General features: G+C 71.4%; 47 protein-coding genes and 2 pseudogenes (1 of these 49 only partly in view). 9 read left to right on the forward strand and 40 right to left on the reverse strand.

The features are described 5' to 3' along the window. Nucleotides 1–84 precede the first annotated feature (84 nt). Nucleotides 85–279 carry an acyl-CoA carboxylase subunit epsilon gene (locus tag ACFP2V_RS04890; RefSeq protein WP_381205921.1) on the reverse strand — a complete coding sequence of 65 codons (195 nt, stop codon included), beginning with the start codon at nt 277–279 and terminating at the stop codon, nt 85–87. 87 nt (nt 280–366) lie between these two features. Continuing rightward, nucleotides 367–1950, reverse strand: coding sequence for an acyl-CoA carboxylase subunit beta (locus tag ACFP2V_RS04895; RefSeq protein ID WP_381205924.1), 1584 nt, complete (start codon nt 1948–1950; stop codon nt 367–369). Between the two features lie 640 nt (nt 1951–2590). Between ACFP2V_RS04895 and ACFP2V_RS04900 the strand changes: the two genes are divergently transcribed. Then, on the forward strand, nt 2591–3190 hold the full coding sequence (locus ACFP2V_RS04900) for a YceI family protein (RefSeq protein ID WP_381205927.1): 600 nt from the start codon (nt 2591–2593) through the stop codon (nt 3188–3190). A gap of 148 nt (nt 3191–3338) precedes the next feature. On the opposite strand, the gene ACFP2V_RS04905 is transcribed toward ACFP2V_RS04900, so the two are convergent. From ACFP2V_RS04905 to ACFP2V_RS04935, 7 genes are all read right to left on the reverse strand, one after another. Beyond that, complete coding sequence (locus ACFP2V_RS04905; protein WP_381205930.1) at nt 3339–4688, reverse strand: hypothetical protein; 1350 nt, start codon at nt 4686–4688, stop codon at nt 3339–3341. Nucleotides 4689–4808: 120 nt separating this feature from the next. Beyond that, nucleotides 4809–6413: a citramalate synthase gene (cimA, locus tag ACFP2V_RS04910; protein ID WP_381205933.1), complete on the reverse strand. Its 1605-nt coding sequence runs from the start codon at nt 6411–6413 to the stop codon at nt 4809–4811. A gap of 418 nt (nt 6414–6831) precedes the next feature. Next, nucleotides 6832–7920: a branched-chain amino acid aminotransferase gene (locus ACFP2V_RS04915; RefSeq protein ID WP_381205936.1), complete on the reverse strand. Its 1089-nt coding sequence runs from the start codon at nt 7918–7920 to the stop codon at nt 6832–6834. A 252-nt stretch (nt 7921–8172) separates the two neighbouring features. After that, nucleotides 8173–9216: a 3-isopropylmalate dehydrogenase gene (locus ACFP2V_RS04920; protein WP_381205939.1), complete on the reverse strand. Its 1044-nt coding sequence runs from the start codon at nt 9214–9216 to the stop codon at nt 8173–8175. A gap of 100 nt (nt 9217–9316) precedes the next feature. Further along, complete coding sequence (locus ACFP2V_RS04925) at nt 9317–9448, reverse strand: hypothetical protein (protein ID WP_381205941.1); 132 nt, start codon at nt 9446–9448, stop codon at nt 9317–9319. Nucleotides 9449–9778: 330 nt separating this feature from the next. Beyond that, nucleotides 9779–11419, reverse strand: a complete 1641-nt coding sequence (gene pruA, locus ACFP2V_RS04930; protein WP_381205944.1) for an L-glutamate gamma-semialdehyde dehydrogenase — start codon at nt 11417–11419, stop codon at nt 9779–9781. Between the two features lie 375 nt (nt 11420–11794). Continuing rightward, complete coding sequence (locus ACFP2V_RS04935; protein WP_381205947.1) at nt 11795–12721, reverse strand: proline dehydrogenase family protein; 927 nt, start codon at nt 12719–12721, stop codon at nt 11795–11797. A 139-nt stretch (nt 12722–12860) separates the two neighbouring features. Between ACFP2V_RS04935 and ACFP2V_RS04940 the strand changes: the two genes are divergently transcribed. Continuing rightward, nucleotides 12861–14117, forward strand: coding sequence for a PucR family transcriptional regulator (locus tag ACFP2V_RS04940; protein WP_381205950.1), 1257 nt, complete (start codon nt 12861–12863; stop codon nt 14115–14117). Between the two features lie 116 nt (nt 14118–14233). After that, a pseudogene (locus ACFP2V_RS38640) lies at nt 14234–14446 on the forward strand (MFS transporter); the annotation flags it as partial. A gap of 361 nt (nt 14447–14807) precedes the next feature. Here ACFP2V_RS38640 and serA read toward each other — a convergent pair. From serA to ACFP2V_RS04970, 6 genes are all read right to left on the reverse strand, one after another. Further along, complete coding sequence (gene serA, locus ACFP2V_RS04945; protein ID WP_381205953.1) at nt 14808–16397, reverse strand: phosphoglycerate dehydrogenase; 1590 nt, start codon at nt 16395–16397, stop codon at nt 14808–14810. Between the two features lie 372 nt (nt 16398–16769). After that, nucleotides 16770–17768, reverse strand: coding sequence for a ketol-acid reductoisomerase (gene ilvC / locus ACFP2V_RS04950; RefSeq protein ID WP_381205957.1), 999 nt, complete (start codon nt 17766–17768; stop codon nt 16770–16772). Nucleotides 17769–17887: 119 nt separating this feature from the next. Continuing rightward, nucleotides 17888–18412, reverse strand: coding sequence for an acetolactate synthase small subunit (ilvN, locus tag ACFP2V_RS04955; protein ID WP_055609676.1), 525 nt, complete (start codon nt 18410–18412; stop codon nt 17888–17890). A 28-nt stretch (nt 18413–18440) separates the two neighbouring features. Then, the gene (locus tag ACFP2V_RS04960) at nt 18441–20333 is read right to left on the reverse strand and encodes an acetolactate synthase large subunit (RefSeq protein WP_381205963.1); all 1893 of its coding nucleotides are present in this window, start codon (nt 20331–20333) and stop codon (nt 18441–18443) included. Between the two features lie 228 nt (nt 20334–20561). Then, nucleotides 20562–23696: a putative bifunctional diguanylate cyclase/phosphodiesterase gene (locus ACFP2V_RS04965; protein ID WP_381205966.1), complete on the reverse strand. Its 3135-nt coding sequence runs from the start codon at nt 23694–23696 to the stop codon at nt 20562–20564. A 416-nt stretch (nt 23697–24112) separates the two neighbouring features. Further along, nucleotides 24113–25063, reverse strand: coding sequence for a 2-hydroxyacid dehydrogenase (locus tag ACFP2V_RS04970; protein ID WP_381205969.1), 951 nt, complete (start codon nt 25061–25063; stop codon nt 24113–24115). Nucleotides 25064–25138: 75 nt separating this feature from the next. Here ACFP2V_RS04970 and ACFP2V_RS04975 point away from each other — a divergent pair, with 75 nt between their 5' ends. Beyond that, nucleotides 25139–26137, forward strand: coding sequence for an aldo/keto reductase (locus ACFP2V_RS04975; protein ID WP_381205972.1), 999 nt, complete (start codon nt 25139–25141; stop codon nt 26135–26137). Between the two features lie 171 nt (nt 26138–26308). Next, entirely contained in the window at nt 26309–27472 is a 1164-nt protein-coding gene (locus ACFP2V_RS04980) for a PQQ-dependent sugar dehydrogenase (RefSeq protein WP_381205975.1), read from the forward strand. Here the strand turns inward: ACFP2V_RS04980 and ACFP2V_RS04985 are convergent. The 17 genes from ACFP2V_RS04985 to ACFP2V_RS05065 form a co-directional block, all read right to left on the reverse strand. Next, on the reverse strand, nt 27469–27855 hold the full coding sequence (locus ACFP2V_RS04985; protein WP_381205978.1) for a DUF6191 domain-containing protein: 387 nt from the start codon (nt 27853–27855) through the stop codon (nt 27469–27471). The genes ACFP2V_RS04980 and ACFP2V_RS04985 overlap by 4 nt on opposite strands. A 32-nt stretch (nt 27856–27887) precedes the next feature. After that, nucleotides 27888–28028 carry a hypothetical protein gene (locus ACFP2V_RS04990; RefSeq protein ID WP_381205981.1) on the reverse strand — a complete coding sequence of 47 codons (141 nt, stop codon included), beginning with the start codon at nt 28026–28028 and terminating at the stop codon, nt 27888–27890. A gap of 157 nt (nt 28029–28185) precedes the next feature. Then, a complete protein-coding gene (locus ACFP2V_RS04995; protein WP_381206391.1) occupies nt 28186–31290 on the reverse strand; it encodes a helix-turn-helix transcriptional regulator in 3105 nt (1034 codons plus the stop codon). A 236-nt stretch (nt 31291–31526) separates the two neighbouring features. After that, nucleotides 31527–31745: a hypothetical protein gene (locus ACFP2V_RS05000; protein ID WP_381205984.1), complete on the reverse strand. Its 219-nt coding sequence runs from the start codon at nt 31743–31745 to the stop codon at nt 31527–31529. Between the two features lie 196 nt (nt 31746–31941). After that, nucleotides 31942–32526: a hypothetical protein gene (locus ACFP2V_RS05005; protein ID WP_381205987.1), complete on the reverse strand. Its 585-nt coding sequence runs from the start codon at nt 32524–32526 to the stop codon at nt 31942–31944. A gap of 35 nt (nt 32527–32561) precedes the next feature. Continuing rightward, the gene (locus tag ACFP2V_RS05010; RefSeq protein ID WP_381205990.1) at nt 32562–33131 is read right to left on the reverse strand and encodes a GNAT family N-acetyltransferase; all 570 of its coding nucleotides are present in this window, start codon (nt 33129–33131) and stop codon (nt 32562–32564) included. Continuing rightward, nucleotides 33109–35355, reverse strand: a complete 2247-nt coding sequence (locus ACFP2V_RS05015) for an MMPL family transporter (RefSeq protein ID WP_381205993.1) — start codon at nt 35353–35355, stop codon at nt 33109–33111. The genes ACFP2V_RS05010 and ACFP2V_RS05015 overlap by 23 nt, the downstream gene beginning before the upstream one ends. Before the next feature lie 223 nt (nt 35356–35578). Next, nucleotides 35579–35974, reverse strand: coding sequence for a hypothetical protein (locus ACFP2V_RS05020; RefSeq protein WP_381205996.1), 396 nt, complete (start codon nt 35972–35974; stop codon nt 35579–35581). Between the two features lie 258 nt (nt 35975–36232). Then, entirely contained in the window at nt 36233–37747 is a 1515-nt protein-coding gene (gene gatB, locus ACFP2V_RS05025; protein ID WP_381205999.1) for an Asp-tRNA(Asn)/Glu-tRNA(Gln) amidotransferase subunit GatB, read from the reverse strand. A gap of 15 nt (nt 37748–37762) precedes the next feature. Then, nucleotides 37763–38002, reverse strand: a complete 240-nt coding sequence (locus ACFP2V_RS05030) for a hypothetical protein (RefSeq protein ID WP_381206002.1) — start codon at nt 38000–38002, stop codon at nt 37763–37765. Next, a complete protein-coding gene (gene gatA, locus ACFP2V_RS05035; protein ID WP_381206006.1) occupies nt 37999–39492 on the reverse strand; it encodes an Asp-tRNA(Asn)/Glu-tRNA(Gln) amidotransferase subunit GatA in 1494 nt (497 codons plus the stop codon). Before gatA ends, ACFP2V_RS05030 begins: the two co-directional genes overlap by 4 nt. A gap of 5 nt (nt 39493–39497) precedes the next feature. Next, nucleotides 39498–39794: an Asp-tRNA(Asn)/Glu-tRNA(Gln) amidotransferase subunit GatC gene (gene gatC, locus ACFP2V_RS05040; RefSeq protein ID WP_031117542.1), complete on the reverse strand. Its 297-nt coding sequence runs from the start codon at nt 39792–39794 to the stop codon at nt 39498–39500. A gap of 174 nt (nt 39795–39968) precedes the next feature. Further along, nucleotides 39969–42305 (reverse strand): EAL domain-containing protein, encoded by a 2337-nt coding sequence (locus tag ACFP2V_RS05045; RefSeq protein WP_381206011.1) that lies wholly within the window; start codon nt 42303–42305, stop codon nt 39969–39971. Nucleotides 42306–42558: 253 nt separating this feature from the next. Continuing rightward, on the reverse strand, nt 42559–44760 hold the full coding sequence (gene ligA, locus ACFP2V_RS05050) for an NAD-dependent DNA ligase LigA (protein WP_381206014.1): 2202 nt from the start codon (nt 44758–44760) through the stop codon (nt 42559–42561). Nucleotides 44761–44774: 14 nt separating this feature from the next. Further along, complete coding sequence (locus ACFP2V_RS05055) at nt 44775–45782, reverse strand: methionine synthase (protein ID WP_381206017.1); 1008 nt, start codon at nt 45780–45782, stop codon at nt 44775–44777. Nucleotides 45783–45851: 69 nt separating this feature from the next. Continuing rightward, nucleotides 45852–46541, reverse strand: coding sequence for an SDR family oxidoreductase (locus ACFP2V_RS05060; RefSeq protein WP_381206020.1), 690 nt, complete (start codon nt 46539–46541; stop codon nt 45852–45854). Nucleotides 46542–46720: 179 nt separating this feature from the next. Continuing rightward, a complete protein-coding gene (locus tag ACFP2V_RS05065) occupies nt 46721–47257 on the reverse strand; it encodes an LOG family protein (RefSeq protein ID WP_381206024.1) in 537 nt (178 codons plus the stop codon). 148 nt (nt 47258–47405) lie between these two features. Here ACFP2V_RS05065 and ACFP2V_RS05070 point away from each other — a divergent pair, with 148 nt between their 5' ends. Beyond that, nucleotides 47406–47747 carry a DUF427 domain-containing protein gene (locus tag ACFP2V_RS05070; protein ID WP_381206027.1) on the forward strand — a complete coding sequence of 114 codons (342 nt, stop codon included), beginning with the start codon at nt 47406–47408 and terminating at the stop codon, nt 47745–47747. An 80-nt stretch (nt 47748–47827) separates the two neighbouring features. After that, the gene (locus ACFP2V_RS05075; RefSeq protein WP_381206030.1) at nt 47828–48607 is read left to right on the forward strand and encodes an alpha/beta fold hydrolase; all 780 of its coding nucleotides are present in this window, start codon (nt 47828–47830) and stop codon (nt 48605–48607) included. A 33-nt stretch (nt 48608–48640) separates the two neighbouring features. On the opposite strand, the gene ACFP2V_RS05080 is transcribed toward ACFP2V_RS05075, so the two are convergent. The 5 genes and pseudogenes from ACFP2V_RS05080 to mnmA form a co-directional block, all read right to left on the reverse strand. Continuing rightward, nucleotides 48641–48868 (reverse strand): M48 metallopeptidase family protein, encoded by a 228-nt coding sequence (locus ACFP2V_RS05080; RefSeq protein WP_381206033.1) that lies wholly within the window; start codon nt 48866–48868, stop codon nt 48641–48643. Beyond that, a pseudogene (locus ACFP2V_RS05085) lies at nt 48867–49259 on the reverse strand (hypothetical protein); the annotation flags it as partial. The pseudogene ACFP2V_RS05085 and the gene ACFP2V_RS05080, both read right to left, overlap by 2 nt. Next, on the reverse strand, nt 49201–50481 hold the full coding sequence (locus tag ACFP2V_RS05090; protein ID WP_381206036.1) for an AAA family ATPase: 1281 nt from the start codon (nt 50479–50481) through the stop codon (nt 49201–49203). The gene ACFP2V_RS05090 and the pseudogene ACFP2V_RS05085, both read right to left, overlap by 59 nt. A 228-nt stretch (nt 50482–50709) precedes the next feature. After that, nucleotides 50710–52323 carry an adenosine deaminase family protein gene (locus ACFP2V_RS05095; RefSeq protein ID WP_381206039.1) on the reverse strand — a complete coding sequence of 538 codons (1614 nt, stop codon included), beginning with the start codon at nt 52321–52323 and terminating at the stop codon, nt 50710–50712. Between the two features lie 415 nt (nt 52324–52738). Beyond that, complete coding sequence (gene mnmA, locus ACFP2V_RS05100) at nt 52739–53875, reverse strand: tRNA 2-thiouridine(34) synthase MnmA (protein ID WP_381206042.1); 1137 nt, start codon at nt 53873–53875, stop codon at nt 52739–52741. Nucleotides 53876–53934: 59 nt separating this feature from the next. On the opposite strand from mnmA, the gene ACFP2V_RS05105 reads away from it, so the two are divergent. Further along, nucleotides 53935–54711, forward strand: a complete 777-nt coding sequence (locus ACFP2V_RS05105; protein WP_381206045.1) for an N-acetylmuramoyl-L-alanine amidase — start codon at nt 53935–53937, stop codon at nt 54709–54711. A gap of 320 nt (nt 54712–55031) precedes the next feature. Here the strand turns inward: ACFP2V_RS05105 and ACFP2V_RS05110 are convergent, their stop codons facing one another. The 3 genes from ACFP2V_RS05110 to ACFP2V_RS05120 all read right to left on the reverse strand — a co-directional run bounded on the left by ACFP2V_RS05110 (nt 55032) and on the right by ACFP2V_RS05120 (nt 56703). After that, the gene (locus tag ACFP2V_RS05110; RefSeq protein WP_381206050.1) at nt 55032–56201 is read right to left on the reverse strand and encodes a cysteine desulfurase family protein; all 1170 of its coding nucleotides are present in this window, start codon (nt 56199–56201) and stop codon (nt 55032–55034) included. 68 nt (nt 56202–56269) lie between these two features. Beyond that, the gene (locus ACFP2V_RS05115) at nt 56270–56536 is read right to left on the reverse strand and encodes a DUF4190 domain-containing protein (RefSeq protein WP_381206053.1); all 267 of its coding nucleotides are present in this window, start codon (nt 56534–56536) and stop codon (nt 56270–56272) included. 5 nt (nt 56537–56541) lie between these two features. Then, the gene (locus ACFP2V_RS05120) at nt 56542–56703 is read right to left on the reverse strand and encodes a hypothetical protein (protein ID WP_381206055.1); all 162 of its coding nucleotides are present in this window, start codon (nt 56701–56703) and stop codon (nt 56542–56544) included. A gap of 139 nt (nt 56704–56842) precedes the next feature. Between ACFP2V_RS05120 and ACFP2V_RS05125 the strand changes: the two genes are divergently transcribed. Beyond that, on the forward strand, nt 56843–57075 hold the start of the coding sequence (locus ACFP2V_RS05125) for a TetR family transcriptional regulator (protein ID WP_381206058.1). The gene runs 517 nt beyond the window's last position; 233 of the gene's 750 nt are visible here — the first part of the coding sequence; it begins with the start codon at nt 56843–56845; the stop codon falls past the right edge of the window.

The raw sequence follows: 57075 nt of genomic DNA on the forward strand, positions 1-57075 counted from the left end.
GCGTCCCCGCCCCGCCGGCGGGGCGGGGACGCGTGAAGGGGGCCCACCCGGGCGGGTGGGCCCCCTTCAGGGCGTGCTGTGGGCTCAGCGCCAGCTGTGCGGGGCGCGGAAGCCGGGCTCGCGCTCGAGGCGGCGCCAGCGGGCCCTGGCGCGGCCGGGGTGGGCCGGGGCGTCGTGGGCGGGGCGGGCAGCGGCGCGGGCGAGGAGGATCGCGGTGATGGCGGCGACTTCCTCGGGCCCGGCGTGGCCCTTCTCGACGCGGATGTCAGGTGTGCTCATGGGTGTCAGTCTCCCTGGGAGAGAGGTCCGCGGGGTTGCCGCGGGGGGTCCGCCGAATGACCGGGGCGGATCGCTTCGGCCGGTCGGCTACTGCGGAGGGTTGCCGTGCTTGCGGGAGGGCAGGTCGGCGTGCTTGGACTGCAGCATCGCCAGGGAGCGGATCAGCACCTCGCGGGTCTCGGCGGGGTCGATGACGTCGTCGACCAGACCGCGTTCGGCCGCGTAGTAGGGGTGCATCAGCTCGGACTTGTACTCCTTGACCATGCGCGCCCGCATGGCGTCCGGGTCCTCCGCGTCGGCGATCTGGCGGCGGAAGATGACGTTGGCCGCGCCCTCCGCGCCCATCACGGCGATCTCGTTGGTCGGCCAGGCGTAGGTGAGGTCGGCGCCGATGGACTGGCTGTCCATGACGATGTACGCGCCTCCGTACGCCTTGCGCAGGATCAGCGAGATCCTGGGCACGGTCGCGTTGCAGTAGGCGTAGAGGAGCTTGGCACCGTGGCGGATGATGCCGCCGTGCTCCTGGTCGACGCCCGGCAGGAATCCGGGGACGTCCAGGAAGGTGAGGATCGGGATGTTGAAGGCGTCGCACATCTGGACGAACCGGGCGGCCTTCTCGCTGGCCTCGATGTCCAGGACGCCGGCCAGGGCCTGCGGCTGGTTGGCGACGATGCCGACGACCTGGCCGTCCATCCGGGCCAGTGCGCAGATGATGTTCCGCGCCCAGCGCTCGTGGACCTCGAGGTACTCGCCGTCGTCGACGATCTCCTCGATGACCTTGGTCATGTCGTACGGGCGGTTGCCGTCGGCCGGGACCAGGTCGAGCAGGACCTCGCTGCGGCGCTCGGCCGCGTCGGTGTTCTCGGCCCTCGGGGGGTTCTCGCGGTTGTTCTGCGGGAGCAGCGAGAGGAGGTAGCGCACCTCGGCGATGCACGTCTCCTCCTCGTCGTAGGCGAAGTGGCAGACGCCGCTGGTCTCGGCGTGCACGTCCGCGCCGCCCAGGCCGTTCTGGCTGATCTCCTCGCCGGTGACCGCCTTGACGACGTCCGGTCCGGTGATGAACATCTGCGACGTCTCGCGGACCATGAACACGAAGTCGGTGAGGGCGGGGCTGTAGGCCGCGCCGCCCGCGCACGGGCCGAGCATCACGCTGATCTGCGGGATGACACCGGACGCGCGGGTGTTGCGCTGGAAGATGCCGCCGTAGCCGGCGAGCGCCGAGACACCCTCCTGGATCCGGGCTCCCGCACCGTCGTTGAGGGAGACCAGCGGGGCACCGGCCGCGATGGCCATGTCCATGATCTTGTGGATCTTGGTGGCGTGGGCCTCACCCAGCGCGCCGCCGAAGATCCGGAAGTCGTGGGCGTAGACGAAGACCGTGCGACCGTCCACGGTGCCCCAGCCGGTGATCACACCGTCGGTGTACGGCTTCTTGGTCTCCAGGCCGAAGCCGGTCGCGCGGTGCCGACGCAACTGCTCGACCTCGCGGAAGGTCCCCGGATCCAACAGCAGCTCGATGCGCTCCCGGGCGGTCAGCTTGCCCTTGGCATGCTGCGCCCGGGTCGCCTTCTCGCTCGGGCCGGCCAGTGCCTGCGCACGGATCTCGTGCAGTTCGGCAACACGTCCGCGCGCGTCGGCCGGCTCACCCGGTGCGTCATCCAAAACGGTCATGCTGCGACCTTACGAAGCTCACCCGGGAATGCGAGCCGTCGACTCCTCACAGTCTCGGGGCCGTTTTCCTGGTACGACCTGACAGAACCGTGGCGGCGTGCAGGCGTTCCGACTGCCCAGAGGGTGTGCGCGTTGTAGGATTCCAACAAACTCCAGGACTGAGGCGCCCCTCACGGCAATGCGCTGCGCGGCCTCCCCACGGGTGCCGCGTCCGGCGGATCCGGTGCCCGGCGTCCGCCGATTTCACCGGGCCGACGGCCGCTCCCCCACCCCCGCACCCGGTCGATCCCAGATGTTCTCCGGGGGTTCACCCATTCGGGTCGACCCACACCGCAGAGGGTAGCGGTACGACTCGCGGGCTCCCCGAGGCCGATCGGGCCGCGACAAAAACGAGTCGGCGCGGAGCATGGAAGTGGGCTGCCCGGGGACCCGTCTTCGATACGGCCGAACGAGCGGACCCTCCTGCCGACACCTGCCGCCGATCGGACCGCCTCGCCCCACCTGGCCGGCTGATCCACTCGCACCACTCCACGAAAGATGTTGAACTTTAAAGGGAATGCCTCTACAGTGAGTCTCGTTGAAAGTGATTGAACATTCAACGTGATCACTCGATCTCCCCCGTCCCCAGGAGGAACACACCATGGGCATCTTCAGCCGCAAGAGCGACACGCCCGCCGCCCCGGCCGCCGTGAACCCGGACCTGGCCGCCCTGACCGGCGACTACACGATCGACCCCGCGCACACCACTCTCGGTTTCGTCGCCCGGCACGCGATGGTCACCAACATCAAGGGAAGCTTCCAGGAGTTCACCGGCACTCTGCACCTGGACGGCTCCGACCCGTCCAGCTCCACCGCCACCCTCGACGTGGAGATGGCGAGCATCGAGACGGGCAACGCCGACCGTGACGGTCACCTGAAGAGCTCGGACTTCTTCAAGATCGAAGAGTTCCCGAAGATGACCTTCCGCTCCACCAAGACCGAGGCCCTGGGCGGCGACGACTACCGCGTCACCGGTGACCTGACGATCCTCGGCACCACCAAGCCCCTCACCATCGACCTGGAGTTCAACGGCGCCGCCAAGGACCCCTTCGGCAACGAGCGCGTCGGCTTCGAGGGCAAGGCCGAGATCCTGCGCTCCGAGTGGGGCCTGACCTGGAACGCGGCGCTGGAGACGGGTGGCGTGCTGGTCTCCGACAAGATCAAGCTGAACTTCGACATCTCGGCGATCCGCAACGTCTGATCCTCCCGACGGCTCGGCCCGGCCACCGCCGCACACTGAGCGCGCCCGCCCCCCTGCGTCTCGCACGGGCATCCGGGCGCTCGGCGTGTCCGGGGCCAAGGCCGGGGGCTGGGGCGTCACGCGTCCCGGCGGCAGGGCCCGCCGTCGTTCAGAACCCGCCGCCGAAGTCCCCTCCGCCACCGAAGCCGCCACCTCCGAGGTCACCGCCCCCGAAATCACCGCCGAAGTCACCGGGGTCGAAGTCGGCGCCGGAGACGTCGCCGCCGCCGTACCCACCGAAGTCGCCGTAGCCGCCGCCGTAGTCGGCTCCGTAGGCGGGGCTCGCCATCATGCTGCCCAGCATGGTGCCGACCAGCAGGCCGGGCAGCACGCCACCGCCGAAGTAGCCGCCTGCCCAAGGGCCGTAGGCCGGTCCCGCCTCCCAGTAGGGGCGGCGGCCGGAGTCGGTGTCGACCTCACGGACAGCCGGCTCCAGGCCGTCGGCCAGGCGGGCCCGGTCCGCCGCGCAGACCGGGACCTCCCGCGTGGTGCCGCTCGGAGGCGTCCAGCGGGCGTCCGCGATCGAGGGGCCGTGGCGCGGGTCGAAGAAGCAGGGCGGACGGCGCTCCGGCAGCGGCCGGCCCTCGCGGCGGGCGGCGAGCCGGGCCAGCGCGAAGCGGCCGTCCTCCACGGCCTGGGTGACCGCCCGGACGTCCTCCGGCCGGCCCGCCCCGCCCATCAGCCGCTTGGACAGTTCGTAGGAGTCCAGCGCGCGCTCGTAGTCCGTGCGCATGGCGTCGTCGGCGCCGGGCTCGCCGGGGTGGAAGTCGAGCCGGTCCAGCTCCTCGCCGAACGCGGTGATGTCCTCGTCGACCACCACCCGCAGCTTTTCCAGAGCGGCCCGCTGCTCCTCCTCGTGGCGCCTCCGGTTGCGGCGGACCACGGTGTACGCGCCCGCGCCGCCCACCGCCAGCACCGCGCCCGCGGTGATCAGCCCGCCGACCGGCACCCCGCCGCCGCCCTCGCTCCAGGAAGCCGGCGCCGAGCCGCCGGTGTTGCGCAGCGCGTCGTCGACGAAGTCGTTCAGCTGGGCCTTGGCGTCGCCGGCGCCCTGCGCGGCGGTGACCAGGTTCCCCACGCCCTGGCGGCTGAGCACGCTGCTGTCGGCGCGCGCGTCGAACTCGTCGCCGAGGCGGACGCCGTACAGGCCGGTGATCCCGGTCTCGGTACGCAGGTTCCGGAAGAGGTTCCCGGTGGGGTATCCGGCCGGGAGGACCGCGACGAAGACGGGTTTGTTCGCGTCCTCGATCTTGTTCGCGAGGGCCTCGGCGTCCGACTTGGACAGGATGCCGGTTGCCGCGGGATCGACGTAGACGGGGCTCTCGCGCAGGGCCTGGGCCACGGTCGAGAGGTCGGTGGCCGCGTGCGCACCCGGCGCCCCCGCCATCAGGACCGCCAGAGCGGCGGCCACCGGCACGATCAGCAGGCGTACGAGGGTACGCGTCAGGGCCTCCTTCATATGTCCGAAGCTACCCGAACCGGGCCGGGAACGGGCATCCGGTCCGGCCCGGACCTCCCGTACGACACGCGCGACTCGCGCATCACCACGGGTCGTCCCTGCCGGACCGGACCGGCCGGGTCAGACCGGCGGTTCGACCCCGGCCCGCAGCAGGCCGTACGTGTACGCGTCCTCCAGGGCCTGCCAGGACGCGGCGATGACGTTGTCCGCGACGCCCACCGTCGACCACTCCCCCGCGCCGTCGGACGTGGAGATCAGGACCCGGGTGGTGGACTGCGTGCCGTACTTGCCCTCGAGGATGCGGACCTTGTAGTCGACGAGCTCCAGCTTGGCGAGCTGCGGGTAGATCCGCTCCAGGGCGACGCGCAGGGACCGGTCCAGGGCGTTGACCGGGCCGTTGCCCTCGGCCGTGGCGACGATCCGCTCGCCCTTGGCCCAGAGCTTGACCGTGGCCTCGTTGGCGTGGGTGCCGTCGGGGCGGTCCTCGACGATCGCGCGCCAGGACTCGACGTCGAAGTACTTCAGTGGCCTGCCCTCGGCCTCCGCGCGCAGCAGGAGCTCGAAGCTCGCGTCGGCGGCTTCGTACGTGTAGCCCTTGAGCTCGCGTTCCTTGACCCGCTCCACGACCCGGCCGACCAGTTCGCGGTCGCCGCCGAGATCGATGCCGAGTTCCTTGCCCTTGAGCTCGATGGAGGCGCGGCCGGCCATGTCGGACACCAGCATCCGCATGGTGTTGCCGACCTGCTCGGGGTCGATGTGCTGGTACAGGTCCGGGTCGACCTTGATCGCGGAGGCGTGCAGGCCGGCCTTGTGGGCGAAGGCGGAGACGCCCACGTAGGGCTGGTGGGTGGAGGGGGTCAGGTTGACCACTTCGGCGATGGCGTGCGAGATGCGCGTCATGTCCCGCAGCCGGCCCTCGGGCAGGACCTGCCTGGCGTACTTGAGCTCGAGGGCGGCCACCACCGGGAACAGGTTGGCGTTGCCGACGCGCTCGCCGTAGCCGTTGGCCGTGCACTGCACGTGGGTGGCGCCCGCGTCGACGGCGGCGAGGGTGTTGGCCACCGCGCACCCGGTGTCGTCCTGGGCGTGGATGCCGATCCGGGCGCCGGTGTCGGCGAGCACCGTGGAGACGACGGCCTGGATCTGGGCGGGGAGCATGCCGCCGTTGGTGTCGCACAGGACGACGACGTCGGCGCCGGCCTCACAGGCGGCGCGGACGACGGACTTGGCGTACTCGGGGTTGGCACGGTAGCCGTCGAAGAAGTGCTCGCAGTCGACGAACACCCGGCGGCCCTCGGCCTTGAGGAAGGCCACGGTGTCGCGGACCATCGCCAGGTTCTCGTCCAGGGTGGTGCGCAGGGCGAGCTCGACATGGCGGTCGTGGGACTTGGCGACCAGCGTGACCACCTGCGCACCGGACGCGAGGAGCGCCCTGACCTGCGGGTCCTTCTCGGCGGTGGTGCCCGCGCGGCGGGTGGCGCCGAAGGCGACCAGCTGGGCGTGGCGGAAGTCGATCTCCTGCTGGGCGCGGGCGAAGAACTCGGTGTCCCGCGGGTTCGCGCCGGGCCAGCCGCCTTCGATGAAGCCCACGCCGAAGTCGTCCAGGTGCCGTGCGATGGCCAGCTTGTCGGCGACGGTGAGGTTGATGCCCTCACGCTGGGCGCCGTCGCGCAGGGTGGTGTCGAAGACGTGGAACGAGTCGTCGGGCTCGCTGGTTGCGGTCATGGTCTGAAGGCTCCTGGTGTTGGATCTCGGTCTACCGGAATGACCGGTTCCACCGTCCCCCCATGGTCCCTCGCGCCCGGTCCCCGGCTTGAGGTGGGCCGGGAAACAGAAAAACCTCTCGCGGGTGCGAGAGGTCTGCGCGCGGGTCGAGGACGACGATGTCCGCCCGTACGTTGTCGTACGGACGGTCACTGCGGACCGGCGCGCCTGCTGCCAATAATCGTGGCGAACGAGAGCACGGCGGAAGTGTTGCACAAAGCGGTTCCGCGATCACCGTCCGTCTCAGGATGCGGGCGTTGGGTGTCCGGTCCGCGGCGACCGGGGAGTCGGACCCGCGGCGACCGGGTGGGGACACGCGAACGCGCAGCCCCCCACGGGCGTCCGCGAGGGGCTGTACACGTCGTCGTCGGGGCCGGGCTCAGCCCAGCGGGTGCATCCAGCCGTGCTTGTCCTCGGCCGTGCCGCGCTGGATGTCGAGCAGGGCCCGGCGCAGGCGCAGGGTGACCTCGCCGGGCTCGCCGCCGCTCTGGTGCCACTCGCCGCCGGCCCGCTTGACGGTGCCGACGGGCGTGATGACGGCCGCGGTGCCGCAGGCGAAGACCTCGGTGAGGGTGCCGTTCTCGGTGTCGCGCTGCCACTGCTCGACCGAGATCCGCTCCTCGACGGCCTCGTAGCCGAGGTCGCGGGCGACACTCAGCAGGGAGTCACGGGTGACGCCCTCCAGGATGGAGCCGCTGAGCGCTGGGGTGACGATTTTGTTCCCGTAGACGAAGTACAGGTTCATGCCGCCGAGTTCCTCGACCCAGGTGTGGTCCACGGCGTCGAGGTAGCAGACCTGGTCACAGCCCTTGGCGGCGGCCTCGGCCTGGGCGAGCAGGGAGGCCGCGTAGTTGCCGCCCGTCTTGGCGTCGCCCATGCCGCCGGGGACGGCGCGGACGCGGTCCTCGGAGACCCAGATGGAGACCGGCTTCACACCGCCGGGGAAGTAGGCGCCGGCCGGGGAGGCGATCACCAGGAACAGGTACTCGTTGGCGGGCTTCACGCCCAGGCCGACCTCGGTCGCGATCATGAACGGGCGCAGGTAGAGGGATTCCTCGCCGCCGTGCGCCGGAACCCAGGCCTTGTCCTGCCCGACCAGGGCGTCGCACGCCGCGATGAACGTCTCCACCGGCAGCTCGGGCATCGCGAGGCGGCGGGCGGAGCGCTGGAACCGCTCGGCGTTCTTCTCCGGGCGGAAGGTGGCGACGGATCCGTCGGGCCTGCGGTAGGCCTTCAGACCCTCGAAGATTTCCTGCGCGTAGTGCAGGACGTGGGTCGCCGGGTCGATAGGGATCGGCGCGTACGGGACGAGCTGACCGTCGTGCCAGCCCCGGCCCTCGGTCCACTTGATCGTCACCATGTGATCGGTGAAGTGGCGGCCGAACCCCGGGTCGGCCAGGATCGCCTCCCGCTCGGCGTCGACGAGCGGGTGGGCGGAGGGCTTGAGCTCGATCGTGGGCGTGGTCATGAATGGTTGTCCTTCACCGGTTGTAGTGACGGGCCGCGCTCACGCCCGTACGGCCGGTGGCCAGTGATAGGACGTCCGAGCATTCCCTCATGTGGTGGCTCCGCGTTCGATTATCGCCCGGAGGCGGCGGAGGAGGGAACACGGGGTGAATGCGGCCCAGTGGTCGATGGTGGCACCCGGCGGGGACATGGGGAAGCCGCCGGGCGGTCGCGACCGGCGGCTTCGAGTGGGGTGTCGAGTGTGCGCGTCCGGTCAGCCGGCTACGCGTACGGCGAGCGCGTCGCCGATCTCGGAGGTGCTGCGTGCGGGCAGGCCGCCGCGCTCCGCGAGGTCGGCGGAGACGGCGTCCTCGATGCGGGCGGCCTCGGCTTCGTGGCCGAGGTGGCGCAGGAGGAGGGCGACGGACAGGACCGTGGCGCTGGGGTCGGCCTTGCCCTGGCCCGCGATGTCCGGGGCCGAGCCGTGCACGGGCTCGAACATGGACGGGAACGCGCCGGACGGGTTGATGTTCCCGCTGGCGGCGACGCCGATGCCGCCGGAGACGGCCGCGGCGAGGTCGGTGATGATGTCCCCGAAGAGGTTGTCGGTGACGATCACGTCGAAGCGCTCGGGCTGGGTGACGAGGTAGATCGTCGCGGCGTCGACGTGGATGTAGTCGGTGGTGACCTCGGGGTACTCCTCGGCCACCTTGTGGAAGACGTTCGTCCACAGGTGGCCGGCGAAGGTCAGCACGTTGTTCTTGTGGACCAGCGTGAGCTTCTTGCGGGGGCGGGCCTGGGCGCGGGCGAAGGCGTCACGGACGACGCGCTCGACGCCGAACGCCGTGTTCACCGAGACCTCGGTGGCGACCTCGTGCTCGGTGCCCTTGCGGATGGTGCCGCCGTTGCCGGTGTAGGGGCCCTCGGTGCCCTCGCGGACGACGACGAAGTCGATCTCCGGCTGCCCCGCGAGCGGCGTGGCCACGCCCGGCAGGAGCTTCGACGGCCGCAGGTTCACATGGTGGTCGAAGGCGAAGCGGAGCTTCAGCAGGAAGCCCCGCTCCAGGACGCCGGAGGGGACGCTCGGGTCGCCGATGGCGCCGAGCAGGATGGCGTCGTGCCGCTTCAGCGCGTCGAGGTCGGCGTCGGTGAGGGTCTCACCGGTGGCGTGGTAGCGCCGGGCGCCGAAGTCGTACTCCTCGGTCTCCAGCTTCACATCCTGCGGAAGGACGGCGGAGAGCACCTTCAGGCCTTCGGCCACGACCTCCTGGCCGATGCCGTCACCGGGGATCACTGCGAGATTGATGCTGCGAGACATGCGGGCACCCTACCCCTCGTCCCATGCTCTGACACGAGCCGTCCGGGATATGGACATCCGCACGGGAGGGGAGGTCGCGGTCCGGTGCGTTCGGCGCGGCTCAGTGGCCGGTCGAGCCGCCGTTGTCGCGACGGTCGAGGGCACGCTGGAGGGCGGCGGCGGCGTTCTTGCGGTCGGCCTCGCTCGTGCGGGAGGCGTGGCGGACGCGGCGACGGACGATGGTCTCGGCCATGGGAAATCGACTCCTTCGACAAGCCGGGAATGCGGAGGGGAAACGCGTCACCGGAAGGGGCGGGGAGCGGTGGCCGCAGGGGTTGCCTGCACAGGGCCCGGCTCACTACCGCCGTTCGCTTGATCGAGCGAGACGTTCGGCTCCTACAAAAATACGGGGGCGTGGCGCATCTGTCTGCACAATTACTCGGACTTCCTACTATTTGAGACGGTGGACCCGGTCACACCGCCGCGACCTGCGAAAACGCCGGACGGGCCAGGTCGGTACGACCTGGCCCGTCCAACGGGGCTGCGGCAGCGGTACGGAGGGGTGTCCCGGTGCCGGGGGGTGTCAGCCCATGTGCGGGTACGCGTAGTCGGTCGGCGGGACCAGCGTCTCCTTGATGGCGCGGGTCAGAGTCCAGCGCATCAGGTTCTGCGGGGCGCCGGCCTTGTCGTTGGTGCCGGAGGCACGGCCGCCGCCGAAGGGCTGCTGGCCGACGACGGCGCCGGTCGACTTGTCGTTGATGTAGAAGTTGCCCGCCGCGTAGCGCAGCTTCTCCATCGTGTACGCGGCCGCCGCACGGTCGCCCGAGACGACCGAGCCGGTCAGCGCGTAGTCGGACACCGACTCCATCTGGGTCAGCATCGCGTCGTACGCGTCGGCCGCGCTGTCGTCGTACACGTGCACCGCGAGGAACGGGCCGAAGTACTCGGTGCGGAAGACCTCGTTCTCCGGGTCGGAGCACTCGACGACGGTCGGGCGCACGAAGTAGCCGACCGAGTCGTCGTAGGAGCCGCCCGCGACGACGGTGCAGGACCGGTCCTCCTTGGCGCGGTCGATGGCGGCCTTGTTCTTGGCGAAGGACCGCTCGTCGATGACGGCACCCATGAAGTTCGACAGGTCGGTGACGTCACCCACGGTGAGGCGGTCGACCTCCGCGGCGAACTCCTCCTTGAAGCCGTCGTTCCAGATCGACGCCGGGATGTAGGCGCGCGAGGTGGCGGAGCACTTCTGGCCCTGGTACTCGAAGGCGCCGCGGGTCAGGGCGGTCTTGAGCACCGCGCGGTCGGCGCTCGGGTGGGCGACCAGGAAGTCCTTGCCGCCGGTCTCGCCGACCAGGCGCGGGTAGGTGCGGTACTTCTCGATGTTGTTGCCCACCGTCTTCCACAGGTGCTGGAAGGTCTTGGTGGAGCCGGTGAAGTGGATGCCCGCGAGATCGCGGTGCTCCAGAGCGACCTTGGAGACCTCGATTCCGTCGCCGGTGACGAGGTTGATGACGCCCTTGGGCAGACCGGCCTCCTCCAGCAGCCGCATCAGCAGCACGGCGGCGTGGGTCTGGGTCGGGGACGGCTTCCAGAGGACCACGTTGCCCATCAGGGCCGGCGCGGTGGGCAGGTTGGCCGCGATCGCGCTGAAGTTGAAGGGCGTGATCGCGTAGACGAAGCCCTCCAGCGGGCGGTGGTCCATGCGGTTCCACACGCCCGGCGAGTTGGCCGGGGGCTGCTCGGCGAGGATGCCGCGCGCGTAGTGGACGTTGAACCGCCAGAAGTCGATCAGCTCGCAGGGGCTGTCGATCTCGGCCTGCTGGACGGTCTTGGACTGGCCGAGCATGGTGGAGGCGGCGATGGTCTCGCGCCAGGGGCCCGACAGCAGTTCGGCGGCGCGCAGGATGATCGCCGCGCGGTCGTCGAAGGACATCGCGCGCCAGGCCGGGGCGGCGGCCAGGGCCGCGTCGATCGCGTCCCGGGCGTCCTGCTGGGTGGCGTTGGCGTAGGTGCCCAGGCGTGCCTTGTGGTGGTGCGGCTGCACGACGTCGAACCGCTCGCCGCCGCCCATCCGCCTCTCGCCGCCGATGGTGCAGGGCAGGTCGACCGGGTTGTCGGCCAGTTCCTTGAGCTTGACCTCCAGCCGGGCGCGTTCGGGCGAGCCGGGGGCGTAGCCGTGCACCGGCTCGTTGACGGGCGTGGGGACCTGGGTCACAGCGTCCATGAGCTCCTCTTCCGAGTGAATCCCTGGTTTCGGTCCGTGGAGACCAAAACCTTGTGCGTATTTTGGGTGGCGGTCAGGGCTTGACCGTTACGAGTTCGCTGTGGCGAGCGAGTGAGAAGCCCCTACGGGGGCGGAGTCACGGTTTCCGTACTCCTTGGCGGAGGAAAGCAGGTCGGCTCAGCCGGCTGATGGGCGGTAGCTGTCGCTATCCAGGGTGCACCTGGGTGTCCACAGTTGCCGCTCATCCCCTGCTGACCATCGAGCGCAGGAAGAAGCGCAGATTCGCGGGCTTCTCCGCCAGCCGGCGCATACTGTGCCTCCCCGGGGGGACAACCCCCGGACCCCCGGCCGAGGCCGTAGCACAGCCGAATTTCCTCAACCACGGCCGATCACACTCCGCAGGAAGAAGCGCAGGTTCGCGGGCTTCTCCGCCAGCCGGCGCATGAAGTAGCCGTACCAGTCGGTGCCGTAGGCCGTGTAGACGCGCATGCGGTGGCCTTCCGCGGCCAGCCGCAGGTGCTCCTCGCCGCGGATGCCGTAGAGCATCTGGAACTCGTACTCGTCGAGCTTGCGGCCGGCGGTGCGGGCCAGTTCCTGGGCGATGGAGATCAGACGCGGATCGTGGGACCCGATCATCGGGTAGCCCTCGCCCTCCATCAGCGTCCGCAGGATGCGCACGTACGCCTTGTCGATCTCGTGCTTCTGCTGGTGGGCGACCTCGGCGGGCTCCTTGTAGGCGCCCTTCACCAACCGTACGCGACTGCCGTTCGCGGCGAGGCGGCGCGCGTCCTCCTCCGTGCGGAAGAGGTAGGCCTGGATGACGCAGCCGGTCTGCGGGAAGTCCTTCCGCAGTTCGTCGTGGATGGCGAACATCGAGTCGAGGGTGGTGTGGTCCTCGGCGTCGAGGGTGACCGTGGTGCCGATCGCGGCGGCGGCTTCGACGACCGGGCGGACGTTGGCGAGCGCCCGGTCGTGGCCGCCGGGAAGAGCCTGGCCGAACATCGACAGCTTCACCGACATCTCGGCGCGGGTGCCGAGCTCCAGCGGGCCGAGCCGGCCGATCAGTTCCAGGTAGGCGTCGCGCGCGGCGGTGGCCTGCTCGGGGGTGGTGATGTCCTCGCCGACGACGTCCATCGTCAGCTCCAGGCCGTTGCCGGTGAGCTCGTCGATCACGGGCAGGATCTCGCCCACGGTCTCACCGGGGATGAAACGGTCGACGACCTGCTTGGTCACCGGGGCCGCCGAGACGAGGCGACGCATCCGGTCGCTGCGCGAGGCGGCGAGAATCACGGGACCCAGCACGAGGCACCTCCACAAACTGCGAAACGACCGTGACCCGACGCTTCGGGTGGGGCACGGAGAACCACCGTGAAACCTAGGGATCCATCCGATCGTGGGCCATCGACAGCTGTCACGCATTTGTGTCACCGATCTCAGACAGATGTATGAAGGCGGTGCGGTTCTGCGGGAGAATGCCGGGGTGACGTCGGAACACAGGGGTGACTACCAGGAGCTGGTGGACGAGATCTCGGAGCTGCTCGGCGCTCCGGCGACCCTGGAGAACCGTGACTTCGAGCTGCTCGCGTTCGGCGCGTACGACAGCGAGGGCGAGCTCGATCCGTCCGTCCTCGACCCGGTGCGCACCCGCTCGATCCTCACCCGCCGCTCGACGGCCGCCGTCCGGGCCTGGTTCGAGGGGTTCGGCATCACCCGTGCTACGGGCCCGGTCCGTATCCCGCGCACACCGGAGGCGGGTGTGCACCGGGGCCGCGTCTGTCTGCCGGTGCGTCATCGGGGCGTCGTCCTCGGCTACGTCTGGCTGCTCGACTACGACCCGGGCCCCTCCGAGGAGCAACTGGGCGCGGCGATGGGGGTGACCGCCCGGATCGGGGCGCTGCTCGCCGACGAGGCACAGCACGGTGCCGATCTGACCCGCGAGCTGCGGGCGGTGCTCGGCGCGGAGCGTGACGGGCAGCGCGAGCCGGCCGTCGCCGAGCTCCGCACCGCCCTCGGCGGTCGCGCCGACGGCCCGTACACGCTGGTGTGCGTGGCTCCGTGGCCCTCCGCCGATCCCGAGGACGCCCCGTCGGTGCGTACGGTGCCGGGCGCCACGGCCCTGTGCACCCTGCCGTGGGGAGCCGCGGACGTGTCGCTGGCCCTGCTGCTGCGGCTGCGCGCCTCGGACGTGCTGACCCCGGCGACGACGGCCGCCGGCCGGCTCCTGGAACGGGCCGACGCGATCGGCGCCGGGCACCGGCCCGTCGCCGGCACGGCCCCCACGACTCCCCCGGGCGCCGCCGGGATCGCCACACCCCGCTTCGGTCTCGCCGGTCTGGGCGCCGCCTGGGGCGAGGCGTCGGCTGCGGCCCGTGCGGCCCTGGCCGAGCCCCGCCTGGGCCCGGTCGCCCACTGGTCCTCGATCGGCCCCTACCGGCTCCTGACCGCGCTGCCCCGGCGAGCCGCCCCCGACCCCGCCGTCGGCCCGCTGCTCCTTCCGGGGCACCGGGAACTCGCCCGTACCGCCGAGACCTACCTCGACCACGCGGGCCAGGCCGGCCGCACGGCCGCCGAGCTGGGCATCCACCGCCAGACCCTGTATTACCGCCTGTCCCGCATCGAGCAGATCACGGGCCTGGATCTGGACGACGGCGAGGACCGGCTGCTGCTGCACATGACCTTGAAGGCGCACCGGTTGTGATCGGCCGAAGGGCCGTCAGCGCCGGCCGGCGGCCCTTCGGCCGATCACCTGGCGGAGCCCTGCGCCGAACCGGTCGGCGGTGGGTGCGTTCTGCGGGTCGAACGACCATCGACTGGCCTGGCACGGGACGGCATGGCGTCCCGCTGTCGATGGCTCCGGTGCTCCCGGTCGTCCACGGCCTGAAAAACGCGTCCCGGGGCCGGAAGTCCGGTACGTCGTGCCGGTCGCCGTGGGCCTGCTCTTCGCGGCCCTGTTCGTCCACCGTCGGCGGACCGTCGTCTCGCCGATGATCCCGCCGGCCCCGTTCCGGGGACACGGCTTCGGTCCGGACCCGGTCTCGAGCCGGTCACCGTGTTCGGGCTCTCCCGGTCTGCGAGGGCGTCAACCGCCGGCCGTCGCTGAGCGGCTTCCAAAGCGGGCGGGCAACGCCCTGGCGACGGCGGCCCGGAAGGTGTTCACCAGCGGAATGCACGCGGCGGCGTTCGCCGGGGCGGTGGTGCCGGCGGGCGCCGCGGTACCGGTGTCGGTGACGTTGCGGCAGAAACGGGGACGGGTGCGGGAGGCGGCGACGGCCTGACGACGACCGCCCCGAGGAACGGCGGCCGCCTCCTCCAACGCCCGCGTGAAAAGGCGCCGGGGGACCGAACGGTCTCGGTCCCCCGGCGCCTTCGAACATCTGGGTCGGATGTGTCAGACCAGTTCCACCGAGCGGGCCGACGTGGCGCCGATCTCCGCCGCGACCTCGGCCAGCACCGAGGGGGGAACCGTGTCGTCGACCGTCAGGACGGCGAGGGCCTCGCCGCCGGCCGCGGCGCGCGCGACCTGCATGCCGGCGATGTTGATGCCCGCCTCGCCGAAGACCCGGCCCACGGTGCCGACGACACCCGGACGGTCCTCGTAGCGCAGCACGGCCATGTGGTCCGCGAGCGCGAGGTCCACGTCGTAGTCGCCGACCGCGACGATCTTCTGGACGTTCTTGTGACCGGCCAGCGTGCCGGAGACCGCGATCTCCTCGCCGTCGGCCAGGGTGCCGCGCACCGTGACGACGTTGCGGTGGTCGGCGGACTCGGAGCTGGTGGTCAGCCGGACCTCGACGCCCCGCTCCTGCGCGAACAGCGGCGCGTTCACGTAGGACACCGTCTCGTCGACGACGTCCTCGAAGACGCCCTTGAGCGCGGAGAGCTCCAGCACCTTCACGTCGTGCTGGGTGATCTCGCCGTACACCTCGACGTCGAGGCGGACCGCCACCTCGCCGGCCAGCGCGGTGAAGATCCGGCCGAGGCGCTCGGCGAGCGGCAGGCCCGGCTTGACGTCCTCGGCGATGACTCCGCCCTGCACGTTCACCGCGTCCGGGACCAGCTCGCCGGCGAGCGCGAGGCGCACCGAGCGGGCGACGGCGATGCCGGCCTTCTCCTGGGCCTCGTCGGTGGACGCGCCGAGGTGTGGGGTGCAGACGACCTGGTCGAACTCGAAGAGCGGGGAGTCCGTGCAGGGCTCCTTCGCGTACACGTCCAGGCCGGCGCCGGCGACGCGGCCCTCCTTGAGCGCCGTGTACAGCGCCTGCTCGTCGACGATGCCGCCGCGCGCGGCGTTGATGACGCGCACGCCCGGCTTGACCTTGCGCAGCGCCTCGTCGCCGATCAGGCCGAGCGTCTCGGGGGTCTTGGGCAGATGGACGGTGATGAAGTCGGAGACCTCGAGCAGCTCGTCCAGCGACAGCACCTTGACGCCCATCTGCGCGGCCCGCGCGGGCTGCACGTAGGGGTCGTAGGCGACGACCTTCATACCGAAGGCGGACATGCGCTGCGCGACGAGGGCGCCGATCCGCCCCAGACCCACGACTCCGAGGGTCTTCTCGGCGAGTTCGACGCCCGTGTACTTGCTGCGCTTCCACTCGTGGTTCTTCAGCGCGGCGTTGGCCTGCGGAATGTTGCGCGCGGTGGCGATGATCAGCCCGCACGCGAGTTCCGCGGCGGTCACGATGTTCGAGGTGGGCGCGTTGACCACCATGACACCGGCCTTGGTGGCGGCGGAGACGTCGACGTTGTCCAGGCCGACCCCGGCCCGGGCGACGACCTTGAGCTTCTTCGCGACGGCGATGGCCTCGGCGTCGACCTTGGTGGCCGAGCGGACCAGGATCGCGTCCACGTCGGCGATGGCGGGCAGCAGTTCCGCCCGGTCCGCGCCGTTGCAGTGGCGGATCTCGAAGTCCGGGCCGAGCGCGTCCACGGTCGCGGGCGACAGCTCTTCGGCGATGAGTACGACGGGTTTCGAGCTCACGTGAGTCCTCACATGTCCTGGGGCACCTCCCGTACGCGAAGCGCTACGGGGAGGACGGCCGTCCCGACGGCCGCATGCGGTGGAGGGGAGCGGCGCCGGGGTGTGCCTGCAATTTCTCGGTGCCGCTTGGCCGCGTGGAAGACGCACGACGCTGTGGGCCTGACGCGTATGGTGCAGCAGTCTAGTGGCGCCGGGGTGTCGTCCTGCGTCACTGCGGAAGGATCATCCGGAAGTGGCCGGACCGGCCAACGAAAGATCCAGCCCCTGTGACGATGGTGGAGCAGCGGTGGAGCGGGGTCGGGCGCCGGCCCCGGCGACGGGCTCCGCGACGGTGCCGGCCTCAGCGCACGGCACCGTCCCGGAGCGCTCGGCTCACGCCTCTTCGTCGACCCAGCTCATGAGCTTGCGCAGCTCCTTGCCGGTGGTCTCCAGCAGGTGCTCGGAGTCCTGCTTCTTGTACTCGTTGTACTTCTTCAGGCCGCCGTGGTACTCGTCCATCCACTGCTGGGCGAAGGTGCCGTCCTGGATCTCGGCGAGGACCTTCTTCATCTCGGCCTTGGTGGCGTCGGTGATGATCCGCGGACCGGTGACGTAGTCGCCCCACTCGGCGGTCTCGGAGATCGACCAGCGCATCTTCTCCAGGCCGCCCTCGTACATGAGGTCGACGATCAGCTTCAGCTCGTGCAGGCACTCGAAGTAGGCGATCTCCGGCTGGTAGCCCGCCTCGGTCAGCGTCTCGAAGCCCGCCTTGACCAGAGCCGCAGTGCCACCGCAGAGGACGGCCTGCTCACCGAACAGGTCGGTCTCGGTCTCCTCGGTGAAGGTCGTCTTGATGACGCCCGCGCGGGTGCCGCCGATGCCCTTGGAGTACGACAGGGCGAGCCCGAAGGCGCTGCCGCTCGCGTCCTGCTCGACGGCCACGATGCAGGGAACGCCGCGGCCCTCCTCGTACTGGCGGCGCACCAGGTGGCCGGGGCCCTTCGGGGCGACCATGCAGACGTCCACGCCGGCCGGGGGCTTGATGAAGCCGAAGCGGATGTTGAAGCCGTGACCGAAGAACAGGGCGTCGCCGTCCTTCAGGTTCGGGGCGATGTGCTCCTCGTAGACCTGGGCCTGGATCGGGTCCGGGACCAGGATCATGATGACGTCGGCCTCGGCGGCGGCCTCGGACGGGTTCACCACGCGCAGGCCCTGCTCCTCGGCCTTGGCCTTGGACTTCGAGCCCTCGTGCAGACCGACGCGCACATCGACGCCGGAGTCGCGCAGCGACAGGGCGTGGGCGTGGCCCTGGCTGCCGTAACCGATGACCGCGACCTTGCGGCCCTGGATGATGGACAGGTCGGCGTCGGCGTCGTAGAACAGCTCGGCCACTTTGGGTTCTCTCCTTGTGTGCAGGTGTCGCGTCCCACCGTATGACGGTGAGGGGAGGGGAAGTTTCGGAGTCTCGGAATACGGGCGGCCGGAGTGTCGCCGGCCGCCCGTTTCCGGTGCTACGCCGACCGGTCGAGCGCGCGCAGCGATCGGTCGGTGATCGAACGGGCACCACGTCCGATCGCGATCGTGCCGGACTGGACCAGTTCCTTGATGCCGAACGGTTCCAGCATCTTCAGCATGGCGGACAGCTTGTCGTTGCTGCCGGTGGCCTCGATGGTCACGGCCTCCGGAGAGACGTCCACGGTCTTGGCGCGGAACAGCTGGACGATCTCGACGATCTGGGAACGCGTCTCGTTGTCGGCGCGCACCTTCACCAGAACGAGTTCGCGCTGAACGGCCTGCCCGGGTTCGAGCTCGACGATCTTCAGCACGTTGACGAGCTTGTTGAGCTGCTTGGTCACCTGCTCCAGCGGGAACTCCTCGACGCTCACCACGATGGTGATGCGGGAGATGTCGGGGTGCTCGGTGACGCCGACGGCGAGCGAGTCGATGTTGAAGCCGCGGCGGGAGAACAGCGCGGCGATCCGGGCCAGGATGCCGGGGGTGTTCTCCACCAGGACGGAGAGCGTGTGCTTGGACATGTCGGGTTTCCTCTTCGCTCTTCCTGGCTCAGTCGTCTTCGTTGTCGCCGAAGTCGGGGCGGACGTCGCGGGCGGCCATGATCTCGTCGTTGGAGGTGCCGGCGGCGACCATCGGCCACACCATGGCGTCCTGGTGGACGACGAAGTCCACGACGACCGGGCGGTCGTTGATGGAGTTCGCCTCCTCGATGACCTTGTCGAGGTCCGCCGGGTCCTCGCAGCGGATCGCGTAGCAGCCCATGGCCTCCGACAGTTTGACGAAGTCGGGGACGCGGGTGCCGGCGCTCTTCTGCGTGCCCGGTCCCACGGCGGAGCCGCCGTTCAGGTCGGTGGGGGCGCCGTTCGGCTCGATGGGGCCGGAGCCCAGCACGGTGTTGGAGTACCGCTGGTTGTAGAACAGGGTCTGCCACTGGCGGACCATCCCGAGGGCGCCGTTGTTGATGATGGCGACCTTGATCGGGATGTTGTTCAGGGCGCAGGTGGTCAGTTCCTGGTTGGTCATCTGGAAGCAGCCGTCGCCGTCGATCGCCCAGACGGTCCGGCCGGGCTGTCCCGCCTTGGCGCCCATGGCCGCCGGGACGGCGTAGCCCATGGTTCCGGCGCCGCCGGAGTTCAGCCAGGTGGCGGGCTTCTCGTACCGGACGAAGTGCGCGGCCCACATCTGGTGCTGGCCGACGCCGGCGGCGAAGATCGTGTCCTCGGGCGCCAGCTGTCCGATGCGTTCGATGACCTGCTGCGGGGAGAGCGAACCGTCCTCGGGCTGGTCGTAGCCCAGGGGGTAGGTGTCGCGCCAGCGGCTCAGGTCCTTCCACCAGGCGGTGTAGTCGCCCCGGTGGCCCTCGCCGTGCTCCTTCTGGACGGCCAGGACGAGGTCGGCGAGGACCTCGCGGGCGTCGCCGACGATCGGCACGTCGGCGGCCCGGTTCTTGCCGATCTCGGCCGGGTCGATGTCGGCGTGGACGATCTTCGCGTAGGGGGCGAAGCTGTCCAGCTTGCCGGTGACACGGTCGTCGAAGCGGGCTCCGAGGGCGACGATCAGGTCGGCCTTCTGCAGCGCGGTGACGGCGGTGACCGCACCGTGCATGCCCGGCATTCCCACGTGCAGCGGGTGGCTGTCGGGGAATGCGCCGAGCGCCATCAGGGTGGTGGTGACGGGCGCTCCGGTGAGTTCCGCGAGGACCTTCAGTTCGGCGGTGGCGCCGGCCTTGACGACACCGCCGCCGACGTAGAGGACCGGCCGCTTCGCGGAGGTGATGAGCTTGGCGGCCTCGCGGATCTGCTTGGCGTGCGGCTTGGTGACGGGCCGGTAGCCGGGCAGGTCCATGGTGGGCGGCCAGGAGAAGGTGGTCCTCGCCTGGAGGGCGTCCTTGGCGATGTCCACGAGCACCGGGCCGGGGCGGCCGGTGGCGGCGATGTGGAAGGCCTGCGCGATCACCCGCGGGATGTCCTCGGCCTTGGTGACCAGGAAGTTGTGCTTGGTGATCGGCATGGTGATGCCGACGATGTCCGCTTCCTGGAAGGCGTCCGTGCCGATCGCCTTGGAGGCGACCTGCCCGGTGATCGCGACCAGCGGCACGGAGTCCATGTGCGCGTCGGCGATCGGGGTGACCAGGTTGGTGGCGCCGGGACCCGAGGTCGCCATGCAGACGCCGACCTTGCCGGTGGCCTGCGCGTAGCCGGTGGCCGCGTGGCCCGCACCCTGCTCGTGCCGCACCAGGACGTGGCGCACTCGGGTGGAGTCCATCAGCGGGTCGTAGGCGGGAAGGATCGCACCGCCGGGAATGCCGAATACCGTGTCGGCGCCGACCTCCTCGAGAGAGCGAATGAGGGACTGCGCGCCCGTGACGCTCTCGGGGGCGGACTGCTGTCCTCCGGATCGGGGCCGCGGCTGCGGGTGGGCCCCGGTGGCCTGCTCGGTCATCGGCTTCTCTTCTCGATGCTGAGGGTTTTTGCGAGGTTCGCGCGGTGCGCGTGGACGGTGCGACAGGTGGTGGTGCAACAAAAAACCCCTCGTGCCATGAGGCAAGCGAGGGGAGCGCGTCGGGCGGGGGCGCTGAGCGGACCATGCTCAACGTCAGCCGACGCGCTGTCCAAGTACGAGAATTCGGGTGCGCATGGCATTGACCCTCCCCCCGGCGCGCACCGACTGTCAAGTGGGTGGGACGGGAGTCTCATCATGTGAGCGCAGGACCGCGCCGCTTCGAAGCATCGAGGCCACCCCCGACGCGTACCCACCGGCACCGCCGGAACCACCTGAACCGCCGCCCGCGTACACGGGTTCGACCGGTCCGTGCGGCACCGGACAGCGGCCGGTGCAGAGCGCCCTGCGCAGCCGGTACTCGTCCAGCGGCCCGGAGAAGGCCATGCCCTGCCCGTGCGTGCACCCCATCGCGCGCAGGGCGACGACCTGCTCGGGCAGGTCCACCCCGTCGGCCACGGACTGCATGCCCAGGTCGCCGGCGATCCGCAGCAGCCCACTGGTGATCTTGTACAGCCGAGCGGACTCGACCACGCCCTCCACCAGGCTGCGGTCGAGTTTCAGTACGTCGACGGGGAGCCGCCGAAGGGCGGTGATCGCCGCGTAGCCGCTGCCGAAGCCGTCCAGCGCGATCCGGACGCCGACCCGCTTGAGCGCGGTCAGTCGACGCTCCAGCTCGTCCAGGCAGACCCGCGGGTCGGTCTCGGCCACCTCGACGACCAGCGAGCCGGAGGGCAGTCCGTACCGGGTGAGCAGTGCCTCGATCGAGCCGAGCGGCAGCGACCGGTCCAGCAGCCGGCGCGCGCCGATCCGGACCGCCACGGGCACGGACACTCCCGTCGCCTGCCGCTCGGCGGCCTGTTCGACGGCCTCCTCAAGGAGCCAGCGGCCCAGCTCAGCCGTCTTCTCGCTGTCCTCGGCGACACGCAGGAACTCCGCGGGGGTGAAGAGCACGCCCTGCGAGGAACGCCAGCGCGCCTGGGCGCAGACCGAGGTGATCCTGCCGTCCTGGAGGGACACCACCGGCTGGTGCAGCAGCGCGAACTCGCCGTCGTGCAACGCGGCGCGCAGCCGGGTGGCCAGCTCCGCCCTGCGGGCGACATCCTGCTGCATCTGCGGCCGGTACAGCTCCACCCGGCCCTTGCCGCCGGCCTTGGCCCGGTACATGGCGAGGTCCGCGTTGCGCAGCAGCTCGCCCGCGCTGAGAGCCGGCTCGGCGAAGGCGACACCGATGGAGGCGTTGACCCGGACATCGTTGCCGTCGATGAGGTAGGGCTGGGAGAGGGTCACCCTGAGGCGGTCGGCGAGTTCCAGGATGTGCCGCTCGCGGGCCTCCCGGTCACGGGCGCCGTCGCCCACGATCAGGGCGGCGAACTCGTCGCCGCCCAGCCGGGAGGCGGTGTCGCCCTTGCGGACCGCGTCCCGCAGTCTGCGGGCGGCGTGGATCAGCAGTTCGTCGCCGGCCTGGTGGCCGATGGTGTCGTTGACGGCCTTGAAGCCGTCGAGGTCGATGAAGAGCACGGCCGTGCCCCTGAGGGCGGCGCCCCGGTCGGAGGCCCGGCGGCCGGACAGGGCCTGCTGGACGCGCCGGGTGAACAGGGCGCGGTTGGGCAGGTCGGTGAGCGGGTCGTGCTCGGCGTTGTGCTGGAGCTGTGCCTGGAGCCGCACGCGCTCGGTGACGTCCCGGCTGTTGAAGATGAGGCCGCCGTGGTGCCGGTTGACGGTCGATTCCACGTTCAGCCAGCCTCCCCCACTCTCGGCTTCGCTCGCGCGGGAGGTGCCCCCACCGCTGGAACGGAACCGGCATTCGATGCGTGTGGTGGGTTCCTCGGCCGGGTTGGCGGCGAGGAACCGGCGCACCTCGTGCACGACGCAGCCCAGGTCCTCGGGGTGGATGAGCTGCGCCAGCTCCGTCCCCACCAGGTCCTCCGCGGGGCGGCCGTACACTCCGGCGGCGGCCGGGGAGACGTAGCGGAGGATGCCGCTCGGCGCGGCGATCATGATGACGTCGCTCGAACCCTGCACCAGGGAGCGGAAGTGGTTCTCCTTGTGGGCCAGTTCCTGGGTGAGGGTGATGTTGTCGAGCAGCATGATGCCCTGACGCACGACGAGCGCGAGCACCACGGTGCCACCGGTGAGCAGGACCACGCGGTCGACGCTGCGGCCGTTGAGGACGGTGTAGAGGATCCCCAGGGTGCACACCGCCGCGGCGAGGTACGGCGCGAGCGCGCCGAGGGAGCCGGCGATGGGCCGGGAGACCGGATACCGGCCGCGCTCGGGGCCGGGCGCGGCCGGATGCCGGGGACTCGGGTGGTGGAGGTACGAAGGGCGGGCCGGGGGGTGGAGCGGATGGTGGGTCGCGTGGTGGGCCGGGCGGCCGTTCGTCCAGGGGTCCGGTCCGCCGCACTGTCCGGGCAGGTGCTCGCGCACCACGCGCGTGTGCCCCTCCTCCCCGGGCCTGCCACCCCGGGGACGGGTCCAGGGCGCATACGCCAGGAGCAGTGATCCGGCGAACCAGCCCGCGTCGAGCAGTTGTCCCGATCGGTAGGTGTCGTGCAGCAGCGGGGAGGTGAACAGGGCGTCGCACATCACGGTGAGCGCGAGCGCGCCGATCGCGCTGTTGACCGCTGAGCGGGTGACCGCCGACCGCCGGAAGTGCAGGGCGAGCACCATGCTGACCAGGGCGATGTCGAGCAGCGGATACGCCAGGGAGAGCGCGGTGTGCGCCACGTCCTCGCCCTCGGTCTGCGCGGTCTGGGCGAGCGCGAGGCTCCACGCGAGTGTGAGCAGGGAACCGCCGATCAGCCAGGCGTCCAGGCCCAGGCAGACCCAGCCGGCCTTGTTCACGGGCCGTTTGGCGAGCACCAGCAGCCCCACGATGGCGGGCGGCGCGAAGCACAGGAAGAACAGGTCGGCGTAGCTGGGGCTGGGCACGGGGAGCCCGAGGACGACCTCGTACCACCCCCAGACCAGATTGCCCACGGACGCCATGGCGGAGGAGATGCCGAACAGCAACCAGGCGGGCCGGAAACGGATACGACGGCCGCGCGCGTACAGGAAGCAGGACACGGCGGCCGCGGCCGCCGCGGCGCTCAGGCCGAAGTCACCCATGATCAACGCGAGTCGGCCCGATCCCCAGCCGAAGGCGGCGCCGATCGCGTAGGCCGCGCAGACGACGGCGATGACGAGCTGCGGCACCAGTCCCTGTCGGCGCTCCACGGCCGACGGGCGGGGCAGCGGCGCTTCCGGGGCGGGGTGCGCCCGCACCGCTCCGTCGAGCGTGGTCGTGGGGGCCGGCGCGCTCACCGGTCCCTCCCGGTACGCGCCGATCCGGCCAGGTGGATCAGGTGGGCCGGCCTCCCGCGGCCGCCGTACCCGCGGTGGTGGGGACAGCGGTCGCCGGGACGGCCGCTGCTCCGGGTGTGGTGACCGCGGGTGCGGTGACCGCTGTGGTGACCCCGGCTGCGCGCGGCCGTGCGCCAGGGCCGCCGACGGCGGCTCAACCGCGTCGGATCGCTCGTCCATGGACCGTGCATCGCCCGTCGCCCCCCTCACAGTCTGCAATGTCAATCCCCCGCGCCGACCGGTCAGCGGCGCAGCCCCTGTCGGACGATACACCAGCATCGTCACTCAGGGACATAGCTTCTCTACTCTCTGTGACGATCACCTGATATATGAGTACCCATCGCATCCGGGAAAACGCGGACGGTACTCGAAACGGACTACATGCTTGCCGTCTCCGTCACCAGGATCACGTTCCGGAGCTCTTCCCGGTTCACGAATCGGTTCAACTGGTCCACCAGCAGCCGCTCGGCACGTGGCCGGAACGCGGAGGTGGGTCCGCCGGCGTGCGGGCTGACGAGAACGCCCGGGGCCCGCCACAGGGGATGGTCCGAGGGGAGCGGTTCGGGATCGGTCACGTCCAGGGCCGCGGTGATACGGCCGCTCTCCACCTCGGTGAGCAGGGCCGAGGTGTCGACGACGGCCCCCCGGGCCACGTTGACGAGCAGCGCGCCGTCCTTCATCCGGGCCAGGAAGCCGGCGTCCACGAGGTGATGGGTGGCCTCGGTGAGCGGGGTGGAGAGAATGACGACATCCGCCTCCGGCAGCAGCGCGGGCAGTTCGGTGAACGGGTGCACCGGGCCGCGCGCCGTGGTGCGTGCGGAGCGCGCGACGCGCGCCACCCGCGCGACCTCGAACGGAACGAGCCGGTCCTCGATGGCCGCGCCGATCGCCCCGTACCCCACGATGAGCACGCTCCGGTCGGCGAGCGCGGGCCTGAATCCGCCGAGCCACTCCCCCTTGTCCTGCGCCCGCACGAAGTCGGGCAGGCCGCGCAGCGAGGCCAGGACGAGAGCGAGCGCCAGCTCCGCCGTGCTCGCCTCGTGCACGCCGCGCGCGTTGCAGAGCCGTACGCCGGGGCCCAAGTGGCGCAGGCCGGGCTGTACATGATCGACGCCGGAGGACAGGGTCTGCACGACCTCGACCGAGCTCATCAGCGGCAGCGGGCGCACCCCGACGTCACCGGCCTTCATGTACGGCACGACGTAGAACACGCAGTCGGCCGGGTCGGCCGGGTACTCCTCCGCGCCGTCCCAGAAGTGGTACCGCGGCCCCTTCACAAGACCCTCGATCTCGTCCGGCGGGATGGGAAGCCATACGTCAGCAGTCATGGTCCGGAGGCTATGTCAGGGGCCTCCGGCGCCAAAGGTTAGGTTGGGGTCCGGGAAAGGGAGGGTCACGACCAGGTGGAGCGCAGGACGATCGGCGCGGCGGCGCTCGCGGTGGGGGCCGTCGGACTCGGGTGCATGCCGATGAGCTGGGCCTACAGCACCTCGCGACAGCGCGGCGGGGATTCGCTCAGGGCGGTGCACCGGGCGCTCGACCTGGGGTCGACGCTGCTGGACACGGCCGACATGTACGGCCCGTTCACCAACGAGCTTTTGCTGGGGCGGGTGTTGAAGGAGCGGCGCGGCGACGCCTTCGTGTCGACGAAGGTCGGTCTGCTGGTGGGCGATCAGCACATCGTGGCCAACGGCCGCCCCGGGTACGTGAGAAGGGCCTGCGACGCCTCACTGCGCCGGCTGCAGACCGACGTCATCGACCTGTACCAGCTGCACCGCGCGGACCCGGAGGTCCCCGTCGAGGAGACCTGGGGCGCGATGGCGGAGCTCGTACGGGCCGGAAAGGTGCGGGCGTTGGGGCTCTGCGCGATCGGTGCGCGATCCGCGCGGCGGCCCGGGGCGCGGCTGCACGACGCGACGGTCCGGCAACTGGAGCGGGTGCAGCAGGTCTTCCCGGTGAGCGCGGTGGAGGCGGAGCTGTCGGTGTGGTCGCCCCAGGCGCGGGAGGCGCTGCTGCCGTGGTGCGCTGCGCGCGGTGTGGGTTTCCTGGCCGCGATGCCGCTGGGCAACGGCTTCCTGACCGGCACGCTGACGCCGGGTGAGGGTTTCGAGGCGGACGATCTGCGTGCCCGGCACCCCCGTTTCACCGCCGAGATGATGGCTGCGAACCAGCCGATCGTGGCCGGCCTGCGCCGTGTCGCCCGTCGGCACGGCGAGGGCGTCACCCCGGCGCAGGTGGCCCTGGCCTGGGTGCTGGCGCAGGGCGGGCAGGTGATCCCGGTGCCGGGCGCCAAGCAGGAGCGGTGGGTCGCCGAGAACGCGGGGGCGGCGGGCCTGCACCTGACGGAGGCCGACCTGGCGGAGATCGCGGACCTGCCCGCGGCCCAGGGGTCGTGGGACTGAGAGACGGAAGACCGTGGGCGTGGGACCGGGCACCACGGACCGTCGGGCTGAGATCGTGGGACCGGGCCGGGGTCGGACGGTGATCGACGGTCCGGGCTCGCGTGATCGGGAACTTCTGGGGCGCGGGCGGTGTATGACAGGAAGGACCCGCCGCGTCGAAGGGACGACATCGTGCACCATCGAGCCGTTACGGCCGTGCTGGCCACCGCCGCGCTCCTGCTGACGGCCGGCTGTTCCTCCGACGACGGAGGATCGCCGGGTGGAGGCGACAGCTCCTCCCCGGGCAGTTCGGCGGGGCGGTCCTCGTCCTCGGCGCCCGGCGCCGAGGAGACACCCCCCGCGAAGGGCTCGGTGAAAGTGCTCCGTACGGTCGCTACGAATCTGCGCTCCCCGTGGGGGCTCGCGCCCCTGCCCGACGGCGATCTGCTGGTGTCGTCACGGGACGAGGCCACGATCAGCAGGGTCGACGTCGACACGGGCGAGACGTCCGAGCTGGGCAAGGTGCCAGGGGTGTCGCCGTCCGGCGAGGGCGGCCTGCTCGGCATCGCGCTCTCCCCCGAGTACGCCTCGGACCACATGATCTACGCCTACTTCACCTCGGCCTCGGACAATCGCATCGTCCGCATGATCTACGACGAGAAGAAGCCCGAGGGTGAGCGGTTGGGCGCACCGGACACGGTGTTCCGGGGCATCCCCAAGGGGGTGATCCACAACGGCGGCCGGATCGCGTTCGGCCCGGACCGGATGCTGTACGTGGGCACGGGCGAGAGCGGCGACACCGGCCTCTCCCAGGACAAGAAGTCGCTGGGCGGCAAGATCCTGCGGCTGACCCCGGAGGGCGAGCCGGCGCCGGGCAACCCCTTCCCCGACTCCGCGGTGTACTCGCTGGGTCACCGCAATGTGCAGGGCCTGGCCTGGGACTCCAAGCAGCGGCTGTTCGCCTCGGAGTTCGGCCAGAAAACCTGGGACGAGCTCAACGCGATCAAGCCCGGTGCCAACTACGGCTGGCCCGAGGCGGAGGGCACGTCCCACGACGACGGCTTCCGTGATCCGATCGCCCAGTGGAGCACGGACGAGGCCTCCCCCAGCGGCATCGCGTACGCGGAGGGGTCGATCTGGATGGCGAGCCTGTTCGGCGAGCGCCTGTGGCGGATCCCGCTCAAGGGCACGGAGGTCTCGGCGGACCCGCAGGCTTTTCTGAAGGGCGAGTACGGGCGGCTGCGCACGGTGGCGGCGGCGGGCGGCGACAAGCTGTGGCTGGTCACCAGCAACACGGACGGCCGCGGTGACCCGAGGAGCAAGGACGACCGCATCCTGGAGATTCGGGTGAGCTAGGACCGATCCGGCTTCCCGGCGGCCCCGGTAGCCCCGCCGACCCCGGTAGCCCCGGTGCTCCCGATGTCCCCGGCGCTCCCGCCGACCCCGGCGCTCCCGATGTTCCCGGCGGCCCCGATGTTCCCGACACTCTCGGCGCTCCCGGCGACCCCGATGTTCCCGGTGTTCCCGGCCTTCTTGGCGGGGGCGTCGGGGTCGAGGGCAGGGGCGGGCTCGTCGGGTTCCGGTGACGGGCGTACGACGACCTTTCCGGACGCGAGGTCTATCGGTCCGCGTCCGGGATCGGCGTCGCCGACGTCCTCCCGGGTCAGTTCGAGCCGGTTCTGCTCGTCCCGGGTGTGCTTGCGGCCGGGAGCGAACAGCTCCTCGAAGGCGTTGAACATCGCTCCCCTTCGCAGGTGCGGTGGCGGCGCCGTTACCGGTCCTCCATGAGCGACCGGTCGAGAGTCGCCATGGAAACGAGGATCAGGAACGCGCGGTGAACCATGGAGCCGACCGTCAGCCCGGGCGCGACCGGCACGACACGGATGTCCTCGCCGCCGACTGCTTGTGACACCGGTGCGAAAGGGGCCTCGGCCGGCTTCAGGAGGCCCCGCTCCGGCGGCTCGCGCCGATCCTCGGGCAGCGCGGCACGCTGCGCGCGGTGCGTTCGGTGAACTCGATCCGGTACAGCACGGCTCCTCCGCGAGTGTGCACTGCCCCGATCGTCGCATTCAGCTGCTCGTCGCTTCCGCCGGGAACAACGCCAGCCGATGCGCAACCGCCGCCGCCTCGCCGCGCCCGGAGACTCCGAGCTTGCCGAGGATGTTGGACACGTGAACGCTGGCCGTCTTCGGCGAGATGAACAGCTCCTCGGCGATACGTCGGTTGGTGTGGCCGGCGGCCACCAGGCGCAGCACGTCGCGTTCCCTGCCGGTGAGGCCGAGGGCGTCGGCCGGATCGGCGGAAGCCGGGGCGCGCTTCCCCGGACCGGGGTCCAGGGCGAGGCGGGCGCGCTGGGCCAGCAGGGTGGCCGACCGGGCCAGTGGGGCTGCCCCGAGACGCTCGGCGACGGCTCTGGACAGCCGGAGCAGTTCCGTGGCGCGGGCACGCTCGTCCTCGCCCGTCCCCGAAGCGAGCAGCGCCTCGGCGAGCCGGAGGCGGACCCGGGCGAGGTCGTAGGGCCGCTCCAGCTGTTCCAGGGCGGCGACGGCCGCGGCCCACTCCTCCGGTTCCGGCCGGCCCTCGGCGCGCGACAGTTCGGCGCGCAGCCACACCTCGTACGCCCGCCACAGCGGGACGCCGGTGGTCAGGGTCCGGGCCGCCGCGCGGAGGTGTCCGAGGATTTTCGGGCGGTCCGGTTCGGTGGCCGGGTCGCCGTACGCGTCGGCCTCGGCGGTCGCCGCGGCGAGCAGCAGTGGCCAGCCGTGGCGCTGGGTGCCGGGCGGCAGGCCGGAGTCGAAGGCACCGAGGGCGGTGAGCAGTTCGGTCCTGGCGTCGGTCAGGCGGCCTTCGGCGGCGGCGGTCCCGATGGCGACCTGGGCCATCGGCAGGAAGTTCTGCGGCATGGAGTCGTGAGTGCCGAAGGAGGAGCGGGCAGCGCGGAGATGGCGGCCGGCCTCGACCGTCTCTCCCCGGTCGAGGGCGAGACGGGCCAGACACACCCAGGCTCCGGCGCGTGGCTTGGCGCTCTGCTCGAGAGTCTGGACGCCGGCCGCGGCCTCGGCCGCCTCGTCCCAGCGGCCGAGGGAGTGGAGGGTCTCGGCGAGGTTGCCCCACACCCAGCCCTCCGAGTCCAGCAGGCCGAGCCCGCGGGTGACCCGCAGGCCCTCCCGCAGGAGTGCGGCCGCCTCCTGTGAGCGGCCGATGCCTTCGAGGGCGGACGGCAGGTTGATGTGGCTGCGACCCACCACCATGTCCACGCCCAGTTCGGTCGCCCGGTCCTTGACCTCGTACATCTCGGCGAGTCCGGCGTCGATGTCGCCGGCGTCGACCTTGAGGCCGCCGAGCGTGAGCCTGGCGCCCAGTTCGATGTCGTGGGCGCCGACCATGCGCGCGTACTCGACGGCCCGTTCCGCGGCGGCCATGGCGTCGGGGCCCGGTTCGTGCAGCATGGACCAGCCGGCGGCGGAGGCGAGGACCTCGGCGTGCACCTCGGACGGGGGCAGGCCGCGTACCAGTTCCTGTGCGGTGCCGAGTTCGCTCCAGCCGTCGCCGCGGGCGAGGGACTGGGTGAGCCGGGAGCGCTGGACCCAGAACCAGGCGGCGCGCAGCGGGTCCGGTTCCTCCTCCAGGACGCGCAGGGCCCGCTTGGTGATCTTCATGGCGCGTTCGCGCTCCCCGCAGAGCCGTCCGGCGACGGCGGCCTCGGCCATCAGGTCGAGGTAGCGCAGAGGGACTCCCTCGGCCGCCTCCGGGTCACCGTCTTGGGGCGCGCCGGGCGGCGTACCGCGTCGTTGTGGCAGTGGGGGCGGGTAGGCCTCGGTGTAGTCGACCGGGCGCAGGGCGGCCCGTACGTCGTCGGGGACGGAGTCCCACAGTTCCATCGCCCTTTCCAGCAGGCCCAGTTGCTCGGAGTAGGCGTGGCGTCTGCGGGCCTCGACCGAGGCGTCGAGGACGGCGGGCAGGGCCTTGGTGGCGTCGTGGGCGTGGTACCAGTAGCTGGCCAGGCGGGTCACCCGCTCGTCGGCGGGGACGGGGGTGGGATCGACCTCCAGGGCTTCGGCGTAGCGGCGGTTGAGACGGGAGCGTTCGCCGGGCAGCAGGTCGTCGCTGACGGCCTCACGGACCAGGGAGTGGCGGAAACGGTAGCCGTCGCGGTCGGGCGCGGGCGTGAGAATGCCGGCGTTGACCGTGGAGCGCAGTGCGTCGAGAAGGTCGTCCTCGGCGAGCCGGGCGACGGCGGCCAGCAGCCGGTGCTCGACGGTGGAGCCGCCCTCGGCGACGCACCGGACCACCTGCTGGGCGCTCTCGGGCAGGCTCTCGACCCTGACCAGGAGCAGATCGCGCAGGGTGTCGGTGAGTCCGGTGCGACAGCCCTCGGGGGAGGCGGCGGCGAGTTCCTCGATGAAGAAGGCGTTGCCGTCGGAGCGTTCGAAGATCTCGTCGACGTGGTCCGGATCGGGTTCCCGGGCGAGGATGCCGGCGAGCTGGCGACCGGCTTCCTCGCGGTTGAAGCGGCCGAGTTCGATGCGGTGGACCGTGCGGAGCCGGTCGAGTTCGGCGAGCAGGGGGCGTAGCGGGTGGCGGCGGTGGATGTCGTCGGACCGGTAGGTGGCGAGGACGACGAGGCGGCCGGTGCGCAGGGTACGGAAGAGATAGGCGAGCAGGTGGCGGGTGGAGGCGTCGGCCCAGTGCAGGTCCTCCAGGGCGAGGACGACGGTGTGTTCGGCGGCGACGCGTTCCAGCAGGCGGGCGGTGAGGGCGAAAAGGCGGGCCATGCCGTGTTCGTCGCGCCGGGTCTCGGGGGCTGCGGTGCCGAGTTCGGGCAGCAGGCGGGCCAGTTCCTCCTCCTGTCCGGCGGCCGCGGCGGCGAGCCGGGCGGGGAGTTCGCGGCGCAGCTGGCGCAGGGCGGTGGAGAAGGGGGCGAAGGGCAGGCCGTCGGCGCCGATCTCGACGCAGCCGCCGAGGGCGACGACCGCGCCCCGGCGGCGGGCCGCGGCGGCGAACTCCTCGACGAGGCGGGTCTTCCCGACACCGGCCTCACCCCCGACGAGCAACGCCTGCGGCTCGCCCGCGCCGGTGGCGGCGCGGGCGAGCACGGTGTTCAACGTGTCGAGTTCGCCGGCACGGCCGACGAACACGGGACTGACGGACCTGGTCTCCACGGTCCCGAGCATCGCACGCGGGTCCGCCGGCGCGGCACCGGTTTTCGCCGCCCAAGGCGCCGCGGGGCGGCGCTCGTTCAGGACCAAAACCGGCTGGACGCCGCTGCTCCCGGGCTCGGCGCGGCGCTCCGGCTCCGGTTTCGGGCCGACGGAACGACGGCCGACCCCCGTACGGCCACCGTTGCGCTTCAGGTCGCTCTTCCCCGTGCGGCCACCGCGGCCGGCGCTCCCCGTCCCCGCGGCGGGACTCATACGGCCCGGGTGAACCGGTGGCGGTGTGAGCGGCGGCTATGGCTCTCGTGCTCGGCGCCGCGTGCCTCGGCTTCGCGGCGGGCGGCACGGGCGAGACGGACGGCCTCGCGGGCCCTGCGCTCGTCGTCGGCCCGGCGGATGAGGTCGGCGGCGCGGTCCTTGACGATCTCGTACTCGTACATGGTGCGTTCCCTCTGGGAGTCGGTGTCTGACATCGCCTTTCGCGATGCCTCCACCGTCGTCTCCCAGACGGGCCGGCCACATCGGGAGAGTTCCGCATCTTCGGCGGCCTTCGGGGCCTTAGGTGTGCGTGAGGGGCCCTGGTCCGGCCATAAGGTGCTGGTGGCCGGCCTAAGGCCCCTCGGGAACTGCGCGGGCCCTCCCCGGTGTCTGCCGGGGGCCCGCGGCGGCTCAACCGGCCGCGGGCAGCCCCAGCAGGACGTCGGTGTACTTGAGGACGGCGAGCAGCAGTCCGATGACGCCGAGTGCGACGCCGGCCCAGGCGACCGACTTGATCCAGGGCGCCTGCGCGGCGCCCGGCATGCCGAACGCGGGCCGGGCGAGCACCGCGACGCCGATGATCAGCGCGGTGAGTGCGAACAGGCCGCCCCACAGTGCGCTGGTCTGCCAGGCGTCGCCGTAGACCTCCTTGATCTGTACGGCGACGGTCGAGTCCGCGGCGGTCTCCAGCTGGCCGACGAGGGTCTCGCGGGCGGCGGCCACCGTGCCGAGCCAGCTACCGGTGAGCGAGACGACACCGAGCCCGGCGGAGACGATCGCCGCGGCGCCCGGCCCGACCCCGTGGGCATCCTGGGCCCCCGGCTTCGAGGCCGTTTCCATTTCTGTTTCCGTCTCCGGCTCCGTGGTGCCGCCGTCGGCCGCGTCGGCGTCGACGGCTGCCCCGGCCTCGGCCTCGGTCCCGCTCCTGTCCGCGCTGTTGTCCTCGGCCTTGGCCGCCTTCTCGGTCTCGGTCTCGGTCTCGGTCTCGGTTCCCATGAGACGCACCGTACGGAGGCTCTCTGAGAAGTGCCTTAACGATCGCTGTGCGCCGCGCGTGCCTGCCGCCATTCGGGTGCCAGGACCGACCACACCTCCAGGTCGTGCCGTACGCCGTGGTGGAGATGGGACTGGCGCCGTACCCCGTCGAGGGTCATGCCGAGCCGGCGGGCGATGTTGAGGCTGGGCTCGTTGCCGGCGGCGGCCACCCACTCCACGCGGTGGACGCCCCGCTGGTCGATCACCCAGTCGATCAGCACCCGCATGGCGCGGGTGACGAGCCCGCGCCCGGTGGCGGCCGGTTCCAGCCAGCAGCCGACCTCGCAGGTGCCGCCCGCGGCGTCGAAGTTCAGCGTGAGCACCCCGCCCACGAGTGTGCCGTCCAGCCACAGGCCGTGCAGCGCGGCCGTGTCGGCGGCGCGGAAGTCGGCGTACCGCTGGAGGGCCTCGCGCGCGGTGGGCACGTCGATGGCCTTGGAGCCGAAGGGGACGTACTGGTTGATGAATTCCCGGCCCCGCTCCAGATGGGCGAGGAATTCCTCCGCGTACCAGGGCTCCAGGGGACGCAGTTCGGCTCCGTCGTCACCCAGTCGTATGGCGTACATCCGTCTTCCGCTCCTCCTCGGCGAACACGTCCTCCACCTCGGCGTCGGTGGCGGCGGCCAGCCTCTCATGGGCGGCACGGCTCTCGGGCGGCTCGATGCTGATGCGCGGCAGGATCCGGTCCAGCCGGCGCGGCAGCCACCAGTTGGCGTCGCCGAGCAGATGCATGAGCGCGGGGACGAGCAGGGTCCGCAGCACGAAGGCGTCGAGGGCGACGGCGGCGGCGAGCGCGATGCCGAACATCGCTATCACCCGGTCGCCGGTCAGGACGAAGGCGAGGAAGACCGAGATCATGATCACCGCCGCGGATTTGATCACCCGGCCGGTCTCGGCGAGGCCGACCCGTACCGCGCGCCGGTTGTCGCCGGTCTCCAGCCATTCCTCGTACATCCGGCTGAGCAGGAAGACCTGGTAGTCCATGGAGAGCCCGAAGAGGACCGACACCATGATCACGGGCAGGAAGGGTTCGATGGGGCCCGCGCTGCCGAGGCCCAGCAGTTCACTGCCCCAGCCCCATTGGAAGATCGCCACGACCACGCCGAAGGCGGCGGCGACGGCGGCCACGTTCATCGCCGCGGCCTTGAGCGGGATGGCGACGGACCGGAAGGCGAGCAGGAGCAGCAGACAGCCCAGGCCGATGACGACGCCGACGAAGAGAGGCAGTTTGCCGACGATGACGTCGGCGAAGTCGTCGTAGCCGGCCGTCACGCCGCCGACCCGCACATCGAGGGTGGTGCCGGCCTCGGCGCGCGGCAGTACGTCCTCGCGCAGCCGGTCGACCAGGTCGCTGGTCCGCTTCGACTGCGGGGAGGACTCCGGTACGACGGAGAGGTACGCCGTGCCGCCGTCCGCGCTGTGGACCACCGGCCCGACGGACGCGACGCCCTCGGTCTTGCCCAGGACGGGGCCGATCCGGTCCAGGGCGAGCCGGTCGGCGGCGCCGTCGACCTCGGTCACGAGGGTGAGCGGGCCGTTGACGCCGGGGCCGAATCCGTCGGCGAGGAGGTCGTAGGCCTGGCGGGTGGTGGAGGTCTTCGGGTCGTTTCCCTGGTCGGACGTGCCGAGGTGCAGGGAGGAGGTGGGCAGCGCCAGTACCGCCATGACGAGCAGGGCGAGCGAACCGAGCAGCTTGGGCCTGCGCTCCACGAACGCCGCCCAGCGGGCGGCGAAGCCGGTCGGCAGCTCCGGCTGCGGGCCGGTCCGAGCCAGTCGGCGCCGTTCGCGGCGGCTGAGCGCGCGCATGCCGATGAACGACAGCAGCGCGGGCAGCAGGGTGACGGAGGCGGCGACGGTCAGCACCACGGTGAGCGAGGCCGCGACGGCGACGCCGTTGAGGAAGTTCAGCCGGAGGATCAGCATGCCCAGCAGGGCGATGCACACGGTGGCCCCCGCGAACACGACCGCGCGTCCGGTGGTGGCGACGGCGTCGGTGGCGGCCTCGGCGACGGACAGCCCGCGCTTCAGTCCGCGCCGGTGCCTGCTCACGATGAACAGCGCGTAGTCGATGCCGACGCCGAGTCCGATCAGCATGCCCAGCATCGGCGCGAAGTCGGCGACGGTCATGACGTGTCCGAGCAGCACGATCGAGGCGTACGCGGTGCCGACGCCGACCAGCGCGGTGGCGATGGGCAGCAGCGAGGCGGCGAGCGAGCCGAAGGCGAGGAAGAGGACGACGGCGGCGACGGCCACTCCGACGATCTCGGCGAGGTGCCCCTCGGGTGCCCCGGTCAGCGCGGCGGCGCTGCCGCCCAGTTCCACCTGGAGGCCGTCGCTCTCCGCGGCCTTGGCCGCCTCGAGCACGGCCGCCGCCTCGCCCTTGCCGATGTCCTTGGCCAGGTCGTCGAAGATGACGGTGGCGTAGGCGGTGCGGCCGTCCGCGCTGATCCCGCCGGTGCCGTCGTCCTTGTACGGGCCCGTCACGGCGGTGATGCCGGGCAGGTCCTCCATCCGGTCCAGGGTGCGGGTCATGCTCTGTTCGACGTCGGAGTCCAGGACGCTGCCGGACGGGGTGTGCCAGACGACGATGTCGCTGTCGCCCGAGAGGGCCGGGAACCCCTGACGCAGCAGTTCGGCGGCGTGCCCGGACTCGGTGCCGGGCACGCCGTAGTCGTTCGAGTACGCGTTTCCGGTCGCGAAGGCTCCGGCCGCGACCCCGCCGAAGGCGAGGAGCCACAGCAGAACGGTGATCAGACGGCGTCGGACACACCAGCGTGCGAGTGCTGTCACGAATCATGCTCCAGAGTGACTGTCGGTGGATCTTTGACCGGGAACAGCCGCTTGTGAACCGAACAGCCCGCAAAGAACGCATGAGCAAGGAATTAGCACTCTTCCAGCTCTGAATGATCCTTTGTTACATTCGTGTGCTTATTCACAGCGCACAGAATCTGCACATCCCACGACGATCACCTGAAGCCTTCTTCGCATGTGAGATCGCTCACCCGTGCAGGGGTCAGTCGAACTGATCCCCCAGCGCCATCACCATCAGCCCCGCGATCAACAGCCACAGCGCCCTGCGGGTCCGTCCGCGTGAGCCCAGCACGGCGGCGAGTGCGCAGGCGCCGGCGCCGCAGGCATAGGCCACCGGGACGAAGGCCGGGACCGGGCCGGTGAGGCGGAGCAGCGTTGCGGCCGTCCCGGCCAGGGCGAGTACGGCACCGGCGCCGACCGCGGCCCGGCGCAGGGCGCCGTCACCCTGCTCGCCGCGCTCCCCGTGCCCGGCATCGTCGGCGTCGCCCCCGTGCCCGACGTCGGCGTCGGCGTCGGCGTCGGCGTCGGCGTCGGCGTCGGCGTCGGCGTCGGCGTCGCGAGTGTCCGGGGGCGGGTCGGAATCAGCGCGTCCGCTCATGCCGCGGGAGCGTAGCGCCTCGGGTCCGGAAACCGGGATGCGGGGGTGCGGATCGCCTGTCGGCGTCCGCCGGCCCGACGTTCCGCGGCAGCCCGCCGCCCGGCCGAAGCAGTCACTTCGATGGCGGTCCGCCCGATTTCCGACGCAATGGCACCGGCGCTGACCGCAGGAGAGGGCTGCCCGCATGAGACAGGAGAGAGGGGGACGCATCGAACCCGATGCGTCCCCCTCTTCGCTCTGCCGTGCGGCGCCCGGGGGTCAGCCCTCGGCGACGCCCAGCTGCTGGAGGATCAGCTCCTTGACGCGGGCCGCGTCCGCCTGGCCGCGGGTGGCCTTCATGACCGCGCCGACCAGCGCACCGGCCGCCGCCACCTTGCCGCCGCGGATCTTGTCCGCGACGCCCGGGTTGCCGGCGATGGCCTCCTCCACGGCGGCGGTGAGCGCCCCGTCGTCGGAGACGACCTTCAGGCCGCGCTTGTCGACCACCTCGTCCGGCGTGCCCTCGCCCGCGAGGACACCCTCGATGACCTGACGGGCCAGCTTGTCGTTCAGGTCACCGGAGGTCACCAGCGCGGTGACGCGGGCGACCTGCTCCGGCGTGATCGCCAGCTCGTCGAGCGCCTTGGCGGACTCGTTGGCGCTGCGGGCGAGTTCGCCCATCCACCACTTGCGGGCGGAGGCCGCGTCCGCGCCGGCGTCGATCGTGGCGACGATCAGGTCCAGCGCACCGGCGTTGAGGATCGCCTGCATGTCGGTGCCGGAGATCCCCCACTCCTCGCGGAGCCGGTTGCGGCGCATCAGCGGCAGCTCGGGCAGGCCTGCCCGCAGCTCCTCGACCCACTCACGGGACGGGGCGACGGGGACCAGGTCGGGCTCCGGGAAGTACCGGTAGTCCTCGGCCTCCTCCTTCACGCGGCCGGAGGTCGTCGACCCCGTTTCCTCGTGGAAGTGCCGGGTCTCCTGGATGATCGTCCCGCCGTCGTTCAGCACGGCGGCGTGCCGCTGGATCTCGAAGCGGGCCGCGCGCTCCACGGACCGCAGCGAGTTGACGTTCTTCGTCTCCGAGCGGGTGCCGAACTTCTCCCGGCCGTGCGGGCGCAGCGACAGGTTGACGTCGCAGCGCATCTGGCCCATCTCCATCCGGGCCTCGGACACGCCGAGCGCCCGGATGAGCTCGCGCAGTTCACGCACGTAGGCGCGCGCGACCTCGGGGGCACGCTCGCCCGCTCCCTCGATCGGCTTGGTGACGATCTCGATGAGCGGGATGCCGGCGCGGTTGTAGTCGAGCAGGGAGTGGGACGCGCCGTGGATACGGCCGGTGGCGCCGCCGACGTGCGTCGACTTGCCGGTGTCCTCCTCCATGTGGGCGCGCTCGATGGCCACGCGGAAGGTTTCGCCGTCCTCCAGCTGCACGTCGAGGTAGCCGTTGAAGGCGATCGGCTCGTCGTACTGGGAGGTCTGGAAGTTCTTCGGCATGTCCGGATAGAAGTAGTTCTTCCGGGCGAAGCGGCACCACTCGGCGATCTCGCAGTTCAGCGCGAGACCGATCTTGACGGCGGACTCGACGCCGATCGCGTTGACGACCGGGAGCGCGCCCGGCATGCCGAGGCAGGTGGGGCAGGTCTGGGTGTTCGGGTCGGCGCCGAGCGTGGTCGAGCAGCCGCAGAACATCTTGGTCCTGGTGCCGAGTTCGACATGGACCTCGAGGCCCATGACGGGGTCGTACGACGCGAGTGCGTCCTCGTACGACACCAGGTCGGTCGTGGTGGTCACGGTGTAACTTCCCTCTCAGCCCAGCAGGACGTCGTCGTCGCCCAGCCGCTTCAGCTCGCGGTACAGGATGGCGAGGCTCGTGACGATCGCGACGGCGGACACGGTGGCGTCGATCAGGACCAGGGTGTCCTTCTCGTGCCGCGCCTTCTTGACACGCTTGGCGACACCGACCGCGCCGAACGCGGTGGCGGCCATGGACAGATACGTACCGGACCTGGACTTCTTGAAGCCCTTGGCCTTGGTCAGTGCGCTCACAGCGACGGAGCCTCCTCGATCAGCGGGTGGCCCCACTTTTCCACGAAGGCCGCCTCGACGGCTGCGCCCACCTTGTAGAGGCGGTCGTCCTTCATGACCGGGGCGATGATCTGCAGTCCGACCGGCAGGTTGTCCTCGGGCGCGAGGCCGCAGGGCAGCGACATGGCCGCGTTGCCGGCCAGGTTGGTCGGAATGGTGCACAGGTCGGCGAGGTACATCGCCATCGGGTCGTCGGCGCGCTCGCCGATCGCGAAGGCGGTGGTCGGGGTCGTCGGGGAGACGATCACGTCGACCCGCTCGAACGCCTTGTCGAAGTCCTGCTTGATCAGCGTACGGACCTTCTGGGCGCTGCCGTAGTACGCGTCGTAGTAGCCGGAGCTGAGCGCGTACGTGCCGAGCATGATGCGGCGCTTGACCTCGGGGCCGAAACCGGCCTCGCGGGTCAGCGAGGTGACCTCCTCGGCGGAGTGCGTGCCGTCGTCGCCGGTCCGCAGGCCGTAGCGCAGGCCGTCGAAGCGGGCGAGGTTGGAGGAGCACTCGGACGGGGCGATCAGGTAGTACGCCGACAGCGCGAGGTCGAAGGACGGGCAGTCCAGTTCGACGATCTCCGCGCCGAGCCCCTTCAGCAGCTCGACGGACTCGTCGAACCGCTGGATGACGCCGGCCTGGTAGCCCTCGCCGCGGAACTGCTTGACCACACCGACGCGCATGCCGGCGACCGAGCCGTTGCGGGCGGCCTCGACGACCGGCGGGACCGGGGCGTCGACGGAGGTGGAGTCGAGCGGGTCGTGTCCGGCGATGACCTCGTGCAGCAGGGCCGCGTCCAGGACCGTGCGGGCGCAGGGACCGCCCTGGTCGAGGGAGGAGGAGAACGCCACCATGCCGTAACGCGAGACCGCGCCGTACGTCGGCTTCACGCCGACTGTGCCGGTGACGGAGGCCGGCTGGCGGATGGAGCCGCCGGTGTCGGTGCCGATGGCGAGGGGGGCCTGGAAGGAGGCGAGCGCGGCGCTCGACCCGCCGCCGGAGCCGCCGGGGATCTTGGTCAGGTCCCAGGGGTTGCCGGTCGGTCCGTAGGCGCTGTTCTCGGTCGACGAGCCCATGGCGAACTCGTCCATGTTGGTCTTGCCGAGGATGACGACGTCGGCGGCCTTGAGCCGCTTGGTGAGCGTCGCGTCGTACGGCGGGATCCAGCCCTCGAGGAGCTTCGAGCCGACGGTGGTCGGGATGCCCTCGGTGGTGAAGATGTCCTTGAGCGCGAGGGGGACGCCGGCCAGCGGGCCGAGCTTCTCCCCCTTGGCACGCTTCTCGTCGACGGCGCGGGCCTGGGCGAGGGCACCCTCGCGGTCGACGTGCAGGAAGGCGTGCACCTTCTCGTCGACGGCCTCGATCCGGGCCAGGTGGGCCTCGGTGACCTGGACGGCCGTGAGTTCGCCGGAGGCGATCTTCGCGGCGGTCTCGGCCGCGGTGAGCTTGATGATGTCGATCATGCGATTCAGTCCTCCCCCAGGATCTGCGGCACCTTGAAACGCTGCTGCTCCTGGGCCGGGGCGCCGGAGAGCGCCTGCTCGGGGGTGAGCGAGGGACGGACCTCGTCCGGGCGCATGACGTTCGTCAGCGGGAGCGGGTGCGAGGTCGGCGGTACGTCTTGGTCGGCGACCTCGCTGACGCGGGCCACCGCGCCGATGATGTCGTCGAGCTGGCCTGCGAAGTGGTCGAGCTCTTCGGGCTTCAGCTCCAGACGCGCCAGCCGGGCGAGGTGGGCGACCTCCTCGCGCGTAATGCCAGGCATGCAGCGTTCCTCTGGGGTGAGTGTGCGGTTCGGGCTAGGACCTGCCGTCGCGTCCCGGGCCAGGCGTGGCGCGGCAGGCGGGAAGGTGACGACAGGCCCCAATCCTATGGGGCCCGGCCCCGTACCCGTGAAACGGTTTCCCCGCACCCCCCGAAAGCGGGACGCTTCGCGGGTTCAGGCCGGGTGGCCGGAGTCGTCGGCGGCTGCTGCCGGGAGGGCGGCTGCCGGGCGCTGCCAGCCGCGGGAGCCGCGGGCGAGGAGCCAGGCCGTGGTTTCGTCGGACGGCATCGCGGCCGCGACCAGCCAGCCCTGGACGGCGTCGCAGCCGAGGTCGCGCAGGCGTTCCCAGGTCTCGTCGTCCTCGACGCCCTCGGCGACGACGAGCAGTCCGAGCGAGTGGGCGAGGTCGACGGTACAGCGCACGATCGCGGCGTCCTCGGTGTCGACGGCCAGCCGGGCCACGAACGAGCGGTCGATCTTCAGCTCGCTGACGGGCAGCCGCCGCAGGTGCACGAGGGAGGAGTAGCCGGTGCCGAAGTCGTCGAGGGACATCTTCACACCGTGTCCGGCCAGTCCGTTGAGGGTGTCGGCGGCGCGCTGCGGGTCCTCCAGGAGGACGTGCTCGGTGATCTCGAGCTGGAGGGCTCCGGCCGGTACGCCGTGCCGGGCCAGTCGCGCCGCGACGGAGCCGGCGAAGCCGGGACTGTGCACGTCGCGCGGGGAGACGTTGACCGCCACCGGCACGAACAGGCCCTGGGCACGCCATCGGGCGACCTGCCCGAGCGCGGCCTCCAGCACGTAGTCGGTGAGCTGCGGCATCAGGCCGGAGGACTCGGCGATCGCTATGAACTCGTCCGGCGGCACCCTGCCGCGCTCCGGGTGCACCCAGCGGACCAGGGCCTCCAGGCCCGCGACCTGTCCGTCGAAGCGGACCTTGGGCTGGTAGTGGAGTTGGACCTCGTGGGCGTCCAGGGCCCGGCGCAGATCACCCAGAAGCCCCAGCCGGTCGGGGGTGTTGGAGTCCCGCTTGGACTCGTAGACCTCGACGCCCGTGCGGTCCCGTTTGGCCTGGTACATCGCCACGTCCGCGCGCCGCAGCAGGCCCTCCGCGTCGAGGGCGTGGTCGGGGAAGACGGCGACGCCCGCGCTGGCCTCCAGCACGAGGGTGAGGCCGTCGAGGTCGAGGGGCGAGCTGAGGGCGGCCACCAGGCTGCGGGCGACCCGGGTCGCGGACGTGGTGGAGTCGACGACCGGCAGTAAGACGGCGAACTCGTCGCCACCGAGCCGCGCGGCCTCCGCCCCGCGCGGCAGGGCCAGCCTCAGCCGGTCGGCGATCTGCAGCAGCAGCCGGTCACCCGCGAGGTGACCGAGAGTGTCATTGACCGATCGGAACCGGTCGAGGTCGATCAGCATGAGAGTGGCGCGGGCGCCCGCGCGCTCGGCGTCGTCCAGCGCGGTCCAGATGCGCTCGAGGAGCCACTGACGGTTGGGCAGCCCGGTCAGCGGATCGCGCAACTGCTCCTCCGCGCGGGCCCTGGCTATCCACAGCATGGAGTCGAGCGCGATCAGCGGGATGGCGAACAGCGGCAGGACGATCGGCCGGGCGTCGGCGACGACGCAGATGAGCGGCGCTATGCCGAGCAGCGCCACCGCGACCAGGCCCTGTCTGACCAGGGCGGTGCGGGCGACCGTGGGCAGTCCGCCCCGCGGGACGTGCAGGTACCAGTAGAGGGTGCGGGCGACCGCGAGATACGCGGCGGCGACCAGCATCACCTCGAAGGCGGTGTGCAGCCCCCAGGTGTCCGGGGTCGAGGGGTGCTCGACGGACGGTACGGACCCGCACAGGGCCAGCACCAGCGCGCCGGCGCCGACGCCGAGCAGGTCCACCGCGCCGTGCAGGATGCCCTGCCGCCGGCGGCCCCGCCGGGCCACGCCGACCAGCACGACCACGGTGAGGCTGACCATGCCGGCCGGGACCCAGCCGTAGAGCAGCAGCACGGCGAGGGTGACCGCGGCGCCCGAGCCGGTGCCGCCCCACCAGCGGGAGCGGCCCAGCATCACGAGGTGGCCGACGACGATCCCGGTCAGTACGGCCAGGGACCAGCCGACGCGGCCGGACGGGAAGAGCGCGTGACCACCGGTGAACGCCCCCAGGACGCCGGCGCCGAGCACGAACGCCGCCGCCGAGACGACCGCCGTGGGCAACGCGGGCCAGGAGAGGTGCCGTTCCGCGTGCGCTCCGGACAGCCCGGGACCGTCCGAGGACAGTCCGGTGGCGAGCGGGGGCGCTCCGGCGCCCGGCTGTCCTGCCGCCGGCTGCCCCGCGGCCTGCTGTCCGGTGCCGCGCGCGCCATTGGGGCGTGCGTCCGCGGTACGCGCCCCGGGGCGCCCTGGTGCGCCCGCAGGCCCCGCGGGCCGTCCCGTCCCACGTCCGCGCCGCCGTACGGCCGCCATGCGGCGCAGGCCCAGGCGCAGCCGTGAGCCCGGGGCGGCGCTCTCGGTGGGTTCCATTCCCGTCCCTCTCACAGCCGGCGGTGCCCACGCCACACGGCTCGATGCCCGACAACCCCCGGCGACTTCGCGATAGAAAGCCCTTCCACGGTGCCGCCACGAACACGAGGATGCCCCGACCGCAGCTGGGCACGGCGGGCGCACCTCCCAACAGTAGGCCGCAGCGGGCTTCCAGGGGCACCGGTCTCCGACGGTTGCCCGAATGCGCCCCAGCCACCCGTATGCATCTGGTATGCACCGATCGGGTGACCTTTCACCCCTGGTCCTCGGTGGGCAGAGCCACGCCGGCCGCCGCCTCCGGCCCCTCGTCGAGCAGGACGTTGAAGCCCTCCTCGTCCAGAACCGGCACCTTGAGCTGCACCGCCTTGTCGTGCTTCGACCCCGGGTTGTCGCCCACGACGACGAAGGAGGTCTTCTTCGAGACCGAACCGGTCACCTTCGCTCCACGGGTCTGCAGCGCCTCCTTCGCACCGTCCCGGGTGAAGTGCTCCAGGGTGCCGGTCACCACGACCGTCAGGCCCTCGAGCGGGCGCGGGCCTTGGTCCTCCCCGGCCCCCTCGTCCTCCATGCGGACGCCGGCCGCCCGCCACTTGCGGATGATCTCGCGGTGCCACTCCTCGGCGAACCACTGCTTGACCGAGGCGGCGATGATGCCGCCGACGCCCTCGGTGTCGGCCAGTTCCTTCTCGGTGGCCTGCTCGATCCGGTCGACGGACCGGAACTCCCGGGCCAGCGCCTCCGCCGCGACCGGGCCGACGTGCCGGATCGACAGCCCGGTGAGGACCCGGGCGAGCGGACGCTCCTTCGCCGCCGCGATGTTCGCCAGCATCGCGACCGCGTTCTTGCGCGGTTCGCCCTCCTGGTTGGCGAAGACGGTGGCGGTCTTCTCCTCACCCGTCTTCGGGTCCCGCTTGGGCAGCCCGCTGTCCTGGTCGAGGACGTACGCCGTGATGGGCAGCAACTGCTCGATGGTGAGGTCGAACAGGTCGCCCTCGTCCTTCAGCGGCGGCTCCGCGGGCTCCAACGGCCGGGTGAGCGCCGCGGCGGCGACATAGCCGAAGTGCTCGATGTCCAGCGCCTTGCGGCCCGCGAGATAGAACAGGCGCTCCCGCAACTGGGCGGGGCACGTGCGGGCGTTGGGGCAGCGCAGGTCGACGTCACCCTCCTTCATCGGCCGCAGCGGCGTACCGCACTCCGGGCACTTCGCCGGCATCACGAACGCGCGCTCGCTGCCGTCGCGCAGGTCGGCGACCGGGCCGAGGATCTCCGGGATGACGTCACCGGCCTTGCGCAGCACCACCGTGTCCCCGATGAGAACACCCTTGGCCTTGACCACGTCCTGGTTGTGCAACGTGGCGAACTCCACCTCGGAACCGGCCACGGTGACCGGCTCGACCTGCGCGTACGGCGTGACCCTGCCCGTACGGCCCACGCCCACACGGATGTTGACGAGCTTGGTGTTGACCTCTTCGGGCGCGTACTTGTACGCGATGGCCCAGCGGGGTGCGCGCGAGGTGCTGCCGAGGCGGCCCTGGAGCGGGATCTCGTCGAGCTTGACCACCGCGCCGTCGATCTCGTGCGCCACGGAGTGCCGGTTCTCGTCGTAGTACGCGATGAACTCCCGTACGCCGGCGAGGCCGTCGACCACACGGTTGTGCTCGGAGGTGGGCAGGCCCCACGTCTTCAGCAGGTCGTACGCCTCGGAGAGGCGGGCGGGGCTCTCGAAGCCCTCCAGGGCGCCGATGCCGTGGACGACCATGTGCAGCGGGCGGGTGGCGGTGACGCGCGGGTCCTTCTGGCGCAGCGAACCGGCCGCCGCGTTGCGCGGGTTGGCGAAGGGCTTGTCACCGGCCTCCACCAGGCGGGCGTTGAGGCCCTGGAACTTCTCCATCGGGAAGAAGACCTCGCCGCGGATCTCCACGAGGGTGGGCACCCCGTCGCCCTTCAGGCGGTCCGGGATCTCGGCGATGGTCCGCACATTGGGCGTGATGTCCTCGCCGGTGCGGCCGTCGCCGCGGGTCGCCGCGCGGACCAGGCGCCCGTGCTCGTAGGTGAGGTTGACGGCGAGGCCGTCGACCTTGAGCTCGCACAGGAAGTGGAACTCCTGTGCGCCCAGCTCCCGGTGGATGCGCTCGACCCAGGCGGCGAGGTCGTCGTCGTTGAAGGTGTTGTCGAGGGAGAGCATGCGGGAGCGGTGCTGGACGGAGGTGAAATCCGTCTCGTACGCCCCAGCGACCTTCTGGGTCGGGGAGTCGGGGGTGCGCAGTTCGGGGTGCTGCTCCTCCAGCGTCTCCAGTTCGCGCAGCAGTCGGTCGAACTCGGCGTCGCTGACGACGGGCGCGTCGTTCACGTAGTACCGGAAGCGGTGCTCCTCGATCTGCTCGGCGAGCCGGGCGTGCTGCTCCCGCGCCTCGGCCGGCACGTTCGTCGTCTCCGCCTGCTGGTCACCCGCCACCGTGTCTTCTCCTGTCACTCTGGGTTGTCCGCGAGGGATCTCGCCGCCCGGACGCAGTGCGCGTAGGCGGCGCGCGCGTACTCCGGGGAGGCCCCCGCGAGTCCGCACGCCGGGGTGACCGTGACCGCCTCCGCGAGAAGGCCCGGCCGCAGCCCCAGTCTGCGCCACAGCGTTCTGACACCCATGACGCTACCGGCAGGGTCCGACAACGGGCCGTCCGTTCCCGGCACGACACCGGTGAACAGCCTGGTGCCGCTCTCGACCGCCTCCCCGATCGTCTCGTCGTCGCGTTCGGTGAGGAGCGAGAAGTCGAAGGAGATCGCCTGCGCTCCCGCCCTCCGCAGCAGGGCGAACGGGACGTCCGGCGCGCACGAGTGGACCACGACCGGGCCACCGTCGTGCACCTCGAACACGTCCCTCAGTCCGGACTCGACGAGCTGCCGGTCCACCGCGGGGTGGGTGCGGTAGCCGCTGGCGCTGCGCACCCGGCCGCGCAGGACGTCGGTGAGGGAGGGTTCGTCGAGCTGGAGGACGAGCCGCGCGCCGGGCACGCGCCGGCTCACCTCGGCGAGGTGCAGGCGCAGCCCCTCGGCCAGCGAGGCGGCGAGGTCCCGGCAGGCGCCGGGGTCGGAGAGGGCTACCTCGCCGTTCCGCAACTCCAGGTGGGCGGCGAGCGTCCAGGGGCCGACGGCCTGCACCTTCAGCGGGCCCTCGTACCCCTGGGTGTACTCCTCCAGCGCGTCGAGGTCCTCGCCGAGCCAGGAGCGGGCCCGCTTGGTGTCGCGTCCGGGCCGGTCTCCGATCCGCCAGCCGCTGGGCTCCACCCGCGCGTACAGCTCGACGAGCATCCCGGCGGTCCGACCGATCATGTCCGCGCCGGGTCCCCGGGCGGGCAGTTCGGGCAGGAAGGGAAAGTCCTCGAAGCTTCCGGTGACGGTCTTGACGGCCTCGCGGACTTCCCCGCCCGGCATCGACCCGACCCCGGTCGCGGCCCCGAACCTGAACTGGCTGTTTTCGCTCACCGGAGAAGCGTACGGAACGGGCGGGGAGGATGGTGTTCCGGTGGGGCCGTCGGGCGTGTGCCCGGGAACTCAGCGCCCCGGCCGCACCGTCAGGTCGTTGACCTCGGCGTCCACGGGCAGGTCGAGGGCCATGAGGACGGTGGTGGCGACCGACTCGGGGTCGATCCACCGACCGGGGTCGTAGTCCTTGCCCTCCTGCCGGTGCACCTTGGCCTGCATGGGGCTGGCGGTGCGGCCGGGATAGACCGAGGTGACGCGGACGCCGTTGCCGTGCTCCTCCTCGCGCAGGGAGTCGGCGAGCGCCTTGAGGCCGTGCTTGGAGGCCGCGTAGGCGCCCCACCGGGCGTGGGCGCTCAGGCCGGCGCCGGAGTTGACGAAGACCACGTGTCCGCGGCTCGCGCGCAGCTGGGGCAGGAAGTGCCGGGTGAGTTCGGCGGGGGCGACGAGGTTGACGTCGAGCTGGTGCCGCCAGGTCTTGGGGGTCAGCTCGCCGACCTCGCCGAGGTCGACGACGCCGGCGATGTGCAGCAGGGAGTCCACCCGTTCCGGGAGGGACTGGTGGGAGAAGGCCCAGCTGAGCCGGTCGGGGTCGGCCAGGTCGCCGACGAGGGTCCGCGCGCCGGGGAACTCGGCCGCCAGTTCCTTCGCGCGCCCCGCCGAGCGTGCGTGCAGGACGATTTCGTCCCCGCGTGCGTGCAGCCGGCGGGCGACGGCCGCGCCGATGCCGGAGCCGGCTCCGGTGATCACATGTGTAGGCATGCCCGTCATGCTCGCATCACCGCGTGGTCAGGGTCTGGCTCGGGTTCTCCCGTGGAGAAAGGAGCGGCGTGCGGTGCGTGCTCCCGGTGTGCCGGGCGGCGAGTGAGGGTCTCCCTGCTCGAAGAGCTCGGGGGAGCGTGCCGGGCGTCGCGACGCTCCGGGAGAACCCGAAACACCCCCTAGATGCCCTGGCTCTCCTCCAGGTACGCCAGTGCGCCGACGGGCTCCTCGGCGAAGAACACCAGGTCGGTGAGGGCGCGGGGGAGGAAGCCCTCGTCCTCCATCCGCCGGAACTGGGTCTTGAGGCCGTCGTAGAAGCCCGCGCTGTTCAGCAGGACCACCGGCTTGTCCGTGTGCCCGTGCTTCTTCAGCTCGAGGATCTCGGTGGCCTCGTCGAGCGTGCCGGTGCCGCCCACCATGATCACCACGGCGTCGGCCTTCTCGAGGAGCAGGCGCTTGCGCTCCGCCAGGTCCCGGGCGACGATCATCTCGTCGGCGCCCTCGCGTGCCTTCGCCGCGAGGAACTCCACGGAGACGCCGAGGAGCCGGCCGCCCGCCTCCTGCACCCCGTCGGCGACGACTTTCATCAGGCCGACGTCGGAGCCGCCCCACACCAGGGTGTGGCCGCCCTTGCCGAGCAGCTCGGCGAACTCCCGCGCGGGGCGCGTGTAACGCTCGTCCAGGTCAGCGGCGGAGAGGAAGACACAGATGTTCACGGCCCCAGGGTACGGGCCCGGTCCGGTGGGGAGGGAAGAATTCGGCTCCGGCGGACGCTGCACCGTTCGGCGTTCGGACCGGCCGGCGTTCGACCTGACCCGCCGGCCCGGATGACCTCATGACCCGGCTGACCGAGGAGCGTGGACCATGACCGCAGGACACCGCATCACCGTCGAGCGGAGCGAGCGGCACGTGCGCGTGGTGCACGGCGGGGAGGTCCTGGCCGAGAGCGACCGGGCACTGGTGCTGCGCGAGACGGGCTGCCCCGCGCGGTACTACATCCCGCCCGAGGACGTACGGCTCGACCTGCTGACCCTGTCCGACACCCGCACCCACTGCCCCTTCAAGGGCACCGCGTCCTACTGGTCGCGCCCGGACACATCCGATCTGGTGTGGGCGTACCCGGACCCGAAGCCGGACGTCGCCGGCATCAAGGACCATCTGTGCTTCTACGAAGTGGACGTCCAAGGAGACACGGAAGCCCGATGATCGGATAGAAGGGTTGCGGTCGTCGGACGCGCGGCCCGCCTCACCGACGATCGGGCCTCAGTGCGGCAGTCTGCGGTGACATGGACAAGAACATCGTTTCGCGTGACGGCACCCACATCGCCCACGAGAGCGCCGGGCGGGGTTCCGTGGTCGTCCTCGTCAGCGGCGCGATGTCGACGGGCGCCACGGTGGCACCGCTGGCCGCCCCGCTCTCGGAGCGGTTCCGGGTCGTCGTGTACGACCGCCGGGGCCGCGGGGCGAGCGGGGACCGGCTGCCGTACGCGGTGGAACGCGAGATCGAGGACCTGGCGGCGCTGATCGAGGCGGTGGGCGGACAGGCGTCGCTGTACGGCGTCTCCTCGGGTGGCGCGCTGGCGCTGCGCGCGGCGGCGAGCGGGCTGCCGGTGCGCCATGTCGCCGTGTACGAGACGCCGTACGCCACGTCCGAGGAGGACCTGAGGGAGCGCGCCCTGTACACCGAGCGCCTGGCCGAGGCCCTGCGTGAGGGGCGGCGAGGGGACGCGGTGGAGCTTTTCCTGCGTCTCACCGGGCTGAGCGAGGCGGTGATCCAGGGCGCCCGCCAGTCCCCCCTGTGGGCCGGAATGGAGTCGATCGCGCCGAGCCTCGCCTACGACGACGCGGTCATGGGGAACGGCGGCGTCCCGGTGAAGCTGCTGGCGTCGGTCCCCGTCCCGGTGCTGTCCATCGCGGGCGACGCGAGCCCGGCCTGGATGCGCAAGGCCGCCCGAGCGATCGCGGACGCCGTCCCCCGGGGCACCTGCCGCACCCTGGCGGGCCAGACCCACATGGTGGAGCCGGACGTCCTGGCCCCGGTCCTGACGGAGTTCTTCAGCCGGTGAACGGGCGCCGGGCGGGGCCGGCACGGTGCTGTGTCACCTCACCGCACCCCGCCACAGCTGTGGTTCCTGCTCGGCGAACCGGCGCTCGCGCTCGTCGGCGTCCGGCCGCGTCCGCCGGAGAAGTCCGCGGAACGCGGCGCCGTGCCCGGGGGCTCGCAGATGGCACAGCTCGTGCACGAGGACGAGATCGACCAGTGCGGGACAGCGCCACCTGGGCCCCGTTCCTGGCGGCGTTCCGCATGGCCTCGGGGATGTCCTCATCCCTGTTGTCGAGGGTGTCACGGTCGAAGAGAGCCCACTTCTCGTCCTCCGGGTCCGAGGCCGATTCGAGGACGAGATCGATGACCTCCATCGGCCGGAGCCCCTTGTTGGTGCCGGAGAACTTGAGGAAGAACTTCTCGCGTGCGCCGTAGGTCGTGTTCGGCAAGGCGACGTAGTCGCGTTCGGTCTTCTCCCCCTCGGCTGCGACGTAGACCACCCGTCGGGACTCGTCTCCATAGAACTGGGTCGGCCTTCGCAGCTGAGGGGCGGCCTCCCAGTCCCGGCGACGACGGCGACGGCCTCCCGGCTGGTTTCGGTTCTGCTCCCCCTGTTCACGCTGTCGCCCGCAGTCCCTCTTCGATGAGTGCGATCTGTCGTGCGATCTCGCCACTGGTCAGGCGTGGGATGCCGCCGTAGTGGCCGTGCAGACAGCGGCGTTCGCGGTTGTCGTCCCGGCGGGCCTTGCGAGCCGCGGTGATCGGGGAGAGCTGGGACTCGCCGGTGGCGTTCTTGAGGGCGATCCGCACCTGGTCGCGGTCCAGAGGCCGGTCAGCGACGGACGGCCCCAGCAGGGTGGCGTCGTGCGTGGTGAAGATCAGCTGGGCGGGGCGCGGGTTGGCCTCGTGGTCCTGGAAGAGGCGAATGACCTCCGCGGCCAGGATCGGGTGGAGGCTGGAGTCGAGTTCGTCGACGAGGAGCACGCCCCCCTTGTCCAGGACATGGAAGAGCGGCCCCAGGAACGCGAACCATGCGTGGGTACCCGGGGATTCCTGGTTCCAGAAGTCGAGGGCTTGGGGAGGGCCGTCGGCGGTACGGTGCAGGAGCTGTACTTCGCCGCTCTCGGGGTCGAGCGTCAGCCCGGCGATGCCCAGGTCCGCCGCGGCCGGCAGGGCGCCGATCCGCTCCCGCAGCGCGGCGCCGGACTTACGGTCGGTGAGTTTCCCGCGGGTCCATTCGGTCCGGTGCGGGACATCCCCTCCCGAGGTCACGGGCCACAGGTTGTCGACGAACCAGCGGTGGACCGCCGCCAGCGACGGGTTGTCGAGCGTGGCGCCGACCGTGAGGAACAGGGCTTCGGGGCGGGTGGAGGTGACGATGAGGTCCTTCTGCCCCTTCAGACCGGTGCCGGGAAAACGGAATTCCCCACCCTCGTCGTCCGGACGGTCCGCCTCGCGGTCGAACCAGATCTGGCGCCGCCCGGACGGGTAGGCGTGCAGCCACTCCGCCTCCACCCGCTCGTCCGACGGCTCGAAGCCGTAGGTGTACCGGACACGGTCCTTGCCGAGCAGGAGATCCACTTCGAAGAAGCTGGTCTCCTCCTGTGCTTCCGCCGCGAGCGCGAAAGGCTCACGGGGAATCCCGGCCTTCCTGCTCCGGTCCGCGAAGGAGTCCGGTACTGCGCTGTGCATGAAACGCAGGGCGTGCAGCACATTGCTCTTGCCCGAGGCGTTGGCTCCGTAGATCCCGACCGTCGGCAGCGCGGAGACAGGCCTGCCCTCGGCACTGGCACCGGTCTCACGGGCGGTGTGCTCGTTGAGTTCGGTCGCCACAAGGGAGAGTTCAGTCTCTTCGCGGATGGACCGGTGGTTGGCCACCCGGAAACTGGGCAGCACGGCCGACCTCCTGTCGAGGCGGATACGGGATTGCCGCCTTGGGCTTTTGCATGCGAGTGATCCGCACGGCCGAACCTGAAGCGACTCCCCGGCCTGCGCCGGAGTTCGTCACCCGATGGTGGCCTGTCACCAACCATTACCGGCCGCGACCGGGCCGTGGAGCCCCGCGGCGCGGACGCGCTCACGGGGCTCCACGGGATCTGGGAGGAACGAGGGGCCACGACGGGGTCAGCGGTGGGCGCGGAACCTCGACTCGAAGCGGTGGAAGGCCCTTTCCTGCTGCCACTGCGCGGCGGCCTTCGGGCTGGCGTCCAGCAGGCGCCGGCAGTCCGCGCCGGGGCGGGCGGTGCCGAGGTCGACGCCCCGGCAGGCGACGGCCGGACGGTAACCGTCGCGGGTGGGGTTGCCCTGCCAGAGGCTCGCGCCCGGGAGGAAGGCGTACTCCAGGGAGGCGCGGGCGAGGTCCTTCAGCTCCGGGTAGGTCAGGCCGTACGTGTCGGCGGCGTACCGGTACTCGTGGCTGATGTCGATGCGGCTGACTCCGGGGTCGTCGGTGGCCAGCACGACGGGCACGCCGTGGGCGCGGTAGGTCTCGAAGGGGTGGTCGGCGCCGCGCACACCGAGGATCTGGGCGTTGCTGGTGAAGGGGACCTCGACGGCGGTCTCGCGGGCGGCCATGGTGCGTGCGGTGCGCTGCCAGTCGTCCTCGTGGACGAGGTCGACCCCGTGGCCGATGCGGTCGGCGCGGGCGACGTCCACGGCCTCCTTGATGTGGAACGCGAGGTCGGCGGGCTTGACCAGGCCGGGCCACAACTCGCCCGCGTGCAGGGTGACGTGCGCCCCGGGGTAGACACCGCGGAGGTACTCCACCATGCGCATCTGCAGGCTGTAGTCACGCAGTGCGCTCTCCGAGTCCTCGGGCTGGACCAGGTTGACCGCGACGAACCGGGGATCGCGCTCGGCCAGGCGCATGCCGAGGGCCATCTGCGTGAAGACCCGTTCCGGTGAACTGCCGCGCGAGACCTGGGAGATCCAGCGCACCGGGAGACGGCAGGCGGGCCGGGGGCGGTCGGTGTCGCAGCGTGCGGCGGTACGGAACTCGGCGTCGGCGTCGTCGGTCTCCTTCCGGGCCTCGGTGACCAGCCGGTCCAGCTTGCCCCCGGCCGTCAGCTTCTCGTGCAGCCGGGCCAGGTCCGCGTCCCAGCCGACCTCCGCCGCGAGGTTCTTCGCCCCGTCGGAGGCCGGGGTGACCATGGTCTCCAGGTAGAACTGGTTCTGCGCGGCGACGTCGTCCGCGACCTCGGCGAGCAGTTTTCCGCGGTGGCGCCACGTCACCTCGCCGAACTTGCCGAAGGTGTCGAAGAAGTGGTCGTGGCCGTTGCCGCCGGCCGGGAAGTCCTGCATGGACCAGGCACGCACGATCGCGTCGTGGAAGGCGCGGTCGGTGCGGGCGTCCGCCGCGGGGCGGGTGCCCCCGCCGCACGGTGGTGCCACGGCGGTCATCGTCGAGGCGTCGACGCACAGCCCGTCCTCGGCTGCCAGTTCGACGAGGTACTCGGTGGAGACCGCTCCGGAGAGATGGTTGTGCAGATCGCCGCCCTTGGGCAGACGACGGAAGAAGTCCTGCGCCAGACGCGGGGTGTCGCGGATCGCCTCCAACCGGGCGGCCGTGTCCGCCTCGGAGGCGGACACGGCGCGTGGGGGGCGTTCGGTCGTCCGGTCGGGACCGGACGCGTGGGCGGCGGGCAGGACGGCCGGAGAGGACAGCAGTGCCAGGGCGCTGAGACCGGTGGCGGCCGCGGTGCGGGTTCGGCGCGAGAGGCCGGGGATCCGATGAGTCACATCCGGATGATCGTCACCGCGGATGTCCGGGACACGGGTCCGGGGCGATGCGCGCGGGAGGACCACTCGGGTGGGGGAACCGCGCGTCCGGTGGCGCGCACGGGAGCGCGTGCGGGCCGGCCGCCGCCCTGCTGGAACCGGCACCGGCCCTCGCCGGCCGGCTCCCCGGCACGAACGCCACGGCGTTCGGCTTCGCGGGGCCGGACTCCGCGAGCGCGAGCCGACGCGGCGGACGCGGCCGGCGGCCCGGGCCGGCCGGGCGTCCGGCGACCCGGCCCCGGCCCGGAGCGAAGGGAGCACTCCCGTCCGAAGACGTGAGCGCTTCACTCCCCGGTGCTGCCTCAACGCTCACATGAGCACCGGAAGGGCATGGGGTCGCCGACCGCTCACGCCCCGGGCGGGGACCGTCCCCGGCTCAGACCGTCGTGGGGGTCTTCACCGTGCGGGACGTCGACGCGATGGTGGCGGAGCCGACCACCCGGGTGCCGGCGTAGAGGACGACGGCCTGGCCGGGGGCCACTCCGCGGACCGGCTCCTTGAACGACACCTCCAGGGTGCCGTCGACGAGTTCGGCGGTGACCTCGGTCTCGTCGCCGTGGGCGCGGAGCTGGGCGGTGTAGGTGCCGGGGCCGGTCGGGGCGGTGCCGCACCAGCGGGGCTCGATCGCGGTGAGCGCGCCGACGTCGAGGGAATCCGCGGGGCCGACAGTGACCGTGTTGGTCACCGGGGAGATGTCGAGGACGTAGCGAGGCTTGCCGTCGGGGGCGGGGGTGCCGATCCGCAGGCCCTTGCGCTGGCCGATGGTGAAGCCGTGGGCCCCCTCGTGCGTACCGACCTTGGCGCCGGACTCGTCGACGATGTCGCCCTCGGCCCGGCCCAGCCGGTTCGCGAGGAAGCCCTGGGTGTCGCCGTCGGCGATGAAGCAGATGTCGTGCGAGTCGGGCTTCTTGGCCACCGCCAGTCCCCTGCGCTCCGCCTCCGCGCGGATCTCGTCCTTGGTGGTGACCGTGTCGCCCAGCGGGAACATCGCGTGGGCGAGCTGGCGGTCGTCCAGCACACCGAGGACGTACGACTGGTCCTTGGCCATGTCGGAGGCGCGGTGCAGTTCGCGCGTGCCGTCGGACAGGGTGACCACGCGCGCGTAGTGGCCGGTGGCCACGGCGTCGAAGCCGAGGGCCAGGGCCTTGTCCAGCAGCGCGGCGAACTTGATCTTCTCGTTGCAGCGCAGGCACGGGTTGGGGGTGCGGCCGGCCTCGTACTCGGCGACGAAGTTCTCCACGACGTCCTCGCGGAAGCGGTCGGCGAGGTCCCACACGTAGAACGGGATGCCGATGACGTCCGCGGCGCGGCGGGCGTCGCGCGAGTCCTCGATGGTGCAGCAGCCCCGCGCGCCCGTGCGGAAGGATTGGGGGTTCGCGGAGAGCGCGAGGTGGACGCCGGTCACGTCGTGTCCCGCTTCGGCGGCACGGGCCGCGGCCACGGCGGAGTCGACGCCACCGGACATGGCGGCCAGGACACGGAGGGGGCGGAAGGGCTGCGGGGTCTCAGTCATAACCCTTCCAGGGTACGGGGAACGGGAACCGGAGCCACCGGGTATCCGTTGTTGATCGCATGGGGGAGAAACGAGCTTCCGGGGACCGGGCTGCCAAGGACGGCGACCGTCGCATCGGCCGGCGGGCCCTGATCGTCGGCGGTGTGGCCGCCGCCGCGGGTACGGCCGTGCTGGCGCGGGACGAACTGGGCCGCCTGTGGTGGAGGGTGCCCGGGGTCGAGAAGCCGCGCGAGCAGGGCGTGGTCGACTTCGCGGGCGCCCGCTGGGTGGCGGCCTCGGACGCCAACTGGCGGCGCGCGGACCGGCCCGACGACTTCGGCATAGACATGGTGATCGTGCATGTCACCCAGGGCAGTTTCGACAGCGCGGTACGGGCCTTCCAGGACCCCGGGCACCAGGCGGCGACGCACTACATCGTCGGCCAGGACGGACGCGTCACGCAGATGATCCGCGAGCTGGACGTGGCCTACCACGCGGGAAACCGCGGCTACAACGAGCGCAGTATCGGCATCGAGCACGAGGGATTCGTCGACCGGCCGCAGGACCTGACGGACGAGATGTACGAGGCCTCGGCCCGGCTCACGGCCCGGATCTGTGCGCGCTACGACATACCCGTCGACCGGAAGCACGTCATCGGCCACATCGAGGTGCCGGGGACGGATCACACCGATCCGGGCCCGCACTGGGACTGGGACCGCTACATGAAGCTGGTACGTCAGGCGCGCACGGCGACGGCCGACCCCGCCACCCGAAAAAAGGGACAAAAAACCTCAACCCACCCCCTTCCATCCAGAGAGGGGCGTTCTATCATAAGAACAGGCCTACGAGATGAGTGAGGGAGTTCGACCGGAGTAGCCGACTTCAGCGCGAGGTTTCGACTTCCGCTGGTGCCGACGTCGACGGTCGGACTGAGAGGCCGGAAGGTCGCAGGACAGGACCGGAAGGCGACCCCTAGTCACCTGATCCGGGTCATACCGGCGAAGGGAACCCGTCTCGTAGGTCGCAGTCGTGCCCGGGGGAAGCCGGTGCCCCGGCAGGCGGCGTTCGGCCCGTCGCGACGCCCGGCACGCTCCCCTCAAGCTCTTCGAGCAGAGGGGACCCCCACTCGCCGCACCGGACGCCGCTCCTCGACGGGCGAACGCCGCCTGCCGGGGCACTAGGTCAGCCCCGCCGCCCGCGCACGTTCCACCGCCGGGCCGATGGCCTTCGCCAGGGCCTCGACGTCGGCCCGGGTGGAGGTGTGGCCGAGGGAGAAGCGGAGGGTGCCGCGGGCCAGGTCCGGGTCGGTACCGGTGGCCAGCAGGACGTGGCTGGGCTGGGCGACGCCGGCGGTGCAGGCGGAGCCGGTGGAGCACTCGATGCCCTGGGCGTCGAGCAGGAGCAGCAGAGAGTCGCCCTCGCAGCCGGGGAAGGTGAAGTGGGCGTTGGCCGGAAGCCGTCCCCCGGGCGCGGGGTCGCCGCCCAGGTCTGCGTCCGGGACGGCCTCGCGGACCGCGGCGACCAGGTCGTCGCGGAGCGCGCCGATCTCGCGGTCGAACCGTTCCCACTGCTCGGCGGCGAGCCGGCCGGCGACGGCGAAGGAGGCGATCGCGGGCACGTCGAGCGTGCCGGAGCGCACATGCCGCTCCTGACCGCCGCCGTGCAGCACCGGTACGGGGGCGTACTCGCGGCCCAGGACCAGCGCCCCGATACCGTACGGGCCGCCGATCTTGTGGCCCGAGACGGTCATCGCGGCGAGCCCGGACGAGGCGAAGTCCACGGGCACCTGGCCGAAGGCCTGAACGGCGTCGGAGTGCAGCGGGACGCCGAACTCGGCGGCGACCTCGGCGAGTTCACGGACCGGCAGAATCGTCCCGATCTCGTTGTTGGCCCACATCACGGTGGCGAGGGCGACGTCGTCGGGGTTGCGGGCGATCGCCTCGCGCAGGGCATCCGGGTGGACCCGGCCGTAGGAGTCGACCGGCAGGTACTCGACGAGGGCGCCCTCGTGCTCGCCGAGCCAGTGGACGGCGTCCAGGACGGCATGGTGTTCGACAGGGCTGGCGAGGACCCGGGTGCGGGCCGGCTCGGCGTCGCGCCGGGCCCAGTACAGGCCCTTCACGGCGAGGTTGTCGGCCTCGGTCCCGCCGGAGGTGAAGACCACCTCGCTGGGACGGGCGCCGAGGGCTTCGGCGAGGGCTTCGCGGGCCTCCTCGACACTCCGGCGGGCACGCCGGCCGGCGGCGTGCAGGGAGGAGGCGTTGCCGGTGACGCCGAGGTGCGCGGTGAGTGCCTCGACCGCCTCGGGAAGCATCGGGGTGGTCGCGGCGTGGTCGAGGTAAGCCATGGTGGGGCCGATTCTACGGGCCGCGTCCGGTGACCCCGGGGCGCGGTCGGCCGGGATGCCCCGCCGGCTCAGAAGCTCCAGGAGATCGTGTCGTTCATCTGCATCAACGCCAGCAGGACCAACAGGTCGGCCATGCCCAGGCCGAGGCCCAGGCCGGCGCGTCCGCGCCGGGTCGTGCCCCGCCGCAGGGCGACGCCCGCCAGCACGATGGCGATCGGCCCGAGAACGACGTTGAGGACGAGCAGGCCCAGCAGGCCCAGGACGAAGGACGCGACCGCCATGCCGTCGGCGTCCTGGACGGCGGTTCGGTGGGCGACCCGAGGGGTGAGGTCCATGGTGGTCAGCTCTCCCGGTCGATGGGGGTGTGGCGCTCGCGCAGGGCGAAAACGGCGAGCCAGAGGGCGATGACGGCGCCCCCGACCGCGGAGACGGTCAGTGGCGCGTGGGCCACGGTGCCCAGGACGACGCCCATGAGCAGGAGCGCGGCGACGAGGAACAGCATGAGTCGGATCCTCCAGGCTTCGGTGTCCGGCGTTCGGTGAACGCTTGTAGTTACAAGTGTTCACTGACTCTATGGTCTAAACACTCGGCGTACGACGTCGCGCTTTGCAATTCCGGAGAACAGTTGTTGACTGCATGGCATGAGTCACCCCTCGGGCATTCGGCAGGCGCAGAAGCAGAGGACCCGGCGGGCACTCCTCGACGCGGCACTGGAACTGCTCGAGGAGCAGAGCCTCGGCAGCCTGGGCCTGCGTGAGGTCACCCGGGCCGTGGGGATCGCCCCGACCGCCTTCTACCGGCACTTCCGCTCGATCGAGGATCTGGGCGTGGCGCTGGTCGGGGAGGCGCTCGAGAGCCTGCACCCGTTGATCGG

Source organism: Streptomyces incanus (assembly GCF_042656345.1).
Taxonomy (GTDB): domain Bacteria; phylum Actinomycetota; class Actinomycetes; order Streptomycetales; family Streptomycetaceae; genus Streptomyces; species Streptomyces incanus.

Bases quoted from the DNA above. Each gene is read 5' to 3' on its own strand.
- ACFP2V_RS04890 (WP_381205921.1), bottom strand. From the start codon at position 279: ATGAGCACACCTGACATCCGCGTCGAGAAGGGCCACGCCGGGCCCGAG.
- ACFP2V_RS04895 (WP_381205924.1), bottom strand. From the start codon at position 1,950: ATGACCGTTTTGGATGACGCACCGGGTGAGCCGGCCGACGCGCGCGGA.
- ACFP2V_RS04900 (WP_381205927.1), top strand. From the start codon at position 2,591: ATGGGCATCTTCAGCCGCAAGAGCGACACGCCCGCCGCCCCGGCCGCC.
- ACFP2V_RS04905 (WP_381205930.1), bottom strand. From the start codon at position 4,688: ATGAAGGAGGCCCTGACGCGTACCCTCGTACGCCTGCTGATCGTGCCG.
- cimA (WP_381205933.1), bottom strand. From the start codon at position 6,413: ATGACCGCAACCAGCGAGCCCGACGACTCGTTCCACGTCTTCGACACC.
- ACFP2V_RS04915 (WP_381205936.1), bottom strand. From the start codon at position 7,920: ATGACCACGCCCACGATCGAGCTCAAGCCCTCCGCCCACCCGCTCGTC.
- ACFP2V_RS04920 (WP_381205939.1), bottom strand. From the start codon at position 9,216: ATGTCTCGCAGCATCAATCTCGCAGTGATCCCCGGTGACGGCATCGGC.
- ACFP2V_RS04925 (WP_381205941.1), bottom strand. From the start codon at position 9,448: ATGGCCGAGACCATCGTCCGTCGCCGCGTCCGCCACGCCTCCCGCACG.
- pruA (WP_381205944.1), bottom strand. From the start codon at position 11,419: ATGGACGCTGTGACCCAGGTCCCCACGCCCGTCAACGAGCCGGTGCAC.
- ACFP2V_RS04940 (WP_381205950.1), top strand. From the start codon at position 12,861: ATGTATGAAGGCGGTGCGGTTCTGCGGGAGAATGCCGGGGTGACGTCG.
- ilvN (WP_055609676.1), bottom strand. From the start codon at position 18,412: ATGTCCAAGCACACGCTCTCCGTCCTGGTGGAGAACACCCCCGGCATC.
- ACFP2V_RS04960 (WP_381205963.1), bottom strand. From the start codon at position 20,333: ATGACCGAGCAGGCCACCGGGGCCCACCCGCAGCCGCGGCCCCGATCC.
- ACFP2V_RS04970 (WP_381205969.1), bottom strand. From the start codon at position 25,063: ATGACTGCTGACGTATGGCTTCCCATCCCGCCGGACGAGATCGAGGGT.
- ACFP2V_RS04985 (WP_381205978.1), bottom strand. From the start codon at position 27,855: ATGTTCAACGCCTTCGAGGAGCTGTTCGCTCCCGGCCGCAAGCACACC.
- ACFP2V_RS04995 (WP_381206391.1), bottom strand. From the start codon at position 31,290: ATGCTCGGGACCGTGGAGACCAGGTCCGTCAGTCCCGTGTTCGTCGGC.
- ACFP2V_RS05000 (WP_381205984.1), bottom strand. From the start codon at position 31,745: ATGTCAGACACCGACTCCCAGAGGGAACGCACCATGTACGAGTACGAG.
- ACFP2V_RS05005 (WP_381205987.1), bottom strand. From the start codon at position 32,526: ATGGGAACCGAGACCGAGACCGAGACCGAGACCGAGAAGGCGGCCAAG.
- ACFP2V_RS05010 (WP_381205990.1), bottom strand. From the start codon at position 33,131: ATGTACGCCATACGACTGGGTGACGACGGAGCCGAACTGCGTCCCCTG.
- ACFP2V_RS05020 (WP_381205996.1), bottom strand. From the start codon at position 35,974: ATGAGCGGACGCGCTGATTCCGACCCGCCCCCGGACACTCGCGACGCC.
- gatA (WP_381206006.1), bottom strand. From the start codon at position 39,492: ATGATCGACATCATCAAGCTCACCGCGGCCGAGACCGCCGCGAAGATC.
- gatC (WP_031117542.1), bottom strand. From the start codon at position 39,794: ATGCCTGGCATTACGCGCGAGGAGGTCGCCCACCTCGCCCGGCTGGCG.
- ACFP2V_RS05045 (WP_381206011.1), bottom strand. From the start codon at position 42,305: ATGGAACCCACCGAGAGCGCCGCCCCGGGCTCACGGCTGCGCCTGGGC.
- ACFP2V_RS05060 (WP_381206020.1), bottom strand. From the start codon at position 46,541: ATGCCTACACATGTGATCACCGGAGCCGGCTCCGGCATCGGCGCGGCC.
- ACFP2V_RS05070 (WP_381206027.1), top strand. From the start codon at position 47,406: ATGACCGCAGGACACCGCATCACCGTCGAGCGGAGCGAGCGGCACGTG.
- ACFP2V_RS05075 (WP_381206030.1), top strand. From the start codon at position 47,828: ATGGACAAGAACATCGTTTCGCGTGACGGCACCCACATCGCCCACGAG.
- ACFP2V_RS05080 (WP_381206033.1), bottom strand. From the start codon at position 48,868: ATGAGGACATCCCCGAGGCCATGCGGAACGCCGCCAGGAACGGGGCCC.
- mnmA (WP_381206042.1), bottom strand. From the start codon at position 53,875: ATGACTGAGACCCCGCAGCCCTTCCGCCCCCTCCGTGTCCTGGCCGCC.
- ACFP2V_RS05105 (WP_381206045.1), top strand. From the start codon at position 53,935: ATGGGGGAGAAACGAGCTTCCGGGGACCGGGCTGCCAAGGACGGCGAC.
- ACFP2V_RS05110 (WP_381206050.1), bottom strand. From the start codon at position 56,201: ATGGCTTACCTCGACCACGCCGCGACCACCCCGATGCTTCCCGAGGCG.
- ACFP2V_RS05115 (WP_381206053.1), bottom strand. From the start codon at position 56,536: ATGGACCTCACCCCTCGGGTCGCCCACCGAACCGCCGTCCAGGACGCC.
- ACFP2V_RS05120 (WP_381206055.1), bottom strand. From the start codon at position 56,703: ATGCTGTTCCTCGTCGCCGCGCTCCTGCTCATGGGCGTCGTCCTGGGC.